Below are 47,051 nucleotides of genomic sequence, written 5' to 3'. Positions count from 1 at the left end.
AGCAAAGGTCCCTTGCTTCTTCCGGCAATGTTTCAGCTGGTCAGAGAGTCAGGCCGGTAAGGACGGTGACGCGCTCCTCGGTGAAGTCCGCCATCGCCGAGGCCGGGCCTTCGCGGCCGACACCGGAGTCCTTCACGCCGCCGTAGGGCATCTGGTCCGCGCGGAAGCTCGGCACGTCGCCGACGAGCACGCCACCGACGCGCAGCTTCGCGGACACGTCGAACGCCGTCGGCAGGTCGCGCGTGAACACGCCCGCCTGGAGTCCGAAGCGCGAGTCGTTGATCCGGCGCACGCCGTCCTCCACCGACTCCACCCGCGTGATCGACACGACCGGTCCGAAGACCTCGTCGGCCATCACCGACGCGTCCTCCGGCACGTTCGCGAGCACGGTCGGCTCGACGGTCGCGCCGTCGCGCTTGCCGCCGGTCAGCAGTTCGCCGCCCGCCTCGACGGCCGCGGTGATCCACGACTCCACCCGGGAAGCGGCGGCGTCGTTGATCAGCGGGCCGACGTCGACGCCGTCCGTGCGCGGGTTGCCGGTCCCGAGCGCGCGCACCTGCTCCAGCACCTTCGCGCGCAGCTCTTCGTAGACGTCGGCGTGCGCGTACACGCGCTGCACCGAGATGCACGACTGCCCGGCCTGGTACATCGCGAACGTCGCGATCCGCTGCGCCGCGAAGTCCAGGTCCGTCCAATCAGGACAGACCAGTACCGCCGCGTTGCCGCCGAGTTCCAGCGCGACGTGCTTGCGCGGCACGCTGTCGCGGATGCCCCAGCCCACCGGCACGGAACCGGTGAACGACACGACCGGCAGCCGCGGATCCGCGACCAGCTTGGCCGATTCCTCGTTGCTCACCGGGAGGATCGACCAGCTCCCGGCCGGAAGATCGGTCTCGGCGAGGATCTCGCCGAGCAGCAGCGCGGTCAGCGGCGTCGCGGGCGCGGGCTTGAGCACGATCGGCGCGCCGACCGCGATCGCGGGCGCCACCTTGTGCGCCACCAGGTTCAGCGGGAAGTTGAACGGCGTGATGCCCAGCACCGGGCCCTTCGGCACCCGGCGCACCAGCGCGAGCCGCCCGGTGCCGCCCGGGTCGGTGTCGAGCCGCTGCAAGTCGCCGGAGAACCGGCGGGCCTCCTCGGCGGCCCAGCGGAACGTCGACGCCGCTCGCCCGATCTCGCCGCGCGACCACTTCAGCGGCTTGCCGGACTCGGCGGTGATCAGCTGCGCGATCTCTTCGGACCGCTCACCCAGAACTCGGGACACGTGGTCCAACGCGCCCGCCCGGACGTGCGCGGGCAGGGTCGCGAACTCGTCCTGGACGTCGTGCGCGGCCTGGACAGCGGTCTCGATGTCCGAAGTGGACGGAACGTGGTGCGAACCCGCCTCGCTCCCGTCGAACGAGTGCAGGACGACTGCGGTCTCGCCGCTGGTGACCGGCTTTCCGGCTACCCAAAAAGGAAAGGTGCTCACTTGACGGCCTCCGTACGGACAGCGTGCTCCAGGACCGACAGGCCCTCATCGAGCAGTTCGGTGGACAGGGACAGCGGCGGCAGCAGCCGGACGACGTTGCCGTAGGTGCCGCAGGTGAGGACGACGACGCCGGCCTGGTGGCAGGCCTGCGCGACGCGCTTGGTCAGGTCGGCGTCGGGTTCGGTGGTGCCCGGCTTCACGAACTCGGCGGCCAGCATCGCGCCGCGCCCGCGGACGTCGCCGATCACGCCGGTCTCCTCGGCCAGTGCGCGCAGCCGCGGCAGCACCGCGTTCTCGATGCGCTTCGCCGACGCGGCGAGGTTCTCCTGGCGCATGGTCTCGATCGAGCCGAGTGCCGCGGCGCACGCGATCGGGTTACCGCCGTAGGTTCCGCCGAGCCCGCCCGGGCCGACCGCGTCGAGCAGTTCCGCGCGGCCGGTGACGGCGGCGAGCGGGAGGCCGCCCGCGATGCCCTTGGCGGTGGCGATCAGATCCGGCACGACGTCTTCGTGTGTGGAGGCGAACCACTCGCCGGTGCGGCAGAACCCGGTCTGCACCTCGTCGGCGACGAACACGACACCGTTCTCGGTGCACCAGCGGGAAAGCGCGGGCAGGAAGCCGGGAGCGGGCTCGATGAACCCGCCCTCGCCCTGCACCGGCTCCAGTACGACGGCCGCGACCTGGTCGCCGCCGATCTGCTTCTCGATGCGGTCGATGGCGATCCGGGCCGCTTCGGGGCCGGACAGGCCGTCGCGGTACGGGTACGAGCCCGGGACCCGGTAGACCTCGGGCGCGAACGGGCCGAAACCGTGCTTGTAGGGGATGGACTTCGCGGTCAGCGCCATCGTCAGGTTGGTGCGGCCGTGGTAGGCGTGGTCGAACACGACCACGGCCTGGCGGCCGGTCGCGGCGCGCGCGATCTTCACCGCGTTCTCGACGGCCTCGGCGCCGGAGTTGAACAGCACCGAACGCTTCTCGTGGGTGCCCGGGGTCAGCTTGTCGAGCGCTTCGCACACCTCGACGTAGCCCTCGTACGGCGTGACCATGAAACACGTGTGCGTGAACCGGCCGACCTGCTCGCGGACGCGGTCCACGACGGCGGGGGCGGCGTGGCCGACGTTGGTCACCGCGATGCCGGAACCGAAGTCGATCAGGACGTTGCCGTCGGCGTCGGTGAGCAGGCCGCCTTCGGCCGAGGTGACGTAGACGGGCAGCACCGAGCTCACGCCCGCGGCGACGACGGCCGCGCGTCGCTCCTGCAAGGCGCGTGAGGCGGGGCCGGGGATCTCGGTGCGCAGCCTGCGCTGCGTCTCGGTGGTGACGGTCACGGCCAAACTCCTGCGGACGCGAGGGACGGGGGTCGCCTTCCAGGATGAGAGCCGGGCCGGTCGGCGTCAGCTCGACATCTTGTCGATATCGACGAGTAGAGTTGGACAACATGGCACTGACGCTCGCCGCCCTCGCGGCCGAACCCGCGCTCGGCCTGCGCGTGCGGGCGGCGGAGGCCGGGCTCGACCGCCCGATCGGCTGGGTCCATCCCACCGAACTGACCGATCCCCAGGCCTTCCTCGAAGGCGGCGAACTCCTGCTGACCACCGGTCTCGCGCTCGATGAGACCACGTCACCCGGCTACATCCGGCGGCTGGTCGACGCCGGTGTGGCCGGCCTCGGTTTCGGGGTCGGGCTCAGTCACGAGAGCATCCCCCGGTCCCTCGTGGACACCGCCGAAGAGGTCGGGCTCCCGGTGCTCGAAGTGCCGAGGAAGACGCCGTTCATCGCGATCACGCGCGCGGTCTCCCGGGCGGTCGCCGCCGACGAGTACGCCTCGCTAGTCCGCACCGGCAAGGGGCAGCAGGAACTGACCAGGACCGCCGTCGGCAAGGGCGGGCCCGGTGGGGTGGTGCGCAAACTGGCGAAGCTGGTCGACGGCTGGGTGCTCCTGCTCGATTCTTCGGGTGCGGTCACCGAGGCCGCACCGTCGTCCGCGCGTCCTTTCGCCGACCAGATCCGGGAAGATCTCGAGCGGCTGCGCGCGGGCACACTGGTGACAGCGGTGGGGGAGTACGAAGCCGTTCTTCAGACGCTCGACACCCGTGCGCGCGGCGTGCTCGTGGTCGGCACCCGCGAGCCGCTCGACGCCGCGGGGCAGCACATCGTCAACACCGCGGTGTCGTTGCTTTCCCTTGCGCTGGAACAGAACCGTGAGAACGTCGTCGCCTTGCGTCGGTTACGGTCCGGGCTGTGCGACCTGCTCGCCGCGGGGCACGCCGAACTCGCCACGCGGACGATGAAGTCGCTCTGGGGCGGTGTCCCGGAGGCGCCGTGGTCCGTTCTGGCCGTCACCGGACCCGCGTCCGCGCGCCGGTCGCTCGCCGACGCGCTCGACGCCGAAGCGTCCGGGGAGAAGGTGTTCTTCGGCGAGTCCGGGGCCTTCGTGATCGCGCTCGGCGACGTGGACGTCGTCGCCCGGCAGGCTTCGCGGATCGGCGGCCTGCACGCCGGGCTGTCCGATCCGGTGTCCACAGTGGATTTCCCGGCCGGGCTCCGGCAGGCGAAACAGGCGGCGGAAGCGGCGAAGGCCGAGCGAACGCCGCTGGTCCGGTTCGCCGAACACGCCGGACGCGGCTTCCTGGAGATGGTCGATTCCCAGGCGGCGCAAGCGTTTTCGGACAGCCTGCTGGCGCCGTTGCGGCAGCACGACGAAACCGGCCGGGGCGAACTGGTCGCCTCGCTGACCTGCTGGCTCGAACACCACGGTCATTGGGATCTGGCGTCCGCGCGGCTCGGCGTCCACCGGCACACCTTGCGCAACCGCGTGCGCAAGGTGGCCGAACTGACCGGCCGCGATCTCGATTCCCCCGGCGTGCGCGCCGAATTCTGGCTCGCGCTGCAGGTCAGCGCTCGGACCTGACCAAGGCGATCGGCGAGTCCCCGCAGCGGCGCAGCCGCGTGCCGGTCTCCGTCGTGACCGGTGCCGCGCCGGAGGACCACCACGCCGGGACGTCGACCTCGCGGACGAGCGACCCGGTGGCCTGCCGCGCGTTGTTCGACACGATCACCCGGCCCTGGGCGTTGACCAGCGCCGCGCGGCCGCCGAGCGCGCGCAGTTTCGGTTGGAGCAGACGCTCGACCTCACGCACGTAGATGTCCGCGCCGACAACGCCCGCGAAAGCGCCTTCGCGCCGTACGGGGACGGTGAAGGTCAGGGTGTACTCGTCGGTGCAGAGGTAGTCGACGTACGGGCCGTTGATGTGGCGGCGGCCGGTGTCGCGCGGGACGGTGAACCACGACTGCCTGGTGTAGTCGAGGAAGTTGTCGCTGTCCGGATCGAGGCTGATGACCAGTTGCACCGGTTCGGCGTCGCCGGTCTCGGTCCACCATTCGAAGCCGAATTCCTGATCGGCCAGCGCGTTCGGCGCGCTGATGAACCCGGCGCCGACGACCAGGCCGCCGAGGACGTCGAAGACCTGCGGCCGGAGGCGGGTCAGGTCTTCGGCGGTGACATCGCCTGATGCGGCCAAGAGTCCCTCGGCGCCGGCCAGAACCGGCTTCAGTCTGCCGAAGACGTCCTCGACCAGTGCGGATACCTGATCGACGACCTCGGAACCGGCGGACGGTGTGTCGTTCACGATGCTCACCTCGGATGCGCGGATGCCGCAGCTTAAGGGGCCAGAAGGTCTAAATGCACGTCCGCCAGCCGGTCTATCGCATCGAGGATGTGTTCCTCGGTGAGTTTTCTGGCCAGCTCGCCGTCGCCCTGTGCGATGGCGGCGGTGATCGCGCGGTGTTCGGCGTAGGCGTTTTCCCTGGTGCCGTGCGGTTCGAGCGGCAGCCAGAGCAGCCCGCCCCGCTCGCTCTGCAACTGCACTTCTTCCCTGGTCAACCGAGGCGACTGCGCGGCCGCCGCGACTTCGAGGTGGAACTGGCGCTCGGCGCGCGACGCCTCCGTGCCGGTCGCGGTGCGGATGTCCTCGGTCGCCAGTTCGAGCCGCTCGACGTCTTCGGGCGAACTCCGCTCGGCGGCGAGTTTGGCCGCGGCGCCGGCGATGGCGAGGTAGTGATCGCCGACGTCACGAAGGTCGGACAGCGAGACCGTGCGAAGGCGCTCTCGCCATGAAGCAGTCGAAGGGTTGGCAGGCGTCTTCACGAAGCTTCCGCCGCCTCGGCCGCGTCGCGTCTCTACGAGCCCCTGTTGTCGCAAGGCCACGAGCGCTTCGCGAACGGTCACGGTGGAGACGCCGAACTGGGCGGCCAGTTCGGCTTCGCTCGGCAGCTGTTCCGAGTCGGCCAGCAGTCCGAGCGTGATGGCGTCGACCAGGCGCGCGGTGACCGCTTCCGCCCGGCCGATCTGGTCGAGCGGCGCGAACATCGCTGACCGCGCGCTGTGCGACATCCCCTTACGCATGGTGGCCCTTCGCCCGAACTACTACCCGATGGAACCAATCTTGCCCCATCGTCTTGTCATTTAACATCTGGACTTATATGTTTTAGCTCCCGCGCCGCCCCACAAGGGAGCAAGGGACCTTTGCTATCGCCTCACGCCCCCAGGCCCCTGGAGGTCTCGTGCAGCAGTTGAAGCACTTCATCGGCGGTGAGTACCGCGGATCCGTGTCCGGCGCGACCACCGACATCGTCGATCCCGTCACCGGCCGCCCGTACCGCATCGCCGCCGTCGCCGGTCCCGAGGACGTCGACAACGCGCTCAAGGTCGCGGCCGCCGCTTTCGAACACTGGCGTGAGACCACGCCCGCGCAGCGCCAGCTCGCGTTGCTGAAGATCGCCGACGCCGTCGAAGCGCGCGCGGACGGCCTCGTGCTCGTCGAATCGGCGAACACCGGCAAGCCGATCGCGCTCACCGCGGCCGAAGAACTGCCGATGATCGTCGACCAGTTGCGGTTCTTCGCTGGGGCCGCGCGTGTCCTCGAAGGACGGTCGGCTGGCGAATACATGGAAGGGCACACCTCTTTCGTGCGCCGGGAACCGATCGGCGTGTGCGCGCAGGTTACGCCGTGGAACTACCCGCTCCTCATGGCGGTCTGGAAGATCGCCCCGGCGCTCGCCGCGGGTAACACCGTGGTGCTCAAACCGGCCGACACGACTCCCGCGTCGACCCTGCTCCTCGCCGAGATCTGCGCCGAATTCCTGCCCCCCGGCGTGTTCAACGTGATCTGCGGCGACCGCGACACCGGGCGGGCGCTCGTCGAGCACGAGATCCCCGCGATGGTGTCCATCACCGGCTCTGTGCGCGCAGGGATCGAAGTCGCCGCTTCGGCGGCGAAGGACGTGAAGCGCGTACACCTCGAACTCGGCGGTAAAGCGCCCGTAGTGGTCTTCGCCGACGCGGACATCGAAGCGGCCGCGGAAGGCATCGCCGCCGCCGGATACTTCAACGCCGGCCAGGACTGCACCGCGGCGACGCGTGTCCTGGTCGCCGAAGAGGTCCACGACACCTTCGTCGCGGCGCTGGCCCGGCAGGCGCGGGCGACCACCACCGGCAAACCCGACGACACGTCGGTCACCTACGGTCCGCTCAACAACGCCGCCCAGCTGGACCGGGTCGCCGGTTTCGTCGACCGGCTGCCCGCGTACTCGATCGTCCACTGTGGAGGAAAGCGGCAGGGCGACGAGGGGTACTTCTACGAACCGACGGTGATCTCCGGCGTCCGCCAGGACGACGAGATCAGCCAGACGGAGATCTTCGGTCCGGTCATCACCGTGCAGCGCTTCGCCTCCGAAGCCGAGGCCCTCGCCGCGGCCAACGGCGTCGAATACGCGCTCGCGTCGTCGGTGTGGACCACCGACCACCAGCGGGCGATGCGGCTGGCCGCGAAGCTCGATTTCGGCTGCGTGTGGATCAACACGCATATCCCGCTGGTCGCCGAAATGCCGCACGGCGGCTTCAAGAAGTCCGGCTACGGCAAGGACCTCTCGCTCTACGGCCTCGAGGACTACACCCGCGTCAAGCACGTGATGAGCGCGCTGTGACGACCACCGAAAGGCACGCCATGCCTCATCAAGCGCCCGCCGCCTCCGCCGAGGGGGAGCAAGGGACCTTTGCTATCGCCTCCGACGGCGGCGGGGATCCGGCGATCCGGCTGCGCGGGCTGCGCAAGGAGTTCGGCCAGGTCCACGCGGTCGACGGCGTCGATCTCGACATCCCGCCCGGCGAGTTCTTCTCGATGCTCGGCCCGTCCGGCTCCGGCAAGACGACCGTGCTCCGCATGATCGCCGGTTTCGAACTGCCGACGGCGGGCACGATCGAACTGCACGGCCGCGACGTCAGCCGCCTCGCGCCGTTCGACCGCGACGTCAACACGGTCTTCCAGGACTACGCGCTCTTCCCGCACATGACCGTGCGGCAGAACGTCGAGTACGGCCTCCGGGTGAAACGCGTCCCCCGCGCGGAGCGACGTCAGCGCGCGAAGGAAGCCCTCGACACTGTCCGGCTCGGCGAGTTCGGTGAGCGCAAACCCGACCAGCTCTCCGGTGGCCAGCGGCAACGGGTCGCCCTCGCCAGGGCCCTGGTCAACCGGCCGAAGGTCCTCCTGCTCGACGAACCGCTCGGCGCGCTCGACCTGAAACTGCGCCACACCATGCAGACCGAGCTGAAACAGATCCAGCGCGACGTCGGCATCACGTTCATCTTCGTCACCCACGATCAGGACGAGGCGCTGACGATGAGCGACCGCATCGCGGTGTTCAACGCCGGCCGCATCGAACAGGTCGGCTCCCCGGTCGAGGTGTACGAACGGCCCGCGTCCGCGTTCGTCGCCGGTTTCGTCGGCACCTCGAACCTGCTCAGCGGCGGCGGCGCCGAGAACATCATCGGCAAACCCGGTGTGTTCAGCATCCGCCCCGAGAAGATCCGCGTCGACGCCGATCTGTCGAAAGCGGCGGAGGTCGGCGAGACCAGCGCCACCGGCACCGTCACCAACACCGTCTACGCCGGCGCGACCGTGCGCTACGAGGTCACGCTCGACGCCGGCGGCCAGCTCTCCGTGGTCCGGCAGAACACCGCCGAACCCGCGGACTTCGAGGGCGGCCGCGTCCGCCTGAGCTGGCGGCACGAACACAGCTTCCGCGTCCCCGAAGCCGGTTAGCCCCTCCCCGTACCGAAAGGTCGTTCAATGAAGAACAGGAAACTCGCGCTCGCCGGGCTGCTCGGCGCCGGCCTGCTCGTGGCCGCCTGCGGAACCTCCGGATCGAGTTCGACCACCGCCGCGCCCGGCGGCCAGGGCTTCACCCCGCCGAAGATCGACGCGCTCGCCCAGCTCGGCCAGCCGGAAGGCCAGGTCAACGTGCTGGCCTGGCCCGGTTACGCGGAGAACGGCTCGAACGATCCGGCCGTCGACTGGGTCACCGGGTTCGAGAAGGAGACCGGCTGCAAGGTCAACGTCAAGGCGTTCGGCACCTCCGACGAGGCCGTGAACCTGATGAAGACCGGACAGTACGACGTCATCTCCGCCTCCGGCGACGCTTCGCTGCGGCTCATCGCGTCCGGCGACGTCGAACCGGTGAACACCGCCCTCGTGCCGAACTACGCGGACGTCTTCGACTTCCTCAAGAACCGCCCGTGGAACAGCGTGAACAACGTGGCCTACGGCGTGCCGCACGGCTGGGGCGCGAACCTGCTGACCTGGCGCACCGACAAGGTGACCCCGGCGCCGACGTCGTGGTCGGTCATGTTCGACGCGAACAGCCCGTACAAGGGCAAGATCTCCGCCTACGACTCGCCGATCTACATCGCCGACGCCGCGCTGTACCTGCAGACGCACAAGCCTGAACTCGGCATCAAGAACCCGTACGCCTTGGACGACAAGCAGTTCCAGGCCGCCGTCGACCTGCTCAAGCAGCAGCGCCCGATGGTGGGGGAGTACTGGTCGGACTACCTGAAGGAGAGCCAGGCGCTCAAGAGCGGTGACGCCGTCGTCGGCACCGCCTGGCAGGTGACGGTGAACCTGACCAAGAGCGAGGGCGCGCCGGTGGAGTCGGTGCTGCCGTCCGAAGGCGCGACGGGCTGGTCGGACACCTGGATGGTCGGGGCGAAGTCGCCGCACAAGACGTGCTCCTACAAGTGGCTGAACCACATCGTCAGCCCGAAGGCCAACGCGCAGGTCGCCGAGTACTTCGGCGAATCGCCCTCGAACCCCAAGGCGTGCGCCGAAACCAAGGACAAGAAGCACTGCGACACCTACCACGCCGGTGACGCCGCGTACGCCTCGAAGATCCAGTACTGGACGACGCCGATCACGCAGTGCCTCGATGGTCGCACCGACGTCAAGTGCAAGGACTACGGCGAGTGGACCCGCGCCTGGACCGAGATCAAGGGCTGATCTCCCCGAAACTCCGGGAGCGGCTGGTGGTGCCCCCCAACGCCGGCCGCTCCCGGTCCCATCCCTCACTTCTGGTGGAGACGATGACGACCACCCTCGATTCACCGAGGCGGAAGGCCTCCGCCTACCTGTACCGCAAACCCAGGCTGCGACTGAGCATCCTGCTGTCCGCGCCGATGCTGTGGCTCGGTCTGGCCTACCTCGGCGCGCTGGCCGCGCTGTTCGTGACCGCGTTCTGGACGACCGACGTCTTCACCGGCCAGGTCGTGACCGAATGGTCGCTGGACAACTTCGCCACCCTGTTCAGCGACGCGGTGTACCGCACGATCACCCTCCGGACGGTCGGGATCGCCGCGCTGGTCACGGTGATCACCGCGATCATCGCCTTCCCGATGGCGTTCTACATGGCCAAATTCGCTTCACCGAGGGCGCGGCGGCTCCTGGTGATCGCCGTCATGACGCCGCTGTGGGCGAGCTACCTGGTGAAGGCTTACGCGTGGCGGACCATGTTGTCCGGCAACGGTGTCCTGCACTGGCTGCTCAACCCGTTCGGCCTCGACACCCCCGGCTACGGCGTGCTCGCGACGGTGATCACCCTGTCGTATCTGTGGCTGCCGTACATGATCCTGCCGATCTACGCGGGCCTGGAACGGCTGCCGAACTCCTTGGTGGACGCTTCGGGTGACCTCGGCGCGCGACCGTTCAGGACGTTCCGTTCCGTGGTGCTGCCGGTGACTTTCCCGGCCGTCGTCGCCGGCTCGATCTTCACGTTCTCGTTGTCGCTGGGCGACTACATCGCGGTGAAGATCGTCGGCGGCACGTCGCAGATGCTCGGCAACGTCGTCTACGACAACATCGGCGCGGCGAACAACCTGCCGTTCGCGGCGACCGTCGCGACCGTGCCCGTGGTGATCATGCTCGCCTACCTCGCCGCCGTGCGTCGCACGGGTGCGCTGGACAACCTGTAGGAGCGCGCGATGCGGCTTTCCCGGACGACCAAGTACCTCCTGCTCGCCGCGCTCGTGCTCGGCCTCGCGGTCATCTACTTCCCGCTGCTGGTGGTCCTGCTCAACTCGTTCAACGCGGACACCACCTTCGGCTGGCCGCCGTCGAGCTTCACCCTCGAATGGTGGAGGCGGGCCGCGGAGAACGAGGGCGCGCTGAACGCGCTGGGCACGAGTGTCCAAGCAGGACTCGCCGCGACGGCGATCGCCTTGGTACTCGGCACGATGGCGGCGTTCGCGTTGCAGAAGTACCGCTTCTTCGGCCGCAACCAGGTGTCACTGCTGATCATCCTGCCGATCGCGCTTCCCGGCATCGTCACCGGTATCGCGCTGAACAACGCCTTCCGCACGATCCTCGGCATCGACCTCGGCCTGTTCACCGCGATCGTCGCGCACGCGACGTTCTGCATCGTGGTGGTGTTCAACAACGTCGTCGCGCGCCTGCGGCGGATGGGCGGCAACCTCGAAGAGGCGTCGATGGACCTCGGCGCCGACGGGCTGACGACGTTCCGGCTGGTGACGTTCCCGATGCTGCGCTCGGCCCTGCTGGCCGGCGGCCTGCTCGCCTTCGCGCTGTCGTTCGACGAAATCATCGTCACGACGTTCACTCTCGGGACCGGGCTGGAGACCCTGCCGATCTGGATCCTGAACAACCTGTTCCGGCCGAACCAGGCGCCGATCGTCAACGTCGTGGCGGCGGTGCTGATCCTGGCTTCGACGGTGCCGGTCTATCTGGCGCAACGGCTTTCGGGTGACACGACCTCGGGCGGACGGCTGTAGAAAGCGAAACGCCGGTGCGCCTCCTGCGGGCCGCACCGGCGTCTTCGGGGTTTACTCAGTATCGACGGTCTGGTGATTTTGTTCTTCGGACTCCAACTCGCGGGCGATGTCGACCAATCGCCGAATTCGATGATCTGTAATACGGGTGCGATGTCCTTCACGATTTCCGGCGATGGAGGGATGCGCCCGTTGAGCAATTGCAGAATGGTTGATTCGGCTCGCGCTGAAGCTCAGCTGACAGCCCGACGGGACAGGTTCCGGTTGTCCATCAGGCCTTGGAGGATTTCTGCAAACCGTTGAGACACTCTCGCAGCGTACCGAGAGTCCGTCCTGCGTGGCGTGCAAGCGCTGCCAGGGCTCAAGTCGAACGGAAGGAATCCGTCGCATCTCGAAGTGCCGCCAGCATTCCCGGATCCGTCACCGCATGCCCTGCCGCTTCAACGAGTTCCAGCTTCGAGTCCGGCCAAGCCTGATGCAATTCGTAGGCCGTCGACGGCGGGCACACCGCGTCGTACCGTCCTTGCACGATCACGCCGGGAATCCCGGACAGCTTCCCGGCTTCCCGGATCAACTGCCCTTCCTCGAGCCACGCGCCATGACAGAAGTAGTGCAGAGCCAGTCGCGCGAAGGTGACAGCGAAGTCAGGCGACGCGTATTGATTGTGGAACGCCGGATCCGGGCGCAGGCTGACGATCGCGCCTTCCCAGGTGCTCCAGGCGATCGCGGCACGCTCCCGGACCACCTGGTCGGGGTGGTAGACGAGTTCGCGGTAGGCCGAGATCGGGTTGTCGCGGCGCTCCTCGGGGATCGGCGCGAGGAAGGCTTCCCACTCGCGGGGGAAGAGGTTCGCGGCGCCGCCACTGTAGATCCAATCGAGTTCGCTACGCCGGACGGTGAAGACACCGCGCAGGATGATCTCGGTGACACGGCTCGGATGGGACTCGGCGTAGGCGAGGGCGAGGGTCGCGCCCCACGAGCCGCCGAAGACCTGCCAGTCTTCGAGATTCAGCCTTTCGCGTAGTTTTTCCATGTCCGAAACGAGGTGCCAGAGGGTGTTGACGGACAGGTCGACGTCCGGTTCGCCGATGTGCGGAGCGCTGCGCCCGGTGCCGCGCTGGTCGAACAAGATGATCCGGTAGGCCTCGGGATCGAAATGTCGTCTAGCCATCGGAGAAATGCCGCTACCAGGGCCTCCGTGCAGGACGACCACGGGTTTGCCGTCTGGGTTCCCGGCCTCTTGACAGTAGATCCGGTGCCCGTCACCGACGTCGAGCATGCCCTCGGCACGTACATGGATCGGCGGGTACAGGTCGTCCATATGACCACTGTGCCCGAATCCGCGAGTGCGCGAAGGGTGGGGGCCCGCCCCCGCCGCCGGGCTGAGCGGGCCCCCGGTCTTCGATCGCGTCAGCAGCCCGCCGTGGCGGCCACGTTCGCGAATCCCTTTCCGGCACCGGTCACCTTGTTGCTCGCGCAGACCTTGTTGCCCGTAGCGGCCTTCACGAGATAGAAGCCGTACGCGTAACTGGATCGCACGTCCGCGGTGTTGCCGGAGAAGGTGTTGTCGCGGCCCCAGCCGTCGAGCTGGACATGGACCTCGAAGCCGCCGTAGGTCGCGTCGTGCACGAAGACCTTGCTGCCCCGGTTGTCCGCGACCACGTAGTTGTTGCCCTTCAGGTCCACCCAGCTGTCGGCGAAGTGCTCGCCGCTCTGCCCGGCCCCGTCGAAGACGTTGCCGCGAAGCTCTCCGCCGGTGGTGCCTTCCTTGATGTCGATCGATTCGGCCCGCACGTTCGGGCCGATCTTGTTGTTCAGTGCCTTGTTGCGGTCACTGCGGTCGGGCGTGCCGCCGGGCCAGTTGCCCTTCGCGGAACCGAAGTAGATGCCCTCGCCGTAGCCGGCGTACTCGAGGCCGGTGTCGGTGACCTCGGAGTTCTTCACGACGTTGTCGGTGCTCGTGTACTGGAAGTGGATGCCTTCGTGGCCGACGCCGGTGACCTTGACGCCGTCGACGACGGTGTTCTTGACGCCGGTCGCCATCAGGCCCTTCTGACCACCGGTGAGGGTGAAGCCGGTCAGGTTCCAGTAGCTGCCAGTGAGTTCGAGGGTGCGCCCGGCCGAGGCCTTGATGACCGCGCTTCGCGGACCCTTGAGCGTGATGCGGCTGCCGGACGTGCCGCTCTTCGCCGCCTTGAAGTTGCCCGCGAAGGTCGTGTCGGCCGCGAGTTCGATGACGGTGCCCGGAGTGACCGAAGCGAGCGCCGCCGAGAGCTGCTCCGAAGTCCCTACGCGGACCGTTGCGGCCTGTGCGGGGTACGCGCCCAGCGTCGACAGCAGGGCGGCACCGGTCGCGATGGCCAGAACCCGCTCACGAACACGCATCCGTGGTCCTCCTCGTCGAGGGATCGAAGCTCGGTCGTGGCGGCGACGGGCTAGACGTTAAGCCTCTTTACGAACGCGAGTCAAGGACATGATTGAAGTTCATATACGTGAACAACTAAAGGAGGGTGGGTGTGCACGGCCCACCCTGGAAGAGAGCAAGGGACCTTTGCTATCGCCCGGGCTCCGGCGGGGGTGTGTGGAATTAGGGACGTTGAGTGTCCCTATTTCCACACACCCTGTACTCCGCGTAGCGACGCGTGCTGACTGTGTGGATTTTGGTGCGTTGGATGACCAGAAATCCACACAGTCACCACAGGCGGAGAGAGCAAGGGACCTTTGCTATCGCCCTCCCCAGCGGGAGTGATAGCAAAGGTCCCTTGCTCTCTTTTCGCAGGTCAGAGGTGGGTCAGTCGTGGAACGAGTGCTCCGAAGCCGGGAACTCGCCGCGCCGGACGTCCTCCGCGAACGCCGACGCGGCCCCGGCCAGCACGCCGGCGAGGTCGGCGTACTTCTTCACGAAACGAGGGGTCTTGCCGCGCCGGAGCCCGGCCATGTCCTGCCAGACGAGCACCTGCGCGTCGCAGTCCGGCCCGGCGCCGATGCCGACGGTCGGGATCTTCAGTTCGTGCGTGATCCGCTTCGCCGCTTCGGCGGGCACCATCTCCATGACGACCGCGAAGGCGCCGGCCTCCTCCAGGGCGAGCGCGTCGGCGAGCAGCGAGTCGGCCGCTTCGCCGCGCCCCTGGACGCGGTAACCGCCCAGATTGTGTTCACTCTGCGGCGTGAATCCGATATGTCCCATCACGGGGACACCGGCGGACGTCAGCGCCTCGACGTGGGGCGCGAACTTCCGCCCGCCTTCGAGTTTCACCGCGTGCGCGCGGCTTTCCTTCATGAACCGCACCGACGTCTCCAGCGCCTGCTGCGGTGAGAGCTGGTACGAACCGAACGGCAGGTCGGCCACCACCAGCGCCCGTTTCACCGACCGGGTCACCGCGCGGACCAGGGGAAGCAGCTCGTCCACGGTCACCGGAAGTGACGTGTCGTAGCCGAAGACGTTGTTCGACGCGGAATCCCCGACGAGCAGCACGGGAATGCCCACCTCGTCGAAGAGCGCGGCGGTGTACATGTCGTAGGCGGTGAGCATCGGCCAGGTCTCGCCGCGCTCTTTCATGTCGCGAAGGTGATGTACGCGGACTTTCTTCCCAGGCGTAACCTGGGGTGCCGCGCCGGTCCCGTACGGAGCGGCGAGCTCGCCGGGATCCTTTTCGGTGGCAGACATCCTTGTCGACCGTCCTTCCCTCGAGGCCTCGAAGAGGTCCCCGGGTCGTGGAGCTGTACATCTCAAAGCGTGACACGCGGGGATAGCCCTCCCAAGGTCCTGCGACCAGCTTCACACCGGGCCGTCACGCCTGTGGTTGATGAAATTCAGACCAGAGGATGATGTTCGTTGACAACCACACGGGGTTGTGTGACGTCAAGTAAGAGCAGCTGTCGATCACCTGTGAGTACCGCGAAAGGCCAGAATGGGAAACCCAGCGAGCCGTGTCTCGCCGTGGAAGGCGAGGGCGGGCGGAATAGTCGCCACCCTCGTGCAGCTCGCGGCCGTGTTCTCGGTGATCCTTCTCCTCGCCGGCGGTGTGAAGGGACCGGTACTCAGGGTCGGCGACGTCGCCTTCTCGGCGCTGAGCATCCCGACGAACGCGAGCCTCGTGATCGTCCTGCTGCTCGTCGTCCTCGGCGCCGCGCTCCGCCGCCGCAAACGTGCGGCGCTCTACACGCTGCTGCTGTTCCAGGTCGGCGGACTCGCGGTGACGCTGGCCTTCCAGGCGGCCCTGCTGTGGTGGCCCGAGCTGCTGAAACTCGGTCCGTGGCAGGTCCGGCACATCCCGCACCAGGTGTGGGTGCTGGCCATCGCCGACCTGATCTCGATCGGCATGTTCGCGTTCCTCTGGATCCTGCGTCCCGCGTTCCCCGCCCGGCTCGCGCCGAGCGCCTGGCGCGACGGCCTCACCGTGCTGTTCGGCGGCCTGGCCGCGGTCATCCTCGTCGGCTGGGGCCTGAGCGAGGCCTTCCCGGGACGCCTCGCGGACACCTGGGCGAGGTTCGCGTGGGTCGTCAACCACACGACCGGTGAGAACATCCAGCTGCGCAAGGTCGGCATCGGCGAAGGACCCGCCTGGCTGGACCTCGTCCTCGACCTCAGTGCGACAGCCGTGGCGACGGCCGCGTTGTACACACTTTTCCGCGGTGTGCGCAGCCGTCGCTTGAGGACGGACGAGGAAGAACTGCACGTACGCCGCCTGCTCGCCGAACACGGCGAAGACGACTCCCTGGGCTATTTCGCCACCAGGCGCGAGAAGAGTGTCGTCTTCTCGCCCAACGGCCGCGCCGCCGTGGCCTACCGCGTGCTCGCGGGCACCAGCGTCGCGAGCGCGGATCCCATCGGCGATCCCGACGCCTGGCCGGACGCGGTCCGCGCCTGGCTGAACGAGGCGCGCACCTACGGCTGGACCCCCGGCGTGCTCGGCGCGAGCGAACGCGGCGCGAAAGTCTACGCCGACGCGGGCCTGCGCGCCCTGGAGATCGGCGACGAAGCGGTCCTCGACGTCCGGGACTTCAGCCTCGCCGGGCCTGAACGCCGCTCGGTCCGCCAAGCGGTCAAACGGATCGAACGGGCCGGATACACCACAAAAGTCCGGCGGCACAGCGAAATCCCGGCGGATGAGATGGCCAGGCTGCTGCTGCAGGCGCAGCAGTGGCGCGGCGCCGAGACCGAACGCGGGTTTTCGATGGCGCTCGGCAGGCTCGGTGATCCGAGCGACGGCCGCAGCGTGATGGTGGAGGCGTACGACGCCAAGGGCGAGCTTCGCGGCATGCTGTCGTTCGTCCCGTGGGGCCGCCGCGGCCTGTCCCTCGACCTGATGCGGCGAGACCGCGACGCCGAGAACGGGCTCAACGAATACATGGTCGCCGAGGTCGTGGAGGCGAGCTCACACCTTGGCGCGCAACGGATTTCGTTGAACTTCGCGATGTTCCGCGCGGTCTTCTCCGAGGGGGAGCGGATCGGCGCGGGGCCGGTGCTGCGTGCGTGGCGCAGCGTGCTCAGCATGGCGTCGCGGTTCTTCCAGCTGGAATCGCTCTACCGGTCCAACGCCAAGTACGGACCCGACTGGGAACCGCGGTTCCTGTGCTATTCCTCGGCGCGACGGCTGCCGCGGGTCGGCATCGTCGCCGGCGCGCTCGAAGGATTCGTCCCGACCGGACGATCGGCGCGGGCGCTGAAACTGGAGACGGTCACCGACGAATTCGTGGCCGAGGTCCACCGCATCGACGCGAGCGCGGCCACCCCCGCGCCGAAACAGGTGCGGCGTCCCGACCAGGTCCGCGTGCGGATGGCGAAGCTCGACAGCTTGCGCGAAGCCGGGATCGACCCCTATCCGGTCGGTTTCGCCCGGGAAGATCTGCTCGGCGACGTCGTCTCGAAATTCGGGAGCATGAACCCGGACACGCACACCGATCACCGGGTCCGCGTCGCGGGCAGGGTGCTCGCGATGCGGAACCTCGGCGGGCTCTGCTTCGCGCGGGTCAAGGACTTCAGCGGCGAGATCCAGCTGATGCTCGACGCCTCCGTGCTCGACCTCGGTGGCTGGCGCCGGGGCGTCGACCTCGGCGACCACGTCGGCGTGAGCGGGCGGGTCGTGACGTCGCGGCGCGGTGAGCTGTCCGTGCTCGTCGAGGAATGGACCGTCACGGCGAAGAGCCTGCATCCGTTGCCGGACAAGCGAAAGGGCCTCACGGACCCGGAGACGCGGGTGCGGCAGCGCTACCTCGACCTCGCGGTGAACCCGGATTCGACGGCGATGTTGCGGATGCGCTCGACCGTGGTGCGCGCGGTGCGGGAAAGGCTGCATCAGGGCGATTACCTCGAAGTCGAGACGCCGATGTTGCAGACGGTGCACGGCGGCGCCAACGCGCGCCCGTTCGTCACCCATATCAACGCCTACGACATGCGGATGTATCTGCGGATCGCGCCCGAGCTGTACCTGAAACGCCTGTGCGTGGCCGGGGTCGAGCGCGTTTTCGAGCTGAACCGGAACTTCCGCAACGAAGGCGTCGACGCGACGCACAACCCGGAATTCACCATGTTGGAGGCATATCAGGCGTATGCCGACTACAACACTATGCGGAACCTGACGCGCGAACTCGTGCAGAACGCCGCCGAGGCCGCGTACGGCGCGCAGGTCGTTCGCCGTCCGGGGCCGGACGGGAAGGTCGTCGAATACGACATCTCCGGCGACTGGCCGGTGATCCCGGTGCACGAAGCCGTTTCCGCCGCGCTCGGGGAGAAGATCGACGCGGGGACCTCGGTCGAGGAACTCCGGCGGCTGTGCCGTGCCGCCGGGGTGCCGGTGAACGAGGAGGCCGGGCACGGTGATCTCGTGCTGAAGGCGCATGAGCACCTGGTCGAAGGCGCGACCGTGCTGCCGACCTTCTACACCGACTACCCGACCGACGTCTCGCCGCTGACCCGGCAGCATCGCGTGGACCCGCGGCTGGCCGAGCGCTGGGACCTGATCGCGTTCGGTTCCGAGGTCGGCACGGCCTACACCGAGCTGACCGACCCGCTCGAACAGCGGCGGCGGCTGGAGGCCCAGTCGCTGCGCGCGGCGAGCGGGGACGTCGAGGCGATGGAACTGGACGAGGACTTCCTGCTCGCGCTCGAACACGGCATGCCGCCGACCGGTGGGCTCGGCATCGGCATCGACCGGCTGCTGATGATGCTGACCGGCGCTTCGATCCGGCAGACGGTGCTGTTCCCGTTCGTGCGGCCGCAGGGGTAGCAAGGGACCTTTGCTCTCGCCCGGCCCGCTGACCTGCGGAAAGAGAGCAAGGGACCTTTGCTATCGCCGGCGGGCGGTGATCGGCACCCGCTTGTACCCGGACACGAAGTTCGACGTGATCCGCTCCGGCTTGCCCGCCGGGGCGAACTCGTGGAACCGGCTCAGCAGTTCCTCGAACAGGATCCGGATGCTCATCCGCGCCACGCTGTGCCCGACGCAGTAGTGCGGCCCGATGCCGAACGCGAGGTGCTTGTTCGGTTTGCGCCGGATGTCGAAGGTGCCCGCGTTCGGGAACTGCTCCTCGTCGCGGTTGGCCGAACCGAGCCAGGTCACCACCGCGTCGCCGGCGGCGATCTTCGTGCCGCGCAGGACGACGTCCTGAGTGGCGTACCGCAGCATGTGGTTGACCGGTGAGGACCAGCGCAAGGCCTCCTCGACGGCGGTCTGCGTGGTCTCCGGATGCCGCGTCCAGTCCTCGAGAACACCGGACTCGATGAACTCCGCGAACACGAAGTTCGGCGCGTGCGGTGTCGTGACGTTCGCGCCGAGCAGGAGGCTGTAGCAGTTGGCCACGATCTCGCTCGGTGACATGTGCCTGCCCTCGAACTCGGTCGAGATCAGCACGCTGAGCAGGTCGTCGCTGAGGTGGTCGCGCCGGTACGAGACCAGGTCCTGGAAGTAGACGAACAGTTCCCGGTGAGCGGCGGCCAGCGTCGCGTCCTTGCCGTCCGCGATCTGGAACTCCGGATCGTCGGCCGCGACGCACGCGCTGGTGAGCTTCGTCAGCCACGGCCAGTCCTCTTCGGGCAGGCCGATCATCCGCCCGGTGACCGCCATCGGCATGGTCATCATGGCCTGCGCGAAATCGAAGACACCGCCGTCGCCCAGCGGGGCGATGAGGCCCAGCACCAGCTCCCGGACCATGTCGCGCTGCTTGTCCACCGCGCGGACCGCGAGCGCCTTCTTCAGCCGCGCCTGCATGATCGTGTGCCGCGGCGGGTCCGTGACGACGAGCTGCTTGCCGCCCGCCGGATCGTCCATGCCCAGCAGTTCCAGCATGGTGCCGCGTTCGGAGGTGAAGAGTTCCGTGGTGCGCATGACGTAGTCGGTGTCGGCGAACTTCACCACCGACCAGAAGCCGCGCTCGGCGTCGACCTGGTGCCAGCTCAGTCCCTCCTGTTCGCGCAGTTCGCGCCATATCGAATGCGCGTCGCCGTCGGCGTACAGGAAAGGGTCGACCAGGTCGGCGCCGCTGAAATGCACCGGACAGCCCCTGGCGGTGTCCTCGACCGTCATGTGCGCGTTCCCTTCATTTCGCGGCGGACCGCGATGCTTTTAACCGCACCCGAATGGAACAGTGGTGGCATACGCCGAACACCCCAGTCGCCACTGCGCCCAATGGATCAACGAATTACCGGGACGACGATGTCCGCAACCGGCTCTTTCCTTGCAGCACAGCGAATTCACGGCCCTTTTGAGTGAGCCGTGTTGCTTCAACCCCAGATGCGGGCAGAGTCAAGCACGCGTGTTCGAGGAGTGTCAAGGGTGTCCGAATCACTGCTTTCGTAGCGTAGACGTGAGATCTCCACGAATGGACGAGTTGACAGTCGCGGCGGTGCCCTCGTAGCGTCTTGAGGGCAATTGGGGGTTCGATTTCTGGGGAATTCAGCCACCGCGTTAATTCGGTTCCGTCTTTTCGCTGTGCATTTTTTCTTTCTGTTCAGGCTGTTCATCTACCTGGGGAAAAGGCAGAGGAATGCCATCTGAATCGGCCAGTGTCTGGCATGTCGCCACGCCCACCCAACAGGGCATCTGGATCGTCGACCGGATCGATCGGCTGCGTCCGACGTACCTGATCCCGTCGGTCATCGAGTTCACCGGGCCGATCGACCACGTCGTGCTGGCGGACGCCGTCGGCCGGGCGCTGGCGCGGCATCCCGCGCTGCGATCGCGATTCCGGCTCGAAACCACGCGCCGGCGCGTCGAATACCGGACTGACGGCGAACCCGCGGAGGCCGGCTTCCTGGACGCCGTCGAAGAGGACTGGACCACTGACGAGCTGAAACGGCTCGTCGAGGTGCTCTGCTACACCCCCTTCGATCTCGGCGACGAACCGCCGGCGCGAGCGGAGCTCATCCGCGTCGGCCCGGACACCACGTTGTTCGTCCTGACCGTGCACCACATCGTCTTCGACGCCACGTCGCGAAGGCTGCTGCTCGACGAGATCGGCCGGTTCTACCGCGGCGCGCTGAGCGAGGAAGAAGTCGTGCTGCCCGAGCCCGTCCATCCCGCACAGGTCCAGGTGCCGATCCCGGAAAGCGAGCTGGCGCCGAGGATCGCGGACGCCGTCGAGCGCCTGCGGGGCGCGCCGACCACGGTCGACCTGCCCTACGACCGGCTTCCGGACGCCGACCTGTCCATGATCGGCGCCGACGCGCGCACCGCTTTCGACGAGCAGGTCACCGCGCGGGTACTGGCGGCGTCCGCCGAAGCGGGCTGCACCGCGTTCATGACCGGTGTCGCGATCCTCGCCGCGACACTCGCCCGCCGCGGCGGGCAACGCGACTTCCTGTTCTCGGTGGTCTGGCCCGGTCGCGACGACCCCGTCTCCACCGGTGTCGTCGGGATGTTCATGTCCACCCTCGTCCTGCGGATCCGGCTCGACGAAACGACGACGTGGCGCGAACTCCTGCGTGAGGCGAGGAATTCCGGCATGGAGACGTTCATCGACGCCGACGTCCCGCTCGACGCGCTCGCCGCCGAACTCGACGACGAGCGCGACGTCGGCAGGCTGCCGCTGACCCCGGTGCTGGTGAACCTCGCCGAGGTACCCGCCCCGTTCGACCTCGCGCCCGGCGTCGTCGGCCGGTTCCGGCCACTGGAACCCCAGTACAGCAAGTGGGATCTCGCGCTGTTCGTGCACGTCGCGGACGGATCCCGCCTGGAGCTCACCCTCGACTACCCCGCCGATCTCTTCACCGACGAAACGATCGACGGCCTGCTTTCCGATCTGCGACGCGGTGTCGCGGATCTCGCCCGATCCCCGGAGGAAACCGTGCTCAAGCCCGCCACCGAAGCCCTCGACCTCGACGACCCGGCCGTGCGCCTGGACCTCGTCCGCGGTGTCTGGAGCGAGGTGCTCGACAACAAGGAGTTCGGCGACGACGTCAGCTTCTTCGACGCCGGAGGGGATTCGCTGCGCCTCGTGGTCCTGGTGGAAAAGCTGCGCGAAGTGTCCGGCCGGATGGTGAAGACGGTCGACCTGTTCCGCGCCGGCACCGTCCGCGGGCACGCCGATCTGCTGGTCGACGCGGAGAAGAAGCAGGCGGGGGGAGCGCGCGGGAGCCGTGAGCGGCTGCTCGGCGTCGTCCGCGAACGGCGCGCGGTCGAACCGCAGGCCTGACCGCTCTCCGTACGCCAGCCCCTCGTCCCGACCGGAGAAAGCCATGTCGTTCAACGAGTACGCCAGTGCCGTCCTCGGCCAGGACATCGAGGCCGGCGCGTTCGCCACCACCAGTTTCGTCGGTCTCGGCGGGGATTCGCTGCGTGCACTGAAGCTCGCCGCGATCGTGCAGGAGAAGCTCGGCCTGCGGATCCCCGTGGCCGCGCTGCTGAGCGGCACTCCGGTCGCCGACGTCTTCGCCGGCGCCGTCCCCACCGGGAAATCGGTCACCGGGGCGGAACCTCCCACCGAGTCCGTTTCCCGTGCCCAGCGCGGGATGTGGCTGATCGAGCGGGTCACCGGCGGGTCGCCGTACAACCTGGTCTTCACCTGTTTCGTGGAGACCGGGACGCTGGAGCCGGAGCTGTTCGAGCGCGCGGTCGCGCGGACCGTCGCCCGGCATCCCGGGCTGCGCACGGTCTACCGCGGGGACGACGGCGACGTCGTGCCCGAGGTGCTGGAGCAGTACACGCCGCCGATCGAGGTGCACACCTGGGAAGGGGAAGAGGGCGAGTTCGACGAGCGTGTCCGTTCCCTCGCGGCCCGGCACGGACGGCACCCGTTCGACCTCGCGAAGGCGCCGGCGTACCGGTTTCTGAGGGTCCAAGGGGGAACCGGCGGCCAGGCGATCGTGTTGGTGGCGCACCACATGGTGCTCGACGGCTGGTCGGTCGGCCTGCTGCTGAACGAACTGTTCGACCGCTACGCGACGCTGGCGGGCGGCGGGCCCGAGCACGCGGGGGAGCCCGGTGTCTCTCCCCGGGTTCTCCTGCGCCATCAGGAGGAAGCGCGCGCCACCGGGGAGTGGGACCGGCAGGCCGAGTTCTGGACGAAGCACCTCGACGGCGTGCCGTCGGTCCTGGAACTCCCGTCCGACCGGCAGCGTCCCCCGATCCAGGACGCCGCGGGCGCGCGGGCGCCGATCGACTTCGGCGTGCCCGCGAGCGCCGCGGTCGTCGAACGCGCCAAGGCACTGGGGATCACGCCGTTCGCCTTCCTGCTCGGCGCCTTCGGCCTGACGTTGAGCCGCTGGACCGGCACGCGGCACCTGCTGGTCGGGGTCCCGCTCACCGGCCGCGGGAGTACCGAACTCGAAGAACTCGTCGCCGTCGCCGGGAACCTGGTCCCGGTCCGGATCGACGTCGCCGAGGACGCCGCCGTGGCGACCTACCTGCGCTCGGTGCACCAGTCGCTGGGGCAGAGCATCGACGCGGGCGATCTTCCGTTCGAGGAGCTGGTCACCCGGCTCGGGATCGAACGCGCGCTGGGCTGCCATCCGCTGGTCCAGGTGTCCTTCGGGATGCACGATCAGCTCGTCCCGCAACGGATCGAGACCTCGGCCGCGCGCCTGCGGATCGAAGAGGGTCACGGCGGCGGCGCGCAGTTCGACCTCTCCCTGCTGATCGGCAGGGCCGAGCCGGCACTCGGCGGTCACCTGGAATACGCGTCCGCGGTCTTCGGCCGCGCCGACGCCGAAGGGTTCATCGCGGACTTCCTCGCCGCGGCGGATCAGCTGGCCGCGGCCGGTGACGTCGCGGTCGAGGAGATCCGTTGCCTGTCAACGGAACGGCGGGCCCTGCTCGACGGGATCAACCGGACCCGGGACGACTTCCCGGCCACGTCGATCGACGCGCTCTTCCGCGAAACGGTCCTCCGGGCCCCGGACGCGATCGCCGTCCGAGAGCACGAAGCTCAGCTGAGCTACGGCGAACTCGCCGCGGCCGCCTCCCGGCAGGCACGGCTGCTGCGCGAAGCCGGCGTCCGGCCCGGCGACCGCGTCCTCGTCGGACTGGACCGGTCGATCGCGGAAGCCGTCGCGGTGCTCGGCATCGTCTGGGCGGGCGCCGCGTACGTCGGCGTCGATCTCACCGCCCCCGCCGAACACTCCGACAAGATCGTGCGCTCCGCCGCGCCCGTCGCCGCGCTCGCACCCGAGGCCTCGGCGGAACGCCTGCGCGAACTCGGGATTCCCGTGGTGGCGGCCTGGGATCAGTCCTGGGACGTGCGAGAGGTCGTCGAACCGCCGGTGGATCCGGACACGACGCGGCTCGCCTATGTCGCCTTCACCTCCGGTTCGACCGGTCAGCCGAAGGGGGTCTGCGTTCCGCACCGCGCCATCGTCCGGCTGGTGCACGAGGCGGACTACGTGCGCCTCGGACCGGAGGAACGGGTGCTGCGGCTGTCCCCGCTCGCCTTCGACGCGTCCACTTTGGAGCTTTGGGGCGCGCTCCTGACCGGCGCCACGCTCGAGGTGTACCCGGCGGGCCTGCCGACACCCACCGAACTCGGCGAATTCCTGCTGGACAACGAAGTCACCGTCGCCTGGCTCACCGCCGGCCTGTTCCGGCTGGTCGAGGAGTTCGCGGGGGACGCGTTCGCCGGGCTGCGGCAACTGCTCACCGGCGGCGACGTCGTCCCGCACGAGCATGTCGCCAGGGTGCTGCGGCGCCACCCCGGCCTGGTCATCACCAACGGCTACGGGCCGACCGAGAACACCACGTTCACCACCACCTACTCGGTGACCGACGCGGACGACGTCGACGGTCCGCTGCCGATCGGGACCCCGTTGCCCGGAACCCGGGTGTACGTCCTGGACGCGCGGCACCGGATCGTGCCGCCGGGCGCGGTCGGTGAGCTGTACACCAGCGGTCTCGGCCTCGCCGACGGCTACCTCGACGACGAGGCGGAAACGGCCCGCGCGTTCGGCGAGTTCTCCCCGGACGTCCCGGAACGTCTTTACCGCACAGGTGATCTGGTGCGCGTCGACACGAAGGGCCGGATCCGGTACCTCGGCAGACGCGACGACCAGGTCAAACTGCGCGGTTACCGCGTCGAACTGTCGGCGATCAGCGACGCCCTCACGGCGGACCCGCGCGTGCAGGACGCCGTCGTCGCGGTGTCCGACGGCGACAGCGCGGAGAAGCGGTTGATGGCCGCCGTCGTCCCGGCGCCCGGCGCCGCCTTCGGGACAGCGGATCTGCGCGACGCCCTGTCCGGGCGGTTGCCGACGTACATGGTCCCGACGCTGTGGGCGCTGGTCGAGCGGATTCCCTTGACCGGCAACGGAAAGGTCGATCGCCGCGCACTGGCCGCGGTGGCGGTCGCCGCGACCGCCGCCCCGAAACCGCAGGCCGACCTCGGCCCGGCGCTCGCGATGTTCAGCGAGGCGATCGGCGATCCGGCGGACGAGATCACCGCGGAGACGGACTTCTTCACCGTCGGCGGGAATTCGATGGCGGCCATCCGGCTGGTGACGCTCGCGAAGGAACGCACCGGAGCGATCCTCAAGGTACGTGACTTCCTGCGCGACCCGACGCCGGAAGGCCTGGGCAAGCTTCTCGCGAGCGCGTCATGAACAGGCAGGAGCCCGTCGCCGTCGTCGGGATGGCGTGCCGGTACCCGGGCGCGCCGGACCTCGGCCGGTTCTGGTCGTTGCTGCGCGGGGGGACCGAAGGCATCAGCAGGCTGGACGCCGACGAGATCCTCGCGGCCGGTGGCGACCCCGAGCTGATGCGGCATCCCGGATTCGTCCCGGCGATGGGGTTGCTGACCGGCGCCCGCGGCTTCGACTGGACCTACTTCGGGTACAGCCGCGCCGAGGCGGCGAGCATCGATCCGCAGCAGCGCGTGTTCCTGGAATGCGTGGTGGCCGCCCTCGACGACGCCGCCGTCGACCCGACCCGCTTCCCCGGCTGGATCGGCGTGTACGGCGGTGCCGACCAGGTCACCGCCGAGCCGGACGGCGAGCTCGGCGAACTGGCCCGCTACATCGGGCTCGGTCCCGACTTCCTGGCGACGCGGGTGGCCTACAAACTCGGCCTCCGCGGCCCGGCGGTCACCGTGCAGACGGCGTGTTCGACGTCGCTGACGGCGGTGCACATGGCGGCGGCGAGCCTGCGCGGCGACGAATGCGACGTCGCGCTCGCCGGCGGGGTCGCGGTCATCGGCAACGGCGAACGCGGCTACCTCCACGAACCCGGCGGAATCCTTTCCCCGGACGGACATTGCCGCGCCTTCGACGAACAGGCCGGGGGCACCGTGCCCAGCGAGGGCGTCGGTGTGGTCGTGCTGAAGCGGTTGTCCGACGCGCGGCGTGACGGCGACCGCGTCCTCGCGGTGATCCGCGGTTCGGCGATCAACAACGACGGCGCGGAAAAGATGGGGTACACCGCTCCGTCGGTCGATGGACAGAGCGAACTCATCCGCTACGCGCAGCAGGTGGCCGGGGTCGACCCCCGCGACATCGGCTACGTGGAAGCGCACGGCACCGGCACCCGGATCGGCGATCCGATCGAGGTCCAGGCGCTCACCGACGTCTTCCAGGCGGACACCGACGCCACCGGCTGGTGCCGCCTCGGCGCGGTCAAGAGCAACATCGGGCACACCGGTTCCGCGGCGGGGGTGGCGGGTCTGATCAAGGCCGTGCTGATGCTGCGGCACCGGGAACTGGTGCCGTCGCTGCACTTCACCCGGCCGAATCCGTTGCTGGAACTGGAAACCACACCGTTCGTGGTGAGCACCCGCGCCGAACCGTGGACCGGGCGGGACGGCAGGCTGGCCGGGGTCAGTTCGTTCGGCGTCGGCGGCACCAACGCGCACGTCATCCTCGAAGAGGCACCCACCCGGACGGCGCCGCCCGCGCGCGGCGGACGTCGCGTGCTGACGCTGTCCGCGGCCGCGCCGGAAGCCCTCGGCCGGATGCGCGCGAACCTGGCCGAGCATCTGCGCACGACGCCGGACCTGAACCTGTCCGAAGTCACCGCGACGCTGACGTCCCGCCGGGTCTACCGGCACCGCCAGACCGTCGTCGCGGACGACACCGTCGAAGCCGCGACGCTGCTCGCGGCACCGGGGGCGTCCGTGCCGGGCACGCTGGACAAGGTCGCGTTCGTCTTTCCCGGACACGGCTTGCTGACCTATCCCGCGGGTGCGGCCGCGCATCGGTTGCTGCCCGGATTCCGGGACGCTTTCGACGAAATCCGGGACCTCGTCGGCGAACGGCACGGGCTCGATCTTTCGCCGATCGTCACCGAGGACGCCGATCCGGCCTGGTTCTCGCAGCTCGTGCCCCACCAGGTCGGATCGTTCGCGCTCGGTTACGCGCTCGGCAGGCAACTCCTGGAGCTCGGGATCCGGCCGGGCGCGATGCTGGGCAACAGCATCGGCGAGTACGCGCCCGCCGCGCTGGCCGGGCTCTGGACCCTGCCGGACGCGGTGGATCTGGTGCACCTGCGGGCTTCGGCCATGCTCGCCACCCGCCCCGGCCGGATGGCGGCCGTCGGCGCGGGCGCGGATGAGATCACGGATCGCCTGGCGGACAAGGGTTTCAGCGAACTTTCGCTGGCCGTTCGCGGCCCTGGTCGCGTCGTCGTCTCGGGTCCGGAAGCGGTGATGACGCGGCTGCTCGACGGCGACCTCCTGACCGGCCTCGACGTCCGGGTGCTCGACATCCCGCGCGCCTTCCACAGCACGCTGATGAATCCCGCCGCCGACGAACTCGCCGAAGCGGTGGCCGCCACACCGAACGCGGCGCCGCGATTCCGGCTGGTGTCCAACACTTCCGGCGATTGGGCGGAGCCGGAAGCGTTACGCGGCCCCGGCTACTGGGCGGGACAGCTCCGAAGTCCGGTCCTGCTGGAGGAGTGCGCGGGCACCCTCCTCGGATCCGAGTGCGACACCTTCCTCGAACTGGGCCCCGGCACGTCCATGCTCGCCACGCTCCGCCGTCACGCGGGCTGGAAGGCCGGGCACGGGACCGTTCCGCTGCTGGGCCGGGCCGAAGACGGCGATCGCGGTGTCCTGCGGGCGCTGGGGTCGCTCTGGGAACGCGGCGCGGACGCCGTCGTCGGCTTGCTGGAAGAGCCCGGCGAAGAGCCGGGCATCTGCTCGCTGCCGACGTATCCCTTCAGTGACGAGGAGCCGGACTTCACCGTCGTACCACCTTCGCTGAAGTCCACTGTGGATATACCGGAAAAGTCCACAGTGGAGCGACTGTGGTGTGCGGCGCTCGGTGTCCCGACGGTGGACGTCGCGGACGACTTCTACGCCTTCGGCGGTGAATCGCTGATGGCGGTCAACCTGATGTCGAAGATCCGCGAGCGGACCGGCGCTTCCGTGCCGGTCGCCGAGTTCGACCAGGAACCCACCTTCGGCCGGTTGGCGCGGCTTGTCGAGGAACGCGCAGCGGAACCGGGGCCGCGGCACGCGGTCGACGTCGTGACCTTCCACGAGGAAGGCCCTGGCAGGCCCTTGCTGCTCATCGCGGATTCCGCGGGCAGCGCGCTCAGCTACCGCGCGCTCGCCGAGGAACTGGCGGGATCGCGTCCCGTCCACGGGCTCGAAATCGTTTCCACCGGGGAAAAAGGCATCGACACGATCGCCGCTCACTACGTCGAGGCGGTGCTGCGGACGCGACCCGACGGTCCGTACGTCCTCGGTGGCTGGTCTTTCGGTGCCGTGCTGGCGCACGAGGTCGCGCGGCAGCTGACCCGTCGCGGTGCGGACGTGGACACGGTGATCGGTCTCGACGGTTTCGTGCAGGGACGTCGTGATCTGCCGATGGCCGTCGACCCGGACTTCCTGATGAGCCACGGGCGAACCCTCGTCGACGCGGCCTTCGGGTTCGGTGCGATCGGCCGTGAAGTGCGGCGCAATCCCGCGCTGCGCACGCAATTGCTGGACAAGGCACGCGCGCTGGTGCCTTACCGGCCTCCTTTCGTTCCCGCCAGGGCCTTGGTGTTCCGGGCGGGTTCGGACCGGCGAGGGGCCGCCCGGCTCCGCGCCCGTCTCGCCCCGCTGTACGGCGGCGGTGTCCAGGTGTTCACCACCCCCGGCGATCACTGGTCACTGCTCACGCAACCCCATGTGGGCGCACTCGCCCGCGAATTGAACGGTGCTCTCGCGGGCGCCGAGAGGATGGATCATGTCGGCTGAGTCCACGGCGACGAGTCAACCCACCGTCACGGCGGCGCCGGAACCCCCGGTCCGGGAGAAGCCGCTCTTCCGCAACCGTGATTTCCAGGCCATGTGGATCAGCCAGTTCTTCGCCGCCTTCGGCAAGGAAGCGGCGGAGATCGCGTACCCGCTGCTGATCCTCGCGACCACCGGCTCGGCGACCTACGCCGGCGCGGTCGGCGCGGTGCAGCTGGTGGTGGCCGGGATGATGTCGCTGCCCGGCGGCAGCCTGACCGACCGCTTCAACCGCAAGCTGATCATGATCGTCTGCGACCTCGCGCGGCTGGTGCTGCTGGCGTTGTTCGCCTTCCTGGTACTGAACGACGGCGTCAACATCTGGTTCACCTTCGCCATCGTGATCCTGTCCGCGACCTGTCTCGGCGTGTCCAACCCGGCCGGGATGGCGGCGATCAAACAGCTCGTGCCCGCCTCGCAGCTGACGCAGGCGACAGCGCAGAACCAGATCCGGTTCTTCGGCGCCACCGTCGCCGGCCCGCCCGCCGGTGGCGCGCTGTTCGCCCTCGCCAGGGCCCTGCCGTTCTTCGCCGCCGCGCTCTCGTTCCTGGCGTCCGCTGTGATCCTGCTGCTGGTCAAGAAGCCGACCCAGGCGCCCCGGACGGTCGAAACCAAGGCCGCGCCCAAGGGCAGCATGCTCGACGGCTTCAAGTTCATCCTGAAGCAACCGATCATCCTGACCCTGGTGCTGTGGGCGATGGGCTCGAACATGGCCTTCAACCACTCCGGGATGTTCCTCGCGCTGATCGCCACCGCGCAGGACCGGGGCGCGTCGGAAGCCATGATCGGCACGACGCTCGCCATCGCGGGCGGCGGCGGACTGACCGGCGCGCTGCTCGCGGGCATCGTGCTGAAGTACGTGCGGCCGCCGGTGATCATGGCCTACGCCATCTGGATCGGCCCGGTCGCGGCGGTCCTGCTGACCTTCGTGCCCGGCACACTGCCGCTCGGCGTCATCGTCGCCTGCATCTTCCTGCGCGCCGGTGTCGTCGGCGCGCTGATCTACGGCTACATCGCCGCGCTGGTGCCGGACAACCTGCAGGGCCGCGTCATCGGCGCGGTGATGTTCGTCGGCATGATCGCCCAGCCGATCGGCATCTTCGCCGTCGGCGCGATCTTCGACCTCGCCGGCCCGACCTGGGTCTTCGTCTTCATGGCCGTCGCCGGGACGCTGTTCGCGCTGCCGACCCTCAGCAAGCGGATCCGCACGCTGCCCGCCCCTGAAGAGCTCGCCAAGCAAACGACTTCGGAGGATGGAAAATGAGCCTGGAAACCCCTGAGCAGACGTCCGTCTCCCCGGAGCCGCTTCCCGCCGAGTTCTGCACCCATCCCGGTCCGGACCCGTACGCGGGCTACGCCGAGGTGCGGTCCGGCTGCCCGGTGCGGCCGATCGAGTACCCGCCGAACTCCGAGGCCTACGTCATCGCCGACTACGAAACGGTGAGCAAGGGCTTCGCCGACCGCCGGCTGTCGAAGAGCGTGGACCACGCGCCCGGCTGGTTCCGCGAGGCGCTCGAACAGAGCAGCCCGATCCTGATCAAGAACATGCTCACCGCGGACCCGCCGAAGCACACCCGCCTGCGCAAGCTGGTCGGCAACGCCTTCGTCCCGCGCCGGATGAACGAACTGCGGCCGCGGATCCAGGAGATCACCGACGACCTGATCGACGCGCTGCCCGACGAAGGCGTCGCCGATCTGTACAACGACTTCGCGTTGCAGTTGCCGATGCGGGTGATCTGCGAGTTCCTCGGCGTCCGCATCGAGGACTGGCCGCTGCTGCACGACTGGGGCATGGTGCTCAGCAACGCGCCGTACCTGGACGACGAAGGCAACCGCCGGCTCAAGCAGGTCAGCGACGACGTCGAGAAGTACCTGCTGGACCTGATGGCCGAGCGGCGCGCGGATCTGCGCGAGGACCTGGTCAGCGTCATCCTCAAGACCGCCGACGCCGACGAGGCGTACAGCGACGAGGAGATCGTCTCCACGCTGATCCTGCTGATCATCGCGGGCCACAAGACGACCGCGAACCTCGTCGGGAACGGCATGCAGGCACTGCTGCGGCATCCGGACCAGTTCGAGCTGCTCAAGAGCGAACCGGATCTCGTGGCGACGGCGATCGAGGAGTTCCTGCGGTTCGAGGGACCGGTTTACCGTGCGCCGCAACGGTTCGCGGCCGAGGACCTGGAGCTGTGCGGGCAGCGGATCGGCAAGGAGAGCGTCGTCCACCTGCTGATCAACTCGGCCAACCACGACCCGGAAGTGTTCGAGGAACCGGAAAAGCTGGACATCACCCGCAAACCGAACCGGCACCTTTCGTTCGGCGTCAACGTGCACTTCTGCCCCGGTGCGCCGCTTTCCCGGGTCGAAGGCGCCGTCGCGTTCACCACGCTACTGCGGCGGCTGCCCGGGTTGAGCCTGGCCGTGGCGCCGGAAGACCTGCCGTGGCGCTTCGACAACTCGGCCAGCCGCGGGCTTGAAAAGCTGCCGATCCGATACGACCGAAAGCTTCCGCGATGACTCGGCTGGTATGCCTGCCGTTCGGTGGGAGCGGCGCCGCCTTCTTCCACCCGTGGTCCGCCTTCGCCGACGACCTCGAAATCGTGCCGATGCGGTTGCCCGGCCGGGAACGGCTGATCGACGTCGAGCCATACCGCTCGGTGCACGAGGCCGTAGACGCCTTCGTGGACGACCTGGGTGATCCGGGGGACGTGGTGCTGTTCGGGCACAGCGTCGGCGCCGTGCTGGCCTACGAACTCGCGCACCGGCTGCCGTCCGTGCGCCACGTGTTCGTCAGCGGGTCGCCCGGCCCGAGCTCGGTACGACCGCACGAGATCCGCGCGTCCGTGCGTGAGGACGACGACGCTTTCCTCGCCCAGGTGCAGGTTTTGTCCGGACACGTCGATCAGGCGCTGTACCACCCGGATCTGCGCGAACTGCTCCTTCCGGCGTTGCGCGCGGACGTGACGATGCACGAGAACTATGTCCCCAGCACCACCGAACCCCTCTCCGTGCCGATCACGGCGCTGCGCGGCACGGGCGACGAACTGGTTGCGGCGGAAGACATCCGCGAGTGGGCGGCGTTCACCACCGCCGGATTCGACGCGGTCGAGATCCCCGGCGCGCACATGTACGTGGTCGATTCCGGGGAAGCCATGATGAATCTGATCCAGAACGCGATCCGTTCCGATAGCGTTGTGTGAGCACCTGATCGCTCGCCAACCGTGACCGCAGGAAGTGATGGGACCCATGAAATTTCGCACGATCGGCCTGAACCCGGATTCGCGGCGCGAAGTGAGCGCGCTGGCGCTGGGTGCGATGCCGTTCGGCACCGGCGTCGACGAGGAGACGTCGTTCGCGATCCTCGACCGGTTCGTCGAGGCGGGCGGATCGTTCGTCGACACCGCGAACAACTACGCCTTCTGGCACAACGGGACTCAGGGCGGCGAGAGCGAAGCACTGCTCGGCCGGTGGCGTGCCGACCGCGGCATCGGCGGTGAGGTCACCATCGCCACCAAGATGGGCGCGCGGGCGAAAGCGCCGGGCATGAGCTTCGCCGACACCGGCAAGTTCGAGAACATCGAAGGCCTTTCCCCGAAGGCGATCAAGGAAGCCGTCGACCGCAGCCGGGAGAACCTCGGCGTCGACAAACTCGACCTGCTGTACGCGCACGTCGAGGACCGGTCGGTTCCGCTCGAAGAGACCGTCGAGGGTTTCGCGCAGGTCGTCGCCGACGGTTCGGTGGGTCTGGTGGGCGTGTGCAACCACTTCGCGTGGAAGGTGGAGCGCAGCCGTGCCCACGCCGCCGCGAAGGGACTGCCGGGATACGACGTGCTCCAGTACCAGCACACCTACCTGCGTCCCCGCACCGACCGCCCCGCCCGGCGTTCGCCGGAAGGCGCCAACGGGTTCGTCTCCGGTGAGCTGCTCACGTACCTGAACGAGAACCCGGGTCTCTGGCTCGTCGCCTACTCGCCGCTGCTCGCGGGCGCGTACGTCCGCGAGGACAAGCCGCTGGAGTTCGACTACGACCACCCCGGCACCCCGAACCGGCTCGCCGCGCTGCGCGAGGTCGCGAAGGAGATCGACGCGACCCTGAACCAGGTCGTGCTCGCGTGGATGATCGGCGGCGACACCCCGGTCATCCCGCTCGTCGGCGCCTCTTCGGTGGCCCAGCTGAACGAAAGCCTCGAAGCCGTCGACATCACGCTGACCGAGGAGCAACGGGCGAAGCTGGACGCCGCCTCCTGACCCACCGGAGAAGCAAGGGACCTTTGCTATCGCTAGTTAGCGTCACTAACGAGCGACAGCAAAGGTCCCTTGCTCTCTTTCGCTGGGGTTGTCCCCAATGTGGCATTGGGGACACTCAGCGTCTCCAATGCCACATTGGGGACACCGGGGCCCCAGCGGGCGCGCCGCAGCCGCCCCGCGATAGCAAAGGTCCCTTGCTTCCTTCCCACATAAATCGCCTCGGGAAGCCGCGACCGGATGTAAGGATCCTTCCCAACGGAAGGAGCCACCCATGGCTGGAAACGTCCCCCCGATCGCCGACGAGCGCGAAGGTCTCCTGGCCTACCTGGAGCAGCAGCGCCACGTCCTGCGCATCGCCGCACACGGACTGACCGAAGAACAGGCCAGAGCGGTCCCGACAAAAAGCTCACTGAGCGTCGGCGGCCTGATCAAGCACACCGCGTTCACGGAAGACGGCTGGATCGACATCCTGCTGCAGAAGCCTTCGAAGCCCATGGAAGAGGCGATGAAGGACTACGAAGCCGGCTACGTGATGGCTGACGGCGAGACGCTCGACGACGTCCTCGCGCGCTACGACGAGGTCGCCCGCCGCACTTCGGAGGTCATCGCGGGCATCGCCGACCTGGGCCAGCCGGTCCCGGTGCCGAAGGGCGTGCCCTGGTATCCGCAGGACGTCGAGGCCTGGTCGGTCCGCTGGGTGCTGTTCCACCTCATCGAGGAGACCGCGCGGCACGCCGGGCACGCCGACATCATCCGCGAGCACGTCGACGGCGCGACCGCCATCCCGTTGATGGCCGCCGCGGAAGGCTGGCCGGAGACGCCCTGGCTCAAGCCGTGGTCTCCCGCCGAGACTGCTGAGACAGCCGAGACTGTCTAGAACAACGTGGGTTCGTCCGCCAACGCGCCTTCGATGACCAGCATCCGGCGCTTGGTGGCGACTCCGCCGCGCGCGGAGAACCCGCCGTCCTTGCCTCCCGCGGCGAGCACGCGGTGGCACGGCACGATGATCGGGAACGGGTTCCGGCCCATCGCCTGCCCCACGGCCTGCGCCCCACCGGGCATGCCGAGGATGTTCGCGATGTCGCCGTAGGTCAGCGTCTTGCCCGCCGGGATCGTGCGGATGAACTCGTACACCCGGTGATGGAAGTCCGGTACTCCTTCGTAGTCGAGGCCGACCTCGGTGAGGTCCGTGCGCTTGCCGTCCATCAACGAGACGATCCCGTCGATGGCGCGCTGCACTTCGCCGGTCGGTGTGGCTTCGGTCGCTTCGGGAAGGCGCGCGGTCAGTCGCGCCCTCGTCTTCTCTTCACTGCCCTCCGGCAGCTGGACCGCGATGACCCCGCGTTCGTTCCACGCGATGCCGCAATCGCCGATCGCGGTGCCGAACACGGCGTAGCCCTGTGCCGTCATGAGGTCCAGGGTACGAGCCGGGACCGACAGTTTCGGCCGCGCCGCTTTTCGGGGGAGACTTCCATACCGCGGTGCCGCCCGGGCCGCGGCTGCGATAGGACTATGGGCATGAGCGACCTCGTGCTTGATCACCTCGTCTACGCCGGGCCGGACCTCGAAGAGGCCGTCGCGCGCGTCGCCGAGCTGACCGGCGTCACGCCTGTACGCGGCGGAAGGCACGTCGGCTTCGGTACGGCCAACTATCTGGCCGACCTGGGAGCCGGTGCCTATCTCGAGGTGGTCGGCCCCGACCCGGAGCAACCCGAGCACGCCGGGCCCCGTCCGTTCGGCGTCGACGAGCTGACCGAGCCCGCGCTGATCACCTGGGCCGCGCGGGTGCAGGGCATCGACGACGCGATCGCCGAAGCCCGCGAACGTGGTTACGACCCGGGCGAAGCGTCCGAGATGTCGCGGACCACCGACGACGGTGAACTGCTGGCCTGGCGCCTCACCGGGGCCGGCGGCCTCGACGGGCTCGCGCCCTTCCTCATCGACTGGGGGAGCACCCCGCATCCGACGACGCGGGGACTCCCGTCGATCCCGCTGCTCCTGGTCACCGGTGTCCACCCCGATCCGCCCGCGGTCGAAGCCGCGGTGCGAGCACTCGGGATGGACATGCTCGTCCGGCGCGACACCAAGCCCGGCCTGGTGGCCGTGCTGACGAACTCAGCGGGGAAGCAGGTCACGCTGAGCTGAGCGGGTCACGACCGTGCCCTCGCGCCAGCCGTTGGTCATCGGCAGCCGCCGGTCCCGTCCGAACGCCTTGAACGTGATCTTGGTGCCCGGCGGGTACTGGCGGCGCTTGTACTCGGCCTTGTCGACCATGCGCACCACGCGATCGATGGTCCCGGGCTCGAAGCCCGCGTCCACCAGGTCGACGTAGCCGCGGTCGCCCTCGATGTAGTCGTCGAGGATGTCGTCGAGCATCAGGTAGTCGGGCAGCGAGTCGCTGTCCAGCTGACCCGGCCGCAGCTCGGCGGACGGCGGCTTGGTGATCGAATTCTCCGGGATCGGCGGGGTTTCGCCGTTCTTCTCGGCTTCCTTGTTGCGCCACTTGGCCAGGTGCCAGACGTGCGTCTTGAAGAGGTCCTTGATCGGCGCGAAGGCCCCGACGGCGTCGCCGTAGATCGTCGAGTAGCCGACGGCGAGCTCGGTCTTGTTGCCGGTGGCGAGCACCAGGTGACCGTCCTGATTGGACAGTGCCATCAGCAGCATGCCGCGGACACGGGCCTGGATGTTCTCCTCGGCGAGACCGGTCAGCCGAAGCTGTTCGACGTAGACCTTGACCATGTCCGCGATCGGCTCGACGCGATAGTGCGCGCCGATACGGCGGGCGAGGTCTTCGGCGTCGCCCTTCGAATGCTCCGAGGAGTACTCGGAAGGCATCGAGACGCCGTAGACGTTGTCGCCGCCGAGCGCGTCGGCGGCCAGCGCCGCGACGACCGCCGAGTCGATGCCGCCGGAGAAGCCGAACGTCACCGACGAGAAGCCGTTCTTGTGCACGTAGTCGCGCAGGCCGACGACGAGCGCGTGCCACACCTCGGCTTCGTCCGAAAGCGGCTCGCTGATCGCCGAGTCGGTGCTCGGCTCGTAGGCCGGGACCGGATCCTCACTGAGAACGCGGCGCTTGACCCGCAGACCCTCGAACTCGCCCTCGGCGGTGTGCCCACCCGCGACGAGGTCCGTGTCGACGACGAGCAGGTGCTCGACGAACTGCGGCGCGCGTGCCAGCAGCCGGCCGTCCGCGCCGACGACGATCGAGTCGCCGTCGAAGACGAGGTCGTCCTGACCGCCGATCTGGTTCGTGTACACCAGCGGCGCCCCGGCCTCGGCCGCGCGGCGGGCGATGAGCGGGAGGCGGATGTCGTCCTTCGCGCGCTCGTACGGCGAAGCGTTGGGCGCGACCACGAGGTCCACCCCGGCCTTGCCCAGCGCGGAGATCGGGCCGCCGTCCTGCCAGACGTCCTCGCAGATCACCATGCCGACGTCGACGCCGTGGAAGCGGACGACCTCGAGGTCCTGGCCAGGCTTGAACCAGCGGTGCTCGTCGAAGACGCCGTAATTGGGCAGGTGGTGCTTGAACTGACGGGCGACCACTTCGCCGCGGTACAGCGCGGCGGCCGCGTCGCGCGCGCCGGTCTCGTCCAAGTCGAGATAGCCGATGTAGGTGAGGATCTCGCCGCAACCGGCGTCGTCGAGCCGCTGGGCGAGCGCTTCGACCATCTGCTTCGAAGCGGAGGCGAAGGTCGGGCGGAGGGAGAGGTCCTCGACGGGGTATCCGGTGAGGGACATCTCCGGGAACACCACGATGTGGGCGCCTGCTTCGGCGGCCTTGCGGGTCCACTCGACGGTGAGCTCGGCGTTGCCTTCGAGGTCCCCGACGGTGGTGTTGACCTGGGCCAGTGCGATGCGCAGTTGCGGCATGCCGACATTCTCACCCACCGGCGTCCGCTGGGACGAGTGGATGTGTGGAATCGCCCACCTGGGTCCGGTCCGCGGTGGCGCGACCGGCGGGGGAGCAAGGGACCTTTGCTATCGCCGTGCGCCTGACCTGGGGTTTCACCCGAAAAGAGAGCGGGGGACCTTGCTGTCGCTCTCCAAAAGAGAGTGACAGCAAAGGTCCCCCGCTTCCCGCTCAGGACCGGCGCGCTACTTGCGCTTGATCATGCTCCGCACCTTCTTGATGGTCTGCTCGAAGTCGGAGTCGAACGGATTGTCGTGCACCAGGTACGTCCACGTCGTGTTCGCCCGCCGCACCCCCGCGTCGCCGAGGTCGATCCCGTCATCGGTGATCTCGGCCTCCTCGAGCGTCTTCGCCGCCCGGTCGTCCGCCTCCCCGATGATCTTGTGGAACTCGGGGATCGCCGCGCGGTGGAACTCGTCGATCGGCGTCTCCCGCGCCAGCGCCCGCAAGTGGATGCTCTCCCGCACATCGGTCAGGAACGCCAGGTGGTCCGACCACAGCTGGTCGATGTGGAACAGCAGCACCTCGCGGCTCAGCTGCTCGACCTTCGCCTCGTCGTCGACCTTCTCCGAAAGCTCCTTGAACTTATCCGGGTGCGCCTTCTCCAGCACCTCCGCCGCGTGCGCGGTCCGAAGCACCTTGCCCCGGTGTTCGAGCAGTTCACCGCGCTGCCGCTCGATCAGCCGCGTGTAGCGCCAGGTGTTCCGGTGGATCTCCAGGTCGACACCCTCGGCGACGCGCTGCGCGTGGTTGATCTGCCGCAGCGCCGCCGGGTCGGTGACCTCGCCGCTGCCGACGTCGGAACTGATGCCCTCGGGCACGTCCGGCGCGTTGGACAGGACGAGTTCGTCGTTCAGGCTCGCGAAGAACACCGCGCTGCCCGGGTCGCCCTGCCGTCCGGACCGGCCGCGCAGCTGGCCGTCCAGCCTGCTCGACGGGTAGCGGGCGGTGCCGATCACGTGCAGGCCGCCCAGCTCGACGACCTCGTCGCGGCCGTCGCCGTCCTTGCCGCCCAGCCGGATGTCGGTACCGCGCCCGGCCATCTGCGTCGAAACGGTGACCGCGCTCTTCTTGCCGGCGTCGGCGATGATCGCGGCTTCCTCGGCGTCGTTGCGCGCGTTGAGCACGACGCATTCGAGGTCGACCTTCGCCAGCTTCTCGGCCAGCTCCTCGGATTCGGCGACGTCCTGGGTGCCGACGAGGATCGGCCGCCCGGTTTCGTGCACCCGCCGGATCTCCTCCTCGATCGCGCGCAGCTTCTGCGACGGCGACCCGAAGATCCGGTCCTCCTGGTCTTCGCGGATGTTCGGCGTGTTCGGCGGGATGACCGCGACCTCGAGCTTGTAGAACTCGCGCAGCTGCTCCGCGACCGCGACCGCGGTACCGGTCATCCCCGCGACCTCGGGGTAGCGCGCGAGCAGCGCCTGCACGGTGATCGAGTCGAGGATCTCGCCCCGGTCGGTCGCCTTGACCTGCTCCTTCGCCTCGACGGCGGCCTGGAGGCCGTCCGGCCAGCGCTGCAATTCGGCGACGCGGCCGCGCGCGGCGTTGATCAGCTGCACCTTGCCGTCACGCACAAGGTAGTCGACGTCGCGGGTGAGCAGCGCGTGCGCGTGCAGCGCCACGTTCACCGCGGGCAGCCGGTCCGAACCGGTCTCGTCGTAGAGGTTGATGTCGTCGCCGAGGGCCTTCTCGACCACCGACGCGCCCGCCTTGGTCAGCCAGGCGTTGCGGCCGTCGGCGTCCGTCTCGTAGTGCAGCCCGAGCCGCAGCCGCCGGACGATGTTCGCGACCTCTTCGTCGGCGTCGGTGTGGTCGATCGACCCCGCCATCACCAGCGGCACGCGGGCCTCGTCGACCAGCACGGAGTCCGCCTCGTCCACGATCGCCACCTCGGGCTCGCGCTGGACCAGGTCTTCTTCGCGGGTGACCAGGCGGTCACGCAGCACGTCGAAGCCGATCTCGCTGACGGCGCCGTAGGTGACTTCCTTCGCGTAGGCGTCGCGGCGCTCGTCGCGGGAGTGAGCGGGCTCGATCCAGCCGACGGAGACGCCGAGCAGGTCGTAGATCGGGCCCATCCACTCCGCGTCACGGCGGGCGAGGTAGTCGTTCACCGTGACGACGTGGACGTGCTTGCCGCGCAGGGCGTACCCGGCCCCGGCCAGCGCACCGGCCAGCGTCTTGCCCTCACCGGTCTCCATCTGCACGATGTGCCCGCTGAGCAGGCCCATCGTGCCCAGGAGCTGGACGTCGAAGGCACGCTCGCCGAGGGCGCGCCGGGCGGCCTCACGGCCGAGCGCGCAGACCTCGATGAGCTGCTCGTTGCCGAAGGACGCCGCGTTCCGAAGCTTGCCGGCCCGCTCTGTCAGCTCCTCGTCGGAGAGCTTCTCCAACTCGGGCTCGAGCTTCTCGATGGCCGGCAGCAGCGCTTCGTAGCGGGTCAGCTCGACGCTGCCCGGCCGCTGGATGATCCGGCGCAGCTTCTTGCCCACCCGGCTGATCAGTGCTGCCACCCCTGTGCTCCCGTCTGTTCTTCTGCCGTCCGCACCCGTATCACCAACGCAGTGGTGGTGCGGCCGAGTTCCGCGGCCGATGGCACGATCCAACCGTGTCCACTCATGTCAGCGCCAGGTCCCGTGCCCGTCGATTCGCCGCGATCACGTTGTCCGGTGTGCTCGCGGTCACCGTCGCCGCGTGCTCGTCGGGAGAGGGTAGAACCCAGCCGCCGCCTCCGGCCACCGAGTCGCACGCTCCGTCCGGACCGGTGCCCGCAGGACTCGAGAAGTTCTACGGACAGAGTCTGACCTGGGCCGACTGTGCACCCTACGCGACATCCGATGACGCAAAAGCGGCGTTTCGAGTGAAGGACGCACAGTGCGCCCGGCTGACCGTCCCGCTCGACTACGCGAAGCCCGAAGGCGACTCGATCACGCTCGGCCTCCTGCGCCGGAAGGCGCTGAAAACCGACGAAAGGATTGGGGCGCTCGTGGTCAACCCCGGGGGTCCCGGCGCCTCCGGCATGACGGCAGCGGCCGGTCTCGCCTCCCGGACGGCGACGAATGAGCTGGGCAAACGCTTCGACATGGTCGGTTTCGACCCGCGCGGCATCGGTGCGAGCGAGCCGCAGATCCGCTGTCTGACCGACGCCGAACGCGACGCGGACCGGGCGGACGACAGCGAGACGGACGGCTCACCCGAGGGAGTGAAAAAGCAGGAGGCCGAGTCCCAGGACTTCGCGGCCAAATGCGCCGAGCGGACCCAGCACGGCCCCGCGATGCTCGCGAACGTCGGTACCCGTGACGTCGTCAAGGACATCGACATCCTGCGCTCGGTCCTCGGCGAACCGAAACTGAACTACCTCGGCTACTCCTACGGGACGCGGATCGGATCCGCCTACGCGGAGGCCTTCCCGACGAACGTTCGCGCGCTGGTCCTCGACGGGGCCGTCGACCCGGAGCAGGACTCGGTGGAGTCGCTGGTCGGGCAGGGGCAGGGCTTCGGCAAGGCGTTCGGGGAGTTCTCGAACTGGTGCGCCGCGCGGGAGGACTGCGCTCTGGGGCGCGACGCCGCCGGCGTGACGAAGGCGTTCCAGGACCTGGTGCGGCCGCTGATCGACTTCCCGGTCCCGGTCAGCGACGGCCGGAAACTGTCGTACGAGGACGCGACGACAGGCGTGATTCAGGCTCTCTACCAGGAAGATCTCTGGGAACCGCTGAACACGGCGCTCAACGATCTGAAGCGTCAGCGCGGCGACGGCCTGGAGAAGCTGGCCGACCTCTACAACGAACGCGGTGCCGACGGCCGCTACGGGACGACGCAGGACGCGTTCGTCGCGATCCGCTGCGTCGACGACCCGCGGGTCACCGATCCGGCGAAGCTCCTCGACGCGCAGAAGCGGTACGCGGAGGCGGCGCCCTTCCTCGACGACGGCAAGCCGGACGGTGCCGCCCGCGATTCCTGCGCCTTCTGGCCGGTGCCGAACACCTCGGAGCCGCACCTGCCCAACGTCGAAGGCCTGCCGAAGACGCTGGTCATCTCGACGACGAACGACCCGGCAACCCCCTACCAAGCGGGCGTCAACCTCGCGAAAGCGATCAAGGGAGCTTTGCTGACGTTCGAGGGCAACCAGCACACGGTCTTCCTCCAGGGCGTCTCGTGCGTCGACCGGATCGGCATCGACTACCTGGTGAGTGGCGCCCTGCCGGACGAGGGCACCCGCTGCACCGCCAAGTGACGACGCGATAGCAAAGGTCCCTTGCTCCCCGCCGACACCGGCCGGGGGACCAAGGGACCTTTGCTATCGCCACACCCTCTGACCAGGCATTACCCGCTCAGGGGAGCAAGGGACCTTTGCTATCGCTCGCCCCCGACGACCACCGCGTTATGCCTGGTCAACGCCAACTCCAGCATCACCGCGAAGTCCTGCGGGCTCGTCGGCGGTACCTGCAGCCACACGCGCACCAGCCGCCGCGGCTCGTCCTTCGAAATCCACAGCTTCACGAACACGTCCGACTTGATCTCCGGCACGATCCCGCCGATCACCGCGGCCGGCACCTTCGCACCGATCCGGACCGAGTCGGTGTCCTGCACCCGCTCCCACCGCTCGCCGCGCAGCTCGGTCGCCCCGATCAGCAGCCGCCGCAGCCCACCGCCCGCCCCGAGCATCGCCTGCGGCGTGTAGGCCGCCGAAGCCGGGATCAGCCGCTTCCCGTCGGGCCCGCTGAGCGTGATCTCGGAGCCGGACAACCGGTACTCGACCTTCATCCGTCCGGTGTCGTCCTGCAGGTCGGCCTTACCGACCGCGCCACCCTCGAGACTGACCTCGCCGTCGAGCCCGCGCACAGGCAGCCCGGAGACGACGCCGTTCACCCCGAGCGTGAACCGCACGCTGCGCAACGAGACGAGGGAGTCGGCCGCCGCGCTCACGAGTTCCTGGGCTGGGGGCAACGGGGGAGTCCCCGCACAGCCGCCGATGAGCCCGATCGTGAGCAGCAGCGCCGGCACGAGGTGACGGCAGCGCATGGCCAGAGCCTATGACCTTGGCCCGAATCTTTCGCACAGTGTCCTTCCGGCCGCTTCCGTCGAGGGCCGACGGCGATGACGCTGTACTCGTGCACCCTGAGACCCGACTCCACCGCGCGTGGTTCGTCGCCGCCGCCGCGTTCATCGCCCTGCTCGCCGCCGCCGGTTTCCGCGCGGCCCCCGGCGTGCTCATCGACCCTCTCCACAACGAGTTCGGCTGGTCCCGCGCGACGATCGCGTCGGCCGTTTCCGTGAACCTCGTGCTCTACGGCCTCTTCTCGCCCTTCGCGGCAGCTCTCATGGAGCGCTTCGGCATGCGACGCGTCGCTTCGACGGCGTTGTTTGTCGTCGCGCTCGGCGCGGGCGGCACGGTGTTCATGAACGCGAGCTGGCAGCTCATCCTCTGCTGGGGAGTCCTGGTCGGCGTCGGCACCGGCTCGATGGCGATGAGTTTCGCCGCGACGGTCGCCGCCCGCTGGTTCGTCCGCAGCCGCGGCGTCGTCACCGGCGTCCTCACCGCGGCGGGCGCCACCGGCCAGCTGATCTTCCTCCCGATCGTCGCGAACCTCGCCATCGACGAGGGCTGGCGGACGGCGTCGCTCGTCATCGCCATCGCCGCGCTGGCCGTCGTCCCCGTCGTCCTCCTGGTGGTCCGCGATCACCCGTCCGACGTCGGGACGACCGCCTACGGTGCCGAACCCGGCGAAGCCGCTCCCGTCACCCGCGCGGGTGGTTCCGCCCGCCGCGCGCTCTCCGTCCTCGGCTCGGCAGCGCGCACGAAGACGTTCTGGCTGCTCGCCGCCGGCTTCGCGATCTGCGGTGCGACGACGAACGGCCTGGTCAGCACCCACTTCGTTCCCGCCGCGCACGACCACGGCATGCCGCAGACCACCGCCGCCGGCCTGCTCGCCCTCGTCGGGATCTTCGACGTCGTAGGCACGATCGCCTCCGGCTGGCTCACCGACCGCGTGGACCCGCGCATCCTGCTCGGCGTCTACTACGCCCTTCGCGGCGTTTCGCTCGCCCTGTTGCCACAACTCCTGAGCGGATCGGTGGAGCCGAGCATGTGGGCGTTCATCGTCTTCTACGGCCTCGACTGGGTGGCGACGGTTCCGCCGACGGTCGCGCTCTGCGTCCGCCAGTACGGCAGCGCCGGGCCGATCGTCTTCGGCTGGGTCTTCGCCAGTCACCAGCTCGGCGCCGGTCTCGCGGCCTTCGGCGCCGGCGCGATCCGAGACTCTTCCGGCAGCTACGCGCTCGCTTGGTACATCGCCGCGGGCCTCGCGGTGCTGGCTTCGGTCGCTTCGTTGTCGATCACCAAGGCCGCGAAGCCCGAACCGGTGCTGGTGGGTCCGGCCACCACTTCCGCTTGATCGGCGCGTCGCGAAACATGTCGTTAACACCTTCTCGTTAGGGTGCGGCCATGGATCGCCAGCAGGAGTTCGTGCTCCGTACCTTGGAAGAGCGCGACATCCGTTTCGTCAGGCTCTGGTTCACGGATGTGCTGGGGTTTCTCAAGTCCGTCGCGGTGGCGCCCGCCGAACTCGAGGGCGCCTTCAGCGAGGGGATCGGCTTCGACGGATCGGCCATCGAAGGGTTCGCGCGCGTCTACGAATCCGACATGGTCGCGAAGCCCGACCCGGCCACGTTCCAGGTCCTGCCCTGGGAGACCCCGGACGGCGGCCCGTACTCGGCGCGCATGTTCTGCGACATCGCCATGCCGGACGGCTCCCCGTCCTGGGCGGACCCCCGGCACGTCCTGCGCAGGCAGCTCTCGAAGGCGGCCGAAGCGGGCTTCACCTGCTACGTCCATCCTGAGATCGAGTTCTTCCTGCTGGCCAGCCTGCCGGACGACGGCAGCGAGCCCGAACCCGCGGACAACGGCGGGTACTTCGACCAGGCCAGCCACGCGACAGCGACGCACTTCCGCCGCCACGCCATCGAGACGCTCGAGGCGATGGGGATCTCGGTCGAGTTCAGCCACCACGAGGGCGCGCCCGGCCAGCAGGAGATCGACCTCCGGTACGCCGACGCGCTGACCATGGCCGACAACGTGATGACGTTCCGCTACGTCGTCAAGGAGGTCGCGCTCACCCAGGGCGTCCGCGCGACTTTCATGCCGAAGCCGTTCACCAACCAGCCGGGTTCGGGCATGCACACCCACGTGAGCCTGTTCGAGGGTGATCGCAACGCCTTCTACGACGCGGAAGACCCGTACGAGTTGTCCGCGACGGGCAAGGCCTTCGTGGCTGGACTGCTGCACCACGCGAAGGAGATCTCGGCGGTCACCAACCAGTGGGTGAACTCCTACAAGCGGCTGATCAGCGGCAGCGAGGCCCCGACAACCGTTTCCTGGGGCCGGGCCAACCGCTCCGCGCTGGTCCGGGTGCCGATGTACTCGCCGGGCAAGGCGTCGTCACGCCGCGTGGAGATCCGCACGCTCGACTCCGCCTGCAACCCCTACCTGGCGTACTCGGTCATCCTGGCCGCCGGGCTCAAGGGCATCGAGAAGGGCTACGAGCTGCCGCCTCCGGCCGAGGACAACATCTGGCAGCTCTCGGACGCCGAACGCCGTGCGGCCGGATACGCCCAGCTCCCGCAGAACCTCGGCGAGGCGCTGGCCGAAATGGAGAAATCGGAACTTCTTCCCGAAGCGCTCGGAGAGCACGTTTACGACTTCTTCCTTCGCAACAAACGTGTTGAATGGGATAACTACCGCAGCGCGGTGACCCCGTACGAGCTGCGGACCCTACTTCCGGTTCTCTAGACGAAGGAGACCTGATGGTGCGGCGGCCGGTGTTCGGAGTTCTGACGACGTTGGTCGCCGCGACCATCGCGGCGAGTGCCGCTCCAGCGGCGTCAGCGGGCGGAAAACCTCTCGATCTCGACGCCGCCGACATCCCCGCGCTCCAGGCCCGGATGTCCTCCGGACGACTGACCGCGGTCGGTCTGACCTCGGCTTATCTCGATCGCATCCACAAGGTCGACCGAACGGTGAACTCGGTCATCGCGGTCAATCCGGCCGCGATCGCGCAAGCCGCGGAGAGCGACTCCCGGCGTCGCGCCGGCAAGACGCGGGGTCCGCTGGACGGCATCCCGATCCTGGTGAAGGACAACGTCGACACCCGGTCGCAGCAGACGACGGCGGGATCCCGGGCACTCCGCAGCAAGCCCGCGAAGGACGCGACCTTGATCCGCCGTCTGCGTGACGCGGGCGCGGTGGTCCTCGGCAAGGCGAACCTGTCCGAGTGGGCGAACTTCCGCGCCGCCAAACCCACTTCCGGGTGGTCGGGCGTCGGTGGACAGACGAACAACCCGTACGTGCTCGACCGGAACCCTTGTGGGTCTTCCGCCGGATCCGCCGCGGGTGTCGCCGCGTCGCTCGCCCAGGTCGCGATCGGCAGCGAGACCGACGGCTCGATCGTCTGCCCGGCCGGTATGACCTCGACCGTGGGGCACAAACCGAGCCTCGGCCTGGTCAGCCGCACCGGCGTGGTGCCGATCTCGGCCGAACAGGACACCACCGGACCGATGGCCAGGCACGTCGTCGACGTCGCGCTCACCCTGTCCGCGCTCCAGGGCCGCGACCCGAGCGACCCGGCCACCGGCACGTACCCGCCGAACCAGCCGACCGACTACGCTGCGCACCTGCGTCCCGGCGTGCTGAAGGGCTCCCGGATCGGGCTCTGGCGGCTGCCGGTACTCGGCCCGGACGTCGACGCTGTGATGACGAAGACCAAGAACTCGCTGGTCAAGGCTGGCGCGGAGGTCATCGAGGTGACGCCGCCGTACCAGGCCAGGCTCGGTGAACTGGAGTTCCCGGCGCTGCTCACCGAGTTCCACCGGGACATCGATCGCTACCTGGCCACGCGCCCGGAAGGCCCGCGCGACCTCGCCGCGCTGATCGCCTACAACCGGTCCGACCCGCTGGAGCAGACCTGCTTCGCCGGGCAGGAACTCTTCGAACAGGCGCTCGCCGCGCCCGGCCCGTCCGACCCCGGCTACCTGGCCGGCCGTCGCGAGCTGACCGATCTGGCGAAACGCTCGATCGACGAGACCCTCGCCAAGTACCGCCTCGACGCGATCGCCGCGCCCACCAACCCGCCCGCCTGGAAGACCGACTGCAAGACCGGCGACAACGACGTGATCCCGTCGTCGACGCCGGCCGCGGTCTCGGGGTACCCGGCCGTGACCGTGCCCGCCGGTTTCGTCGGCGAGCTCCCGGTGGGGGTTTCGTTCATGGCGGGGCTGTGGACGGACGCCCGGGTGCTCGCCTACGCGGCCGACTTCGAACGCGTCGTCCCGGCCCGCAAACCGCCTCGCTACCTGAAGACCGTCGGCTGACGGGGGTTTACACCGGCTGACCTGCGGCAATGTCGTTAAGTGACCCCCCTGTTTTCGGGGGGTTCCGGGGCATGTAATCTTCTCTTCGTCGCCAGGAACACCGGGCCGCCGGGGCCGAAAGCCCCGAGGCAAGGAACCAGGGCCGAGCGGGTTGACACCGCGAACCGGACCAGGTAACGTTCAGCGTCGGCCCACGAGCGGCCGCCGACCCCCTACGACTTACGAAGTAGGATTCGGCATGCTCGACCAAAAGCTTGTGAATATCGCTTGAAACAAAGTGTGTTGCTTGAGAACTCAAC

32 protein-coding genes are annotated in these 47,051 nt (G+C 68.7%); 20 read left to right on the top strand and 12 right to left on the bottom strand.

Features of this window, described 5'->3' with window-relative positions; all coding sequences use genetic code 11:
* Positions 1-40: 40 nt before the first annotated feature.
* Both B0293_RS40030 and gabT read right to left on the bottom strand, forming a co-directional pair.
* Complete coding sequence (locus B0293_RS40030; protein WP_005167959.1) at positions 41-1,471, bottom strand: aldehyde dehydrogenase family protein; 1,431 nt, start codon at positions 1,469-1,471, stop codon at positions 41-43.
* A complete protein-coding gene (gabT, locus tag B0293_RS40025) occupies positions 1,468-2,799 on the bottom strand; it encodes a 4-aminobutyrate--2-oxoglutarate transaminase (protein WP_005167961.1) in 1,332 nt (443 codons plus the stop codon). The genes B0293_RS40030 and gabT overlap by 4 nt, the downstream gene beginning before the upstream one ends.
* Before the next feature lie 110 nt (positions 2,800-2,909).
* Between gabT and B0293_RS40020 the strand changes: the two genes are divergently transcribed.
* Complete coding sequence (locus B0293_RS40020) at positions 2,910-4,382, top strand: PucR family transcriptional regulator (RefSeq protein ID WP_039919993.1); 1,473 nt, start codon at positions 2,910-2,912, stop codon at positions 4,380-4,382.
* Here the strand turns inward: B0293_RS40020 and B0293_RS40015 are convergent.
* Positions 4,366-5,100, bottom strand: coding sequence for a cache domain-containing protein (locus B0293_RS40015; RefSeq protein WP_005167965.1), 735 nt, complete (start codon positions 5,098-5,100; stop codon positions 4,366-4,368). The genes B0293_RS40020 and B0293_RS40015 overlap by 17 nt on opposite strands.
* A gap of 32 nt (positions 5,101-5,132) precedes the next feature.
* Entirely contained in the window at positions 5,133-5,876 is a 744-nt protein-coding gene (locus B0293_RS40010; RefSeq protein WP_039919983.1) for a FadR/GntR family transcriptional regulator, read from the bottom strand.
* Between the two features lie 158 nt (positions 5,877-6,034).
* On the opposite strand from B0293_RS40010, the gene B0293_RS40005 reads away from it, so the two are divergent.
* From B0293_RS40005 to B0293_RS39985, 5 genes are all read left to right on the top strand, one after another.
* Positions 6,035-7,456: a gamma-aminobutyraldehyde dehydrogenase gene (locus B0293_RS40005; RefSeq protein WP_005167968.1), complete on the top strand. Its 1,422-nt coding sequence runs from the start codon at positions 6,035-6,037 to the stop codon at positions 7,454-7,456.
* A gap of 20 nt (positions 7,457-7,476) precedes the next feature.
* Complete coding sequence (locus B0293_RS40000) at positions 7,477-8,571, top strand: ABC transporter ATP-binding protein (protein ID WP_039919996.1); 1,095 nt, start codon at positions 7,477-7,479, stop codon at positions 8,569-8,571.
* 27 nt (positions 8,572-8,598) lie between these two features.
* The gene (locus B0293_RS39995; protein ID WP_005167972.1) at positions 8,599-9,804 is read left to right on the top strand and encodes an ABC transporter substrate-binding protein; all 1,206 of its coding nucleotides are present in this window, start codon (positions 8,599-8,601) and stop codon (positions 9,802-9,804) included.
* An 83-nt stretch (positions 9,805-9,887) separates the two neighbouring features.
* Complete coding sequence (locus B0293_RS39990) at positions 9,888-10,772, top strand: ABC transporter permease (protein ID WP_005167975.1); 885 nt, start codon at positions 9,888-9,890, stop codon at positions 10,770-10,772.
* Positions 10,773-10,781: 9 nt separating this feature from the next.
* Entirely contained in the window at positions 10,782-11,588 is an 807-nt protein-coding gene (locus B0293_RS39985) for an ABC transporter permease (RefSeq protein WP_005167976.1), read from the top strand.
* 358 nt (positions 11,589-11,946) lie between these two features.
* Here B0293_RS39985 and pip read toward each other — a convergent pair whose 3' ends face one another.
* From pip to panB, 3 genes are all read right to left on the bottom strand, one after another.
* Positions 11,947-12,906 (bottom strand): prolyl aminopeptidase, encoded by a 960-nt coding sequence (pip, locus tag B0293_RS39975; protein WP_005167977.1) that lies wholly within the window; start codon positions 12,904-12,906, stop codon positions 11,947-11,949.
* An 89-nt stretch (positions 12,907-12,995) separates the two neighbouring features.
* Positions 12,996-13,970, bottom strand: a complete 975-nt coding sequence (locus B0293_RS39970; RefSeq protein WP_005167978.1) for a right-handed parallel beta-helix repeat-containing protein — start codon at positions 13,968-13,970, stop codon at positions 12,996-12,998.
* A gap of 406 nt (positions 13,971-14,376) precedes the next feature.
* Positions 14,377-15,252 carry a 3-methyl-2-oxobutanoate hydroxymethyltransferase gene (panB, locus tag B0293_RS39965; protein WP_005167979.1) on the bottom strand — a complete coding sequence of 292 codons (876 nt, stop codon included), beginning with the start codon at positions 15,250-15,252 and terminating at the stop codon, positions 14,377-14,379.
* A 244-nt stretch (positions 15,253-15,496) separates the two neighbouring features.
* On the opposite strand from panB, the gene lysX reads away from it, so the two are divergent.
* Complete coding sequence (gene lysX, locus B0293_RS39960) at positions 15,497-18,814, top strand: bifunctional lysylphosphatidylglycerol synthetase/lysine--tRNA ligase LysX (protein ID WP_039919987.1); 3,318 nt, start codon at positions 15,497-15,499, stop codon at positions 18,812-18,814.
* 60 nt (positions 18,815-18,874) lie between these two features.
* Here the strand turns inward: lysX and B0293_RS39955 are convergent, their stop codons facing one another.
* A complete protein-coding gene (locus B0293_RS39955) occupies positions 18,875-20,110 on the bottom strand; it encodes a cytochrome P450 (protein ID WP_005167981.1) in 1,236 nt (411 codons plus the stop codon).
* Positions 20,111-20,570: 460 nt separating this feature from the next.
* Here B0293_RS39955 and B0293_RS39950 point away from each other — a divergent pair, with 460 nt between their 5' ends.
* The 8 genes from B0293_RS39950 to B0293_RS39915 all read left to right on the top strand — a co-directional run bounded on the left by B0293_RS39950 (position 20,571) and on the right by B0293_RS39915 (position 34,350).
* Positions 20,571-22,217: a condensation domain-containing protein gene (locus B0293_RS39950; RefSeq protein WP_005167982.1), complete on the top strand. Its 1,647-nt coding sequence runs from the start codon at positions 20,571-20,573 to the stop codon at positions 22,215-22,217.
* A gap of 43 nt (positions 22,218-22,260) precedes the next feature.
* A complete protein-coding gene (locus tag B0293_RS39945) occupies positions 22,261-25,611 on the top strand; it encodes a non-ribosomal peptide synthetase (RefSeq protein WP_005167983.1) in 3,351 nt (1,116 codons plus the stop codon).
* Positions 25,608-29,189: a type I polyketide synthase gene (locus tag B0293_RS39940; RefSeq protein ID WP_005167984.1), complete on the top strand. Its 3,582-nt coding sequence runs from the start codon at positions 25,608-25,610 to the stop codon at positions 29,187-29,189. Before B0293_RS39945 ends, B0293_RS39940 begins: the two co-directional genes overlap by 4 nt.
* Positions 29,179-30,489 (top strand): MFS transporter, encoded by a 1,311-nt coding sequence (locus tag B0293_RS39935; protein WP_005167985.1) that lies wholly within the window; start codon positions 29,179-29,181, stop codon positions 30,487-30,489. The genes B0293_RS39940 and B0293_RS39935 overlap by 11 nt, the downstream gene beginning before the upstream one ends.
* Positions 30,486-31,742 carry a cytochrome P450 family protein gene (locus B0293_RS39930; RefSeq protein WP_005167986.1) on the top strand — a complete coding sequence of 419 codons (1,257 nt, stop codon included), beginning with the start codon at positions 30,486-30,488 and terminating at the stop codon, positions 31,740-31,742. Before B0293_RS39935 ends, B0293_RS39930 begins: the two co-directional genes overlap by 4 nt.
* A complete protein-coding gene (locus B0293_RS39925) occupies positions 31,739-32,425 on the top strand; it encodes a thioesterase II family protein (RefSeq protein ID WP_005167987.1) in 687 nt (228 codons plus the stop codon). The genes B0293_RS39930 and B0293_RS39925 overlap by 4 nt, the downstream gene beginning before the upstream one ends.
* A 46-nt stretch (positions 32,426-32,471) precedes the next feature.
* Positions 32,472-33,473 carry an aldo/keto reductase gene (locus tag B0293_RS39920; protein ID WP_005167988.1) on the top strand — a complete coding sequence of 334 codons (1,002 nt, stop codon included), beginning with the start codon at positions 32,472-32,474 and terminating at the stop codon, positions 33,471-33,473.
* 271 nt (positions 33,474-33,744) lie between these two features.
* Positions 33,745-34,350: a DinB family protein gene (locus B0293_RS39915; protein ID WP_005167989.1), complete on the top strand. Its 606-nt coding sequence runs from the start codon at positions 33,745-33,747 to the stop codon at positions 34,348-34,350.
* On the opposite strand, the gene B0293_RS39910 is transcribed toward B0293_RS39915, so the two are convergent.
* The gene (locus B0293_RS39910) at positions 34,347-34,883 is read right to left on the bottom strand and encodes a methylated-DNA--[protein]-cysteine S-methyltransferase (RefSeq protein ID WP_005167990.1); all 537 of its coding nucleotides are present in this window, start codon (positions 34,881-34,883) and stop codon (positions 34,347-34,349) included. The two genes, B0293_RS39915 and B0293_RS39910, sit on opposite strands and share 4 nt — an antisense overlap.
* 108 nt (positions 34,884-34,991) lie before the next feature.
* Here B0293_RS39910 and B0293_RS39905 point away from each other — a divergent pair, with 108 nt between their 5' ends.
* A complete protein-coding gene (locus B0293_RS39905) occupies positions 34,992-35,618 on the top strand; it encodes a VOC family protein (protein ID WP_005167991.1) in 627 nt (208 codons plus the stop codon).
* On the opposite strand, the gene B0293_RS39900 is transcribed toward B0293_RS39905, so the two are convergent.
* Both B0293_RS39900 and secA2 read right to left on the bottom strand, forming a co-directional pair.
* Positions 35,589-37,346, bottom strand: a complete 1,758-nt coding sequence (locus tag B0293_RS39900; protein ID WP_005167992.1) for an NAD+ synthase — start codon at positions 37,344-37,346, stop codon at positions 35,589-35,591. The genes B0293_RS39905 and B0293_RS39900 overlap by 30 nt on opposite strands.
* A 225-nt stretch (positions 37,347-37,571) precedes the next feature.
* Complete coding sequence (gene secA2 / locus B0293_RS39895) at positions 37,572-39,899, bottom strand: accessory Sec system translocase SecA2 (protein WP_005167996.1); 2,328 nt, start codon at positions 39,897-39,899, stop codon at positions 37,572-37,574.
* A gap of 149 nt (positions 39,900-40,048) precedes the next feature.
* Here secA2 and B0293_RS39890 point away from each other — a divergent pair, with 149 nt between their 5' ends.
* Positions 40,049-41,620 carry an alpha/beta hydrolase gene (locus tag B0293_RS39890; protein ID WP_209437376.1) on the top strand — a complete coding sequence of 524 codons (1,572 nt, stop codon included), beginning with the start codon at positions 40,049-40,051 and terminating at the stop codon, positions 41,618-41,620.
* 119 nt (positions 41,621-41,739) lie between these two features.
* Here B0293_RS39890 and B0293_RS39885 read toward each other — a convergent pair whose 3' ends face one another.
* Positions 41,740-42,408 (bottom strand): LppX_LprAFG lipoprotein, encoded by a 669-nt coding sequence (locus tag B0293_RS39885; protein WP_039919991.1) that lies wholly within the window; start codon positions 42,406-42,408, stop codon positions 41,740-41,742.
* An 89-nt stretch (positions 42,409-42,497) separates the two neighbouring features.
* On the opposite strand from B0293_RS39885, the gene B0293_RS39880 reads away from it, so the two are divergent.
* The 3 genes from B0293_RS39880 to B0293_RS39870 are packed head-to-tail and all read left to right on the top strand — an operon-like array spanning position 42,498 to position 46,752.
* Positions 42,498-43,781: an MFS transporter gene (locus B0293_RS39880; protein ID WP_005168005.1), complete on the top strand. Its 1,284-nt coding sequence runs from the start codon at positions 42,498-42,500 to the stop codon at positions 43,779-43,781.
* Between the two features lie 50 nt (positions 43,782-43,831).
* Positions 43,832-45,175, top strand: coding sequence for a type I glutamate--ammonia ligase (gene glnA / locus B0293_RS39875; RefSeq protein ID WP_005168007.1), 1,344 nt, complete (start codon positions 43,832-43,834; stop codon positions 45,173-45,175).
* Between the two features lie 14 nt (positions 45,176-45,189).
* Positions 45,190-46,752: an amidase gene (locus tag B0293_RS39870; protein ID WP_005168008.1), complete on the top strand. Its 1,563-nt coding sequence runs from the start codon at positions 45,190-45,192 to the stop codon at positions 46,750-46,752.
* The last annotated feature ends 299 nt before the right edge of the window (positions 46,753-47,051 follow it).

The sequence above is a fragment of the Amycolatopsis azurea DSM 43854 genome (assembly GCF_001995215.1).
Classification (GTDB): Bacteria; Actinomycetota; Actinomycetes; order Mycobacteriales; family Pseudonocardiaceae; genus Amycolatopsis; species Amycolatopsis azurea.
The sequence above is the reverse complement of the archived record's forward strand: the minus strand, read 5'-3'. Positions and strand labels throughout refer to the sequence as shown.

Excerpts from the sequence above, each read along its gene's own strand:
- lysX (WP_039919987.1), top strand. The coding sequence starts at position 15,497 with ATGGGAAACCCAGCGAGCCGTGTCTCGCCGTGGAAGGCGAGGGCGGGC.
- B0293_RS39995 (WP_005167972.1), top strand. The coding sequence starts at position 8,599 with ATGAAGAACAGGAAACTCGCGCTCGCCGGGCTGCTCGGCGCCGGCCTG.
- B0293_RS39900 (WP_005167992.1), bottom strand. The coding sequence starts at position 37,346 with ATGCCGCAACTGCGCATCGCACTGGCCCAGGTCAACACCACCGTCGGG.
- glnA (WP_005168007.1), top strand. The coding sequence starts at position 43,832 with ATGGATCGCCAGCAGGAGTTCGTGCTCCGTACCTTGGAAGAGCGCGAC.
- B0293_RS39910 (WP_005167990.1), bottom strand. The coding sequence starts at position 34,883 with ATGACGGCACAGGGCTACGCCGTGTTCGGCACCGCGATCGGCGATTGC.
- pip (WP_005167977.1), bottom strand. The coding sequence starts at position 12,906 with ATGGACGACCTGTACCCGCCGATCCATGTACGTGCCGAGGGCATGCTC.
- B0293_RS39940 (WP_005167984.1), top strand. The coding sequence starts at position 25,608 with ATGAACAGGCAGGAGCCCGTCGCCGTCGTCGGGATGGCGTGCCGGTAC.
- B0293_RS39925 (WP_005167987.1), top strand. The coding sequence starts at position 31,739 with ATGACTCGGCTGGTATGCCTGCCGTTCGGTGGGAGCGGCGCCGCCTTC.
- B0293_RS40000 (WP_039919996.1), top strand. The coding sequence starts at position 7,477 with ATGCCTCATCAAGCGCCCGCCGCCTCCGCCGAGGGGGAGCAAGGGACC.
- B0293_RS39885 (WP_039919991.1), bottom strand. The coding sequence starts at position 42,408 with ATGCGCTGCCGTCACCTCGTGCCGGCGCTGCTGCTCACGATCGGGCTC.
- B0293_RS40010 (WP_039919983.1), bottom strand. The coding sequence starts at position 5,876 with ATGCGTAAGGGGATGTCGCACAGCGCGCGGTCAGCGATGTTCGCGCCG.
- B0293_RS39985 (WP_005167976.1), top strand. The coding sequence starts at position 10,782 with ATGCGGCTTTCCCGGACGACCAAGTACCTCCTGCTCGCCGCGCTCGTG.
- B0293_RS39970 (WP_005167978.1), bottom strand. The coding sequence starts at position 13,970 with ATGCGTGTTCGTGAGCGGGTTCTGGCCATCGCGACCGGTGCCGCCCTG.
- B0293_RS39935 (WP_005167985.1), top strand. The coding sequence starts at position 29,179 with ATGTCGGCTGAGTCCACGGCGACGAGTCAACCCACCGTCACGGCGGCG.
- B0293_RS39945 (WP_005167983.1), top strand. The coding sequence starts at position 22,261 with ATGTCGTTCAACGAGTACGCCAGTGCCGTCCTCGGCCAGGACATCGAG.
- B0293_RS39920 (WP_005167988.1), top strand. The coding sequence starts at position 32,472 with ATGAAATTTCGCACGATCGGCCTGAACCCGGATTCGCGGCGCGAAGTG.
- B0293_RS39990 (WP_005167975.1), top strand. The coding sequence starts at position 9,888 with ATGACGACCACCCTCGATTCACCGAGGCGGAAGGCCTCCGCCTACCTG.
- B0293_RS39950 (WP_005167982.1), top strand. The coding sequence starts at position 20,571 with ATGCCATCTGAATCGGCCAGTGTCTGGCATGTCGCCACGCCCACCCAA.
- B0293_RS39905 (WP_005167991.1), top strand. The coding sequence starts at position 34,992 with ATGAGCGACCTCGTGCTTGATCACCTCGTCTACGCCGGGCCGGACCTC.
- B0293_RS39930 (WP_005167986.1), top strand. The coding sequence starts at position 30,486 with ATGAGCCTGGAAACCCCTGAGCAGACGTCCGTCTCCCCGGAGCCGCTT.
- B0293_RS39955 (WP_005167981.1), bottom strand. The coding sequence starts at position 20,110 with ATGACGGTCGAGGACACCGCCAGGGGCTGTCCGGTGCATTTCAGCGGC.
- panB (WP_005167979.1), bottom strand. The coding sequence starts at position 15,252 with ATGTCTGCCACCGAAAAGGATCCCGGCGAGCTCGCCGCTCCGTACGGG.
- B0293_RS39870 (WP_005168008.1), top strand. The coding sequence starts at position 45,190 with ATGGTGCGGCGGCCGGTGTTCGGAGTTCTGACGACGTTGGTCGCCGCG.
- B0293_RS39915 (WP_005167989.1), top strand. The coding sequence starts at position 33,745 with ATGGCTGGAAACGTCCCCCCGATCGCCGACGAGCGCGAAGGTCTCCTG.
- B0293_RS40020 (WP_039919993.1), top strand. The coding sequence starts at position 2,910 with ATGGCACTGACGCTCGCCGCCCTCGCGGCCGAACCCGCGCTCGGCCTG.